Consider the following 57,671-nt stretch of genomic DNA (forward strand, 5'->3'; position numbering starts at 1 on the left):
GGAGTGGGGTGACCGTGCGGACAGCGGCGCGACCCGGCACCGGGGTGACGAGCGAGGCGGCGCGAACGGCACGCTCACGGGCGGCCGGGACGTCGTCGGCGGTCGCGGTGATCACGCCCATCCGCCGGCGGTGGAAGCTCTCCGGCTTGCCGAACAACCGGATGTCGGTCTCGGGGACGGCGAGCGCGGCGGCGACGTTCTCGAATCCGATGGCCGGCTGGTCGAGTTGCCCGTAGATGACGGCCGACGCACCCGGGGACGCGAGCGTGACATCGACCGGGAGGCCGAGGATCGCCCGCGCGTGCATCTCGAACTCCGACAAGCGCTGGGTCGCCATCGTGACGAGACCGGTGTCGTGGGGCCGGGGACTGACCTCGGAGAAGTAGACGTCGTCGCCCTTGACGAACAGCTCGACCCCGAAAACACCGCGCCCGGCCAGTTTTCCGTCGCCGAGGGCGGTGGCGATGCGCGCCGCGATCGAGGTCGCCGATGCATGTGCGTCGGTGCTCATCTCGTGCGGTTGCCAGCTCTCCACGTAGTCGCCGTTGATCTGCCGGTGACCGATGGGCGCACAGAAGTGCGACGTGAGCCGACCGGTGGCCGGATCGATCGCCCGGACCGTGAGAAGGGTGATCTCGTAGTCGAATTCGACGAAACCCTCGACGATCACCCGGGTACCCCGCACGCGACCACCGGTGTTCGCGGTCTCCCACGCCGACGCCAGGTCCTCGGGACCGTGAACGACCGACTGCCCCTTGCCCGACGAGGACATGACCGGCTTGATGACGCACGGGAAACCGATCTGGCGGGCCGCGACGGTGACGTCGTCGAGCGTGTCGGCGAAGAGATAGGGCGATGTCGGCAGGCCGAGCTCCTCGTCGGCGAGGCGCCGGATCCCCTCGCGGTTCATCGTGGCGACGACCGCGCTCGCGGTCGGGATGACCTCGGAGATACCGCGTTCGGCGATGTCGACCAGGGCCTCGGTGGCGATCGCCTCGATCTCGGGCACCACATACGCGGGACGATGCTTGTCGACGACGGCGCGCAGCGCGTCGGCATCGGTCATGTCGATGACCTCGGCGTGATGGGCCACCTGGTGGCCGGGTGCGTCGGCGTAGCGGTCCACGGCGACGACCTCGACACCGAGCCGCTGGAATGCGATCACGACTTCTTTGCCGAGTTCACCGGCTCCGAGGACCATGACCTTGGTCGCGGTCGGACTCAGCGGCGTGCCGATCACGTCCGGTGGCCCCGTCGTCGGCGCCGGCTGGGCTGCGCTGATCGCGCTCTCGCTGTTCGACGTCATCCTCAAATCCTACTTGCCGTCAGCACAGATCCCGACGCGGTCGGCGCCGGGAGCGAAGCGAGCGGGCCGGATGTCACTCGGCGCCGGGAGCGGGGCGAGCGGGCCGGATGTGACCCGGCGCCGGGAGCGGGGCGAGCGGGCCGGATGTGACCCGGCGCCGGGAGCGGAGCGAGCGGGCCGGATATGACCCGTTGCGGGGAGCTCATCCCGTGACCTCGTGCACGAAGCACCACCGCCACACCTCACCCGGCTCGGCGGAGCGCATGACCGGGTGCCCGGTGTCGTGGAAGTGTCCCGTCGCATGCCGGCGCGGGCTGGAGTCGCAACACCCGATGTGCCCGCACGTCAAGCACTTCCGTAGGTGGGCCCAGTGGGTCTCCCCGATCGCGACGCAATCCTGGCAGCTGCGGTCGTCGCCGGAAGCGGGGGCCGGGTCGTCGGCCGGCGCGGCGGCGAAGGCCTCCAGTTCGGCACAGCGGGCGGTGGCCGCCGAGCTGTCCGGCGACGGTCCCGGGGAACCGGGCGAGGACTTCCGGCGAAAGATCTGCATGCTCGACATTATCCACCGCACTGGGCGCGATTAGAGTCGCTCGAATGGGCGCATCGCTACTGCTGGTCGCGGTCATCGCCGTGGCGGTCGCCGCTCTGTGCCGTCGCTACGGGTTGTCCTCGCCGCTCGTGCTGGTCACCGTCGGGCTGGGCATCGGATGGATCCCCGAGCTGCCGTCGGTGGCCCTGGAACCGGAGCTGGTGCTGTTCCTCATCCTGCCGCCGCTGCTGTACTCGGCCGCACAGGAGAGTTCGTACCAGGCGTTCCGCGCCAACTGGCGCGCGATCGGGTTCCTGGCGGTCGGTCTCCCGCTGGTGACGACGCTGGTCGTCGGGTATGTCGCCTATCTCGTGGTCCCCAACCTCCCGCTCGCCGCGGCCCTGGTCCTCGGCGCCGTCGTCGCGCCGCCGGACGCGGTGTCCGCGCAGGCCATCGGCCGCCGGCTGGGTCTGCCGCGCCGGATGATGACGCTGCTCGGCGGCGAGAGCCTGCTCAACGACGCGACGGCCCTGACGGCGTTCCGGATCGCCCTCGCCGCCGCGGTGGGGGCCACCGCAACGGTCGGCGAAGGGGCGCTGACGTTCGCGGTGGCCGCCCTCGGCGGCCTGATCGTGGGCCTCCTCGTCGGGGTGGTGGTGTCCTGGGTGCGCGTCTGGCTCACCGACCCGCCGATGGAGACCGCCATCGGCATCATCGTCCCGTTCGCCACGTACTACGCGGCCGAGGAACTGCACGGCTCGGGTGTCATCGCGGTGGTGACCGCCGGTCTCTACCTCGGCCACCGGTCGGTGCGGTTGGGCTATGCGACACGCCTGCAGGACGAGGCGGTACGCAAGTCGATCGACACCATCCTCGAGTCGTTCGTCTTCCTGCTCATCGGGCTCCAGCTGCCCATGCTCATCGACGGTGTCGAGAACGAGTCGTGGACGCAGATCGCCATCGACGCCGCGGCGGTCCTGGCGGCGACGATCCTCGTGCGGATCGTCTGGGTCTTCCCGGCGACCTATCTGCCCCGACTGCTCTCGCGACGGATCCGCGACCGCGAGCCGCCACCCACCCCGGCATCGGTGTTCGTGGTGTCCTGGGCCGGCATGCGCGGCGTGGTGTCGCTGGCCGCCGCGTTCGCCATCCCCGTGTACACCGAGACGAACGAGCCCTTCCCCGCGCGCGCGGAGATCCTGTTCCTGACCTTCGTCGTCGTGGTGGGGACGCTGCTGATCCAGGGCACGACCCTGCCCTGGGTCATCCGGTTCCTCGGGGTCAGCGGCGACGAACACGCGCAGGACCGGCTGGCGTATGCGGCCGCCCAGGACCGGGCGTCCCGCGAAGCCGAACGCCGGCTCGACGAGTACGCCGCGGAGCTGACCGACGACGACCCGCGCCGGCTCCAGGTGGTGATGCTCCGCAAGTGGGTCACGACGCAGCGCAACGTGGCGTGGGAGGAACTGGGCCGGGGGCCCGAGGATCTCGGCGAGAGTCCCACGTCGGCCGGCGCGCGCCTGCGGACGGAGATCCTGCAGATCCAGCGGGCGGCGTTCATCGCCGAACGCGACGCCGGCCGCATCGACGACGAGGTATTGCGGATCGCGTTGCGCCGCCTCGACTTCGCCGAGGGGCAGGGCGACCGCGACACCTAGCCCCCATCCGAACGACTCCGGGGAGTTCTGCCCATTCCGCGTTCGGCCGCCCGGCCCTACCGTCGGTTCCCATGACCACGACCCTCACCCGCCTGGCCACCGCCGGCGCCTCCCTCGTCCTCACCACCGGCGCGCTCGCCATCGGCACCGCGACCGCGACCGCCGCGCCGTCCGCCCCGTCCTGCGATGCCGGGCAGCGGTTCGTCACCTCCGTTGTCACCGCGCAGTCGGCGGCATCGATCTGTCAGTGGCGCACCGATGGATCCCTCGAATACCGGGGTGTCGCACGCTCGAGCGGGAACACCCTGTGCATCCCGGTGTCCGAGGTGCGCGTGCAGGAGAACGGCAGCGGCCGCCCGTACTACGTCGCCTACAACAACGGATACAGGTACTCGGTCTTCGACGGACTGAGCCTGAGCATCGTCGGCCCCGACGGGTTGCTGATCAGCTCCGAGGCCGCGATCGGCTGAGCGGGACCGTCATTCCCCGTCGACGAACGCGGCGAACACGGTGGTCTCCTCGGTACGGCCGCGCAGCGAGGTGGTCTCCTGCTCTTCCCAGCGGTCGGCCTCTTTCTGCTGCGCGGCCTTGACCGCGCGTCCGGAGGCCAACGGACGCCGCGGATCCCGCTTGGCCAGCTCCGACAACCGCGCACTCTCGTTGACCGGGTCGCCGATCACGGTGTACTCGAATCGCTCGATGGCGCCGACGTTCCCGGCGACCACGGCCCCGTGGCTGACCCCGATCCCGGCGGAGAGCTCCGGCACCTCCTCGGCCAACCCGTGGGCGATATCGCGGGCGGTGGCGAGTGCGCTGCCGGCCGCGTCGTCGAGATCGATGGGTGCGCCGAAGATCGCGAGTACCGCGTCGCCCTCGAACTTGTTGACCAGGCCGCCGTGTTCCTCGACCGCTCGTACGATCACGGCGAAGAACTTGTTGAGTATCTCGACGACCTCGGTCGGGCGTCGTTGCGCGGCAAGCGTCGTCGAACCGATGACGTCGACGAACAGGGTGGCGGCCAGGCGTTCGGTGCCGCCGAGTTCCGGGCTCGACGACAACGCGGCCTCGGCGACGTCGTGTCCCACATGGCGTCCGAAGAGATCCCGTATCCGCTCTCGCTCACGGAGTCCGGCGACCATCGAGTTGAAACCGACCTGGAGGTCGCCGAGTTCGGTGCCGTCGTAGACGACGAGGTCGGCGTTGTCCAGGTCGCCGTCGCTCACGCGGTTCATCCCGGCGCGCACGCTCCGGATGGGCCCGGTGACGCTCATGCTCGACAGCAGCGTCAACAGTAGGCCGGTGAAGAGTGCGGTGATCCCGAGGACGGTCGCCCCGACGAACAGGTCGAGTTTGGACGTCTCGTCGCGCGCGAGCCCGAAGGCCAGCACCAGCAGGATGCCGATGATCGGGATCGCCGAACCCACCATCCACGAGACGACCGAGCGCGCCTTCACACCGGTGCGTTTGCGTCGACGGTGTCCGGCCGAGATCAGTTCCGCCGCAACGGGACGCAGCGTGAAGTCGATGAACAGATACGAGATCGCCACCACCACGACGCCACTGAGGCTCACCACGAACAGCGTCTTCGGGATCAGCTGCGGGTCGACGATCCCGTACATGATGGTGAGCATCACGGTGGCGATGCCCCACAGGAATCCCTGCACCAGTGACAACCGCCACGGCAGCCGCATCGTCCGACGGGCATCGCGCTTGGTCGGCGCGACGTCGCGGATCGCCCAGCGCAGGTCGCGGACGCCGACGTAGGTGCCCCACCCGATCCCCACGACGAAGGCCGCGGTGATGTAGACGGGCACCACGATGAAGTTGACCCACCACAGTTCGGCGGTGAAGATGGTCGGCTGCGGGATGCCGACCGCGGTGAGCGCGACCGCGACGATCGCCCCGAACAGGTTGGCCACCACGATCGACGCGGTGAGCAGCGTCTGGATGCGGACCCGCTGTTTGACCGAGCTCTCGCCGACGGAGCCGAGCAGGATGGACCCGTAGTCGCGACTCCCCCGCTTCGCACGCATGGGCACTAGCTAATCACGATCCCGGGAGCGAACCACCACCCCGCTTCGGTCGAAACCACCACGCCGCTCCCCGAGGAGCGAAACGTCAGACGATCTCGCGACGCACGATCGTCTGATCCCGCCCCGGACCCACACCCACACACGAGATGTGCGCACCCGAGAGCTCCTCGAGCCGCAGGATGTAGTTCTGCGCGTTCTGCGGCAGTTCCTCGAAGGTCGTGCACTGGGAGATGTCCTCCCACCAGCCGGGCATCTCCTCGTAGATCGGCTTTGCGTGGTGGAAGCCGGTCTGGGTCATCGGCATCTCCTCGACGCGCTCACCGTCGACCTCGTAGGCCACACAGATCGGCACCGTGTCGAGGCTGGAGAGGACGTCGAGCTTGGTGAGGAAGTAGTCGGTGATGCCGTTGACGCGGGTCGCGTAACGGGCGATCACGGCGTCGAACCAGCCACAGCGGCGAGCCCGCCCGGTGGTCACACCCACCTCGCCACCGGTCTTGGCCAGATAGGCGCCCCACTCGTCGAAGAGCTCGGTGGGGAATGGCCCCGAACCCACGCGGGTGGTGTAGGCCTTCAGGATGCCCAGGACGGTGGTGATCTTGTTGGGGCCGATGCCGGCGCCCACCGCGGCACCACCGGCCGTCGGGTTCGACGACGTCACGTACGGATAGGTGCCGTGGTCGACGTCGAGCAGGGTTCCCTGGGAACCCTCGAGCAACACCGTCTCGCCGTTCTCCAGGGCCTTGTTGAGCAGCAGCCGGGTGTCGGCGATGCGGTGCTTGAAACCCTCTGCCTGACCGAGGACCTCGTCGACGACCTGCGCGGGGTCGAGGGCCTTGCGGTTGTAGATCTTGACCAGGATCTGGTTCTTCAGCTCGAGCGCGGCCTCGACCTTCTGGGTGAGGATCTTCTCGTCGAGGACGTCGGCGACGCGAACCCCGACGCGCGCGATCTTGTCCTGGTAGCACGGACCGATGCCGCGGCCCGTGGTGCCGATCTTCTTGTTGCCCAGGAAGCGCTCGGTGACCTTGTCGATCGCGACGTGGTACGGCATGAGCAGGTGCGCGTCGGCGGAGAGCAGCAGACCGGAGGTGTCGACGTCGCGGTCCTCGAGGCCGCCGAGCTCGGTGAGGAGCACGCCCGGGTCGACGACCACGCCGTTGCCGATCACGTTCTGCACGCCGGGCGTCAGGATGCCGGACGGGATGAGGTGCAGCGCGAAGGTTTCCCCGCTGGGCAGTACGACGGTGTGCCCGGCGTTGTTGCCACCCTGGTAGCGGACAACCCAGTTGATCCGGCCTCCGAGGAGGTCGGTCGCTTTGCCTTTGCCCTCGTCACCCCACTGGGCTCCGATAAGCACGATCGCGGCCATGTCCGGTACTCCTTTGTGTGGCGCGCTTGGGACCAAACCTGACCAACACTACTGGGTCGGCGCGCTCGTTACGCTATCCGCGTGCCGTTTGCCCTTCTGACCCAGACCAGCCGCGCCGACGACAAGAAGGCCGTCCGTGCCGCGGTCGCCGATGCACTCACCGATCCCGACATCTCCCGACTCGTCGTCGAACCGCGCGTCGCCGAGCGGTTCGCACCCACCGTGGCGCACGAAAACGACATCTTCCTGTCTCAGGTGCTCGCCGCACTGATGGTCACCGAGCGACTCGACGTCGAGGTCGCGTACGTCTCCGCCGAGGCCACCCCGGCGACGCGCCGCTACGGGTTGCCGCACGGACCGGCGGCGCGCGAGCTCGCCGAGCACGGTACCGCGGTCGCCGTGCCGCTCATCCGCGACGACGCCGCGACGGTCGTGATCGGCAGCGCCCGCCACCTCGGTGCCGAGGGGGCGAAGCTGCACGGCGAGACCTACGTCGACAACGACCGTCTGTTCGACGGCGAGGTGCGTTCGATCCTCATCGAGCCGACACTGACCGCGCCCGGGCTGCGCGCACAGGTGGAGCGGATGTTGTTGCCCGGCAGGTGGTTCGCCGGGCGCGCCTGCCAGACCGGCGGCACCAACGTCGTGGTCGAACGTGAAGGCGTGGTGAACCCGCGCGTCGTGAAACGGTCGACGTTCTACCGCCACGTGGCCGATCTGCTGCTCGTCCGCCCCTGACCCGGTATCCAAGGCGCCGCTGCGCATGAAGGTTTGTCGCCACCGGTTCCCGGGAGGGTCAGGCGACGGGCCGCGCCTGGGGACCGGTCGTGAGGTGGAGGTCGTCGCGTCGGATGAGGGCGGTCGCCACGACACTGATGATCGCGGTGAGCACGAGGTATCCGGCGGCGAGCCAGGGCGACCCGCTCGCCGCGCCGATCAGCGCGGTGAGGATCAGTGGCGTCAGACCCGAGGCGTAGATGCCGGAGAACTGGTAGACGACCGACAAGCCCGTGTAGCGCACCGGGGTCGGGTACAGGCTCGCGAACAACGTGCCCTGCGCGCCGTAGAACAGCGCGTGGATCACGCCGAAGACGATCACCAGCCCGACGGTGAACCACAGCAGGTTCGACGTCCCGAACAGCACGAACACCGGATAGACCGCGACGCCGTAGGCGGTGATCCCGATCAGGTAGATCGTCTTGGCGCCGTAGCGGTCGGTGAGCAGTCCGGAGAACGGCAGCAAGGCCGCCATCACCAGCGAGGCGATCGTCACGGCCACCAGCACCGGGACCTTCTCCATGTCGAGTTCGGTGGTCGCGTAGGCGATCGCGAAGACGCCCCAGGTGTTGAAGGCCGAGCCCTCACCCCACCGGGCGAGGAGGCCGAGGACGGTGTTGCGCGTGTTCGGCGGGACCACGACGTCGCGCAGCGGTGCGGTGGACTTCTTCGCGAGTTCGGCGACCTCGGCGAAGGCGGGCGTCTCGTCGACCTTCAGGCGCACGACGAAGCCGATGACCACCAGCACGATGCTCACCAGGAACGCGATGCGCCAGCCGTAGGTCAGGAACGCCTGATCGTCGAGGGCCACCTGCAGGAGGGCGAACACACCGGTGCCCAGCGCCAGTCCGAGTGCCAGACCGATCTGCGGAATGCTCCCGAACAGACCGCGCTTGCCGTCCGGACTGTGCTCGACCGACAGCAGGACCGCACCCGCCCACTCCCCGCCCAGCGCGAACCCCTGCACGATGCGCAACAGCAGCAACAGGATCGGGGCGAGCACACCGACCGACGCCGCGGTCGGCAAGACACCCATGAGCGCCGTTGCCACGCCCATCATCACCATCGTGATCGCGAGCGTGCGCTTGCGGCCGATGCGATCGCCGATGTGCCCGAACACGATTCCGCCGATCGGACGCACCACGAAGCCCACCGCGAACGTCGCGAAGGACAGCAAGGTGCCGACGAACGAGCTCTGGTCGGGGAAGAACAGCTGGTTGAACACCAGACTCGCCGCGGTCGCGTAGAGGAAGAAGTCGTACCACTCGACGGTCGTACCGAGAAGACTCGCCGCGACGACGGTCCGGAGGCGCTTGCGCCGCTCGGCATCGGTCTCGCCGGCCGGTACAGGGGTGAGGGTGGTGGTAGCCATGACCGACACACGGTAACGACGCGGGCTGCCGATCCGGCGACTACGAATCAGCATGAACGAAAAGGCTCGACCGGTTGCGGCGCCGCCGGTTCAGCCGGGGTCAGGCACGACCGGTCACCAGGTCATCTCGTCCCGACATCGCCGCTGGTGGTCGTCGGGATCGATCTGCACCGTCGCATGCTCGAGGCCGTGACGGGCCAGGACGGCCTGCGCGGCGGGCAACACCTCACCGTTGGGCCGACTGCTGCCGAGGTGGACGGTGGCCACATCCATCCCGGTCGTGAGCGTCCAGACATGGAGGTCGTGCACGTCGTCGACGACGGGGATGTCGGCCAGGTCGGCCCGCAGCGCCTCGACGTCGACGTGGGCCGGCGCCTGCTGGTTGAGGATCCGCAGCGCGTCGAGCGCGAGCCGCACTGCCCGCGGGACCACCCACAGCGCGATCAGCACCGCGACGACGATGTCGGCGTACCCCCAACCGGTCGTCATGGCGACGATGCCGGCCACCAGTACGCCGACGCTGCCGACGGCATCGGCCAGCACCTCCAGGTAGGCGCCGCGGACCGCGATCGATTCCTTTGCGTCGGCCCGCAACAGCAGCATCACCCCGAGGTTCACGAGGAGGCCCACCAGCGCGACGACGATCAGGGTGAGCCCCGGGACCTGGGGATCGCTGCCGATCCGCTCGACCGCCTCGTAGAGCACGAAGGCGGCGACCCCCATCAGCAGCACGGCGTTGGCGACCGCGGTGAACACCTCGGCGCGATGCCAGCCGAAACTACGGGTGTCGGTGATCCGCCCGTGCCGGCCGAGCAACAGCGCGATCAGGCCCATCACGAGCGCGACGACATCGGTCAGCATGTGTCCGGCGTCGGCGATCAGCGCCAGCGAGTTCACCAGGATGCCGGTGACGAGCTCGACGACGAAGTAGCTGCCGATCAGCCCGACCGCCAGCACCATCGGCCAGAGCCGACGCTGCCCCGCGGTCCCGGCGGCGGGCGCGTGCGAGTGCGAATGTGAGTGCCCCATGATGCCGGTCAATATATGCAGAAGTTCGCATATGTGGCAACAGGCTGGTCAGCTCCGCAGCGTCGCCAGCGCGGAGGATCGGCGCAGACCCGCGGTCATCAGCAGGTCGACGAGCAGCGAACGGATCTCGGCGAGCAGCGCGGCCTCCGACAGATCGCTGTTGGTGACCAGGTCGATGCGGGCCTTGCGCACGATGCTGCGAATGACCCGGGCCGCGTCGGCCTGGTCGGGTTCTTCGCCGGGGTCGGCCATCATCATCGCGCGCAGCACCTCGAAGGCGCCGGCGAGATCGTCGATGATCTCGATCAGCTCGGGCAGCACCGGCACCCCCCGCTGGGTCATGCCGAGCGACCGTCGCGCGATGATCCGGAAGTTGCGGACCGCGTTGTCGATCGGGTCGGCGGTGGCCGAGATCCGGTCCAGCCGCATCCGCGAACCCCAGTAGAGCGGTGAGATCCTTGTGACCTCGCGTCCGCCGGTCATGTCCGACCGCATCTTGTTGATCGCAGCCTGCGTCCCGCGCCCGGATTCCAGGGCGGCCGCGATGAGCTCCTCGTCGCGTTCGCGGAGTCCGGTGGCCAGCTGGCGTGCCGCGTCCCGCACGGTCGCCAGGACGCCGGCCGCGTCCCGGCGCGCCCGGCTCGCCGGGTTCACCGGCAGCAGCGCCCCGACGAGGATGCCGACCAGCCCGCCGATGAGCGCGTCGAGCGCGCGATGGAAACCCGCCACGCCGCCGGGCGGGAGGAGTGTCGCGACCAGCGCGGCCGACGAGGCCGCCTGCATGGGGACCAGCGGGCCATCGTCGAGAAAGACCGCCACCGTCATCGCCAGGGCGACGACGACCATGATCTGCCAGGCCCCCTCACCGACCAGGCTGATGAAGAGATCGCCGACGAGGATGCCGATCGCGACACCGCCGACGAGTTCGGCGGCCCGGCGCCACCGCTGCCCCAGGGACAGGCCCAGCGAGATCACCGCGGCGATGGGCGCGAAGAACGGGTCGGGGTGGATGAAGATCTCCACCGCGATCCACCACGACACCCCCGCCGCCAGCGCACACTGGACGATCGGCACCAGCGACACGCGTAACCGGCGCAGCCGGTTCTTCAGCGGCGCGGGCATCGCGTTGAACACCCGGCGCGGATACGACGGGTTCGCGGCAGTCGATGCCATCAGGCGGATGTCATCCGCGGGTGACCGGTCGACTCGGTGCGATCACACGAGGCCGAGTTCGGCGGCCGCGCGTGGATCGCTGTCGTTGAGCAGATCGAGGCACCGCAGGTGCTCGTCCTCCTCGCCGATCAGTTCGGCGGCCCGGGCCAGCGCCCCGACACACCGCAGGAAGCCGCGATTGGGTTCATGGCTCCACGGCACCGGACCGAAACCCTTCCAGCCGTGTCGACGCAGCTGATCGAGGCCGCGGTGGTAGCCGGTCCGCGCGTACGCATACGCCGCGATCACCGCGGCGGTGTCGATGTCGCCACCGGCAGCGGCGCCCTTCGACGACTCGAGAGCTGCCTCGGCGAGGTGGGCCCAGGCGATCGAGGCGGTCGGGTGGGCGGCCGCGACCTCCGCCGCAGCCGCACCGTTGAGCAGGTCCGATTCGGCGTCGTCGTCCCCGGTGAGCAGAACCGGTTGTGGGCCGAGAAGATCTCCGAAAGACGTCATGTCCTCTATTCAAGCATCGCGCCGGGTGCGGCCGTTCGTTCGATCAAACGCCCTAGTGCTGGAACGTCGGGCCATTCGCTAGGGTGAATGACGCAATCGGTCCTGCCGCCCTCCCGGTGATCGGCGTCGTCGGGCGGCCGGACCGAAGTCGTGCACATGGCGGGAATGCGGGGTGAATCAGTAGATGGCGCGATCTGAGAGGCCGAGAGCTGCGGTCACCAGGGCATTGTCGACCCTGAAGCAGGTTCGGGAGGACCGTCGCGCTCGCCTGGCGGGCGCGCGACCGACCCCCGATACTGTTCCGACCGGCACCGCCGCCACTCCACCCAGCACCAGCAGAGAGGGCCGCGAGCCAGCTGTGGACGATCCCACCCAGAACGAGACCGCCGCGGGCAAGGCCACCGAGGACACGGCCACCGGGACCGAGGCGACCGCAGCGGGGTCCACCACAGCGGGGTCCACCAGAGACGCGTCCACGGCGGGCGGTGCATCGACGAAGCCCGCAGCACCGAAACCGAAGGGTGGGCGCGGGATCGACGGCGCCACCCAGGTCATCAGTCGCGACAGCCTTCCGTCGGCCGAGGACCTCGAGGACCTCGACGACATCGACCCGCTGAGTGGGGACCCAGAGGCCGCCGCAACCGACGAGACGACAGCGGACGCGACGACGGCCGACGACGCCACACCTCCGCCCGCGCGCCGCGGCCCGAGCGATTCGAAGACGACGGTCATCCGGCGGTCGGACCTTCCGGACACCGAGGGGCTCGAGGACCTCGACGACATCGACCCGACGGCCCCCGAGCCCGAGGAAGCGGCGCCGGACGCCGCCACCGAAGCAGAGGTGGCGTCCACCGAGTCCGAGCGCACCGACACCGAGCCCACCGCCACCGAGGCGGACACCGACACGGAGGCGGCCGCCGAACCGGAGCTCCCCGACGACGACACGGACCCGTCGTCGGGCACCGCGGTCAGCGCCGGGGTGGCAGCGGCCGGGGCTGCCGCGGTGGCGGCCGGCGCGACCGCTCGTGACTCCGACGACGAGACCGACGCCGAGTCCGACACCGAGGCCACGGAGCCGCCGGCAGACGAGGCCGACTCTGCTGACGCCGCGTCCGACGACCCGGCGGATACGCCCGAGTCAGACGAGGACTCCGTCGTCGAGTCGGACGCCGAGGCCGGGGCGATCGAGGCCGGGGCGATCGAGGACGAGACACCCGAGACCGGCGCAGCGACGGACGAGACGGACGAAACGGACTCCCCCACCGAGGCGATCGTCGTCCCCACCGACACGACCGACACCGACACGACCGACACCGACACGACCGACACCGACACCGACGACGCGGCTGACGAGTCCAAGACCGACGACCAGACCGACGACCAGACCGACGACGAGGCCGACGAGGACTCCGGACCGGACGCCGCCACGACCGTGATCCCCGCGGCAGCCGCTGCGGCGGCCGCCGCTTCTGCCCGGAGCGACACCTCGACCACGGATGACGGGGTCCGGACGACCCCCGAGCCGGTCGTTCCGGCGTCGAGCGAGGGGTGGACGACCACCGACCGCGAACCCCAGGTCATCCCGGGAAGCGGACCCGGGTCACAGAAGAAGAAGCGCGGCAAGGGGCTGCTGATCGCGGCGGCAGCAATCGTGGTCGTGATCGTGGCCGTCGTCGGCGGCATCTTCGCCTACAACAGCCTGCGCGGTCCGGCACCTGCCGACGAGGCCGCGACCGTCGCCATGGATTACACGACCGCGCTGTACGAGGGCGACCTCTCGACGCTGCGGTCGGTCACCTGCGGCGAGCTCAACGCGTTCTACAGCGACTTCGACGATTCCGCGTATCAGCGGACCTACGAGGCTCAGCGCGCCCGCAACGAGCTCGTGCGGACGCAGGCGATCAACGCGGTCCGGGTCGTCGAGGGCGGCAACCAGGCCGTCGTCGAGGTGGTCGCGGTGCACACGAACACCCCTGATCAGCCCGAGACCGTCACGCTGAATCTGCAGCGCGACGGCGACGACTGGAAGGTGTGCAACCCCACGTGACGAACGGACACCGGTACGGCCCGCCGGCGGCCGGCCCGGGTGACCGTTCTACGCCTGGATACTTCACGCCTCCGGTTCGGTCGGCGCCTCCCGCGGACACGACGCCCCACCGGGGGCCCGCGCCGGAGCACCGGGTTCGCACCAGTCGTATCCGTCCGTACGAGGTCGGTTCACCGCAACGGTCCCGGTCGCGAGTCGACCCGGCCGTCGTGATCGCCGCCCTGGTGATGGTCGCGCTCGCCGCCGCGGTCGTCGTGGGTCTCGCTCTCACCTGAGTTCGTCCGAACCCGCTCGACACGGTTTCGCCGTCCGGCGGCGGGGTAACCGCCGAGTGATCACGAGTGTCGAGACGTCCGGCACGGCGGGGAGAATCCGTCGGACATCGTGGTCGTTTGTCCCGAGGTCCGGAGTGACGACATGCCTCTTTCACTGGCCGAGCAGACCGAGAAGGAACTGGGCGGGATCAAGAGCGTGCTCTGCCGCCAGAAACGAGATCACGTCGAACTCGACCGGCTCATCGCCGCGGCCGAGAAGTCGAGTGGCACCGAGCGCGCGGCCGCGCTCGACGACCTGACCCGCCTGGTGTTCCCGCATGCGTTCGCCGAGGAAGCCGTGCTGTGGCCGGTGATCCGGCGCCGGCTGCCCGACGGGGAACAGCTGACGCTCGAGGTCGAGAAGGAGCATCAGGCGATCAACGAGCTCGTCACGTCCCTGGCGAAAGTCGATGTCGACAGCGCCGAGCACCGGGAGTTGTTCACCGAGATCGTCCGGCTGCTCCGCGAGGACGTCCGGGATGAAGAGGACGAGCTCCTTCCGCGACTGCAGGAGGTGAGCACCACCGCCGAACTGATTCGATGGGGCTCCTACTGGCAGGCGGTCCGCTCGACCGCGCCGACCCGCCCGCATCCCGTGGTGGCCAGGCGCCCACCGGGCAATGTGCTCGCCGCCGTGCCGCTCAGCGTGCTGGACCGTATCCGCGACCGGCTCGACGCGCTCGCGCGCTCCGCCGGTGCCGGCTCTCGACTGGCCCGATCGGCGAGCGCCGCCGTCGCATCCGTGGCCGGGGCCGTCGAACACCTCCCGCCGCTGCAGCGGGGCGAGCGCCGCGCCACGCGGTCGCCGCGAACCGACAACCGACGCGTCAGGTAGGCCGAAAAGACTTCTGCCCGCACCCTTGTCGGGCGCGGGCAGAAGCAGGCGGACTGCGGTCAGGCGGTCAGGGACTTACCGTTGGACTTGAGGTCGTTACACGCCTCGACGACGCGCTCGCTCATGTTGGTCTCGGCCTTCTTCGACCAGCTGCGCGGATCGTAGACCTTCTTGTTGCCGACGTCGCCGTCGACCTTCAGGACACCGTCGTAGTTGCTGAACATGTGGCCGGCGACCGGGCGGCTGTAGGCGTACTGCGTGTCGGTGTCGACGTTCATCTTCACGACGCCGTAACTCAGGGCCTCGTCGATCTCGCTCTTCAGCGAGCCCGATCCGCCGTGGAACACGAAGTCGAAGGGCTTGGCGGCGTCGCCGAGGCCGAGCTTCTTGGCGGCGACCTCCTGGCCGGTGTTGAGGACGTCGGGACGCAGCTTGACGTTGCCCGGCTTGTACACGCCGTGCACGTTGCCGAAGGTCGCGGCCAGCAGGTAGCGGTTGCCGCTGTCACTCGCACCGAGCGCCTCGATGGTCTTCTCGAAGTCCTCGGGGGTGGTGAACAGCTTGTCGTTGATCTCGTTCTCGACGCCGTCCTCCTCGCCGCCGACCACGCCGATCTCGATCTCGAGGATGATGTTGGCGGCGCCGGCCTTGGCCAGCAGCTCCTTGGCGATCTCCAGGTTCTCGTCCAGCGGCACCGCGCTGCCGTCCCACATGTGCGACTGGAACAGCGGGTTGCGGCCGGCGTCGACGCGCTCCTGCGAGATCTGCAGCAGCGGCCGGACGTAGGTGTCGAGCTTGTCCTTCGGGCAGTGGTCGGTGTGCAGACCGATGAGGACGTCGTACTCGGCCGCGACGACGTGCGCGAACTCGGCGAGTGCGACCGCGCCGGTCACCATGTCCTTGACACCCTGGCCGGACCCGAACTCGGCGCCACCGGTCGAGAACTGGATGATCCCGTCACTGCCTGCGTCGGCGAAACCCTTGATGGCGGCGTTGATCGTCGACGACGAGGTGCAGTTGATCGCGGGGAATGCGTAACCGCCCTTCTTCGCCTTGTCGAACATCTCGGCGTACTGCTCCGGGGTTGCAATGGGCATCGACGAATCCTCCAGGGTGTTGATGTGCTCTGGTGTTCGGGTTCTCTCGCCTCGATTGGTGCTTCGATGGCGAGCAGCCGGACTTCCCGCGGCCGGACTTCTCCCAGTATGGCAGGTGCCACATCACCCGGCGCGGGCACCATTCGTGCCCGGACCTGCTGGAAAACGGCGACGGCGAGGCCGTGAGATTCTGTCCTCGACGGACGCGCAGGTACTCTGGGTCCCCGTGATCGACTCCGCGCTTGCCACCACGACCACCAACCTGGCGCTGCTGCCGGGATTCCTGGATCCGGTGAACCTGCTCAACTCGTTCGGCACGTGGATGCTGGCCGGTCTGCTGTTGGTCGTGTTCATCGAGTCGGGTCTGCTGTTCCCGCTGCTCCCCGGCGACTCGCTGCTCTTCACGGCGGGTCTCATCGTGGCGGCGAAGTCCGCGGAGATCGAGCCGTTCGCCCCGCTCTGGGTGCTCCTCGTCCTGATCCCCATCGCGGCGTTCCTCGGCGACCAGGTCGGCTACTGGATCGGCAAGAAGGCGGGGTACTCGCTGTTCCGGCCGGACGCGAAGATCCTGAAGCAGGTCTACATCGAGGAGGCGCACGAGTTCTTCGAGAAGCACGGCCCGGTGACGATCATCCTGGCGCGCTTCGTCCCCATCGTGCGGACCTACGCCCCGCTGGTCGCCGGCGCCGCGAAGATGCGGTACCCCATCTTCCTCACGTACAACATCATCGGCGCGATCGCCTGGGGCGCGGGTGTCACGCTGCTCGGCTACTTCCTGGGGCAGATCGAGTTCATCCGCGACAACATCGACTACATCTTCCTGTTCATCGTCTTCATCTCGGTTCTGCCGATCATCACCGAGATCGGCAAGCGCATCCTGCGCTCGCGCAAGAAGGTCGTCGAGGAAGCTCCGCTGCCCGCGTCGGACGAGGCCAACAACTGATCTGCGGCACGCTGCCCGAGCTCGGAGTCCCGCCCGTCACCACGCGGCGTCGAGGTCGGCGTGCTGCCGGACCCAGGCATGCATGGCGATCCCGGCGGCGACACCCGCGTTGATGCTCCGTGTCGAGCCGAACTGGGCGATCGACACCGTGAGATCGGCCTCGCGCTGCGCGTCGTCGCTGACCCCGGGGCCTTCCTGACCGAACAGCAGCACGCAGTCGCGCGGTAGTTCGGCCGTCTCGAGAGGCTGCGCACCGGGGGTGTTGTCCACCGCCACCACGGTCAGTCCCGCGTCGCGAGCCCAGCAGATGAGGTCGGAGACCGTCTCGTGGTGCATGAGGTGCTGATAGCGATCGGTCACCATCGCCCCGCGCCTGTTCCAGCGGCGCCGCCCGACGATGTGGACGGCGGCCACCGCGAAGGCATTGGCGGTGCGCACCACGGTGCCGATGTTGGCGTCGTGGGCGAAGTTCTCGATGGCGACGTGGAGCGGATGCCGACGGGCGTCGATGTCGGCGACGATCGCCTCGCGTGACCAGTACCGATACGCGTCGACGACGTTGCGGGTGTCGCCGTGGGCGAGCAATTCGGCGTCGAGGCGCGGATCGTCGGGTACGGGCTCGCCGGGATGGTCGACGGCCCAGGGCCCGACCCCGACGGCCGGTCCGGTCTGCCACTCGGTCGGTCCCGCGGCGGCGTCCCCGTCGTGATCGGCCAACGTGTCAGGCAAGCCCGAGGTCGGCGAGGTCGAGGAGGGACCGGTACGGCACGCCGAGGGCCGTGATGACCGCGTCCGCACCGGTCGCGCGGTCGACGACGGTGGCCACCCCGACGACGTTGCCACCGATACCGCGAACGGCTTCGACGGCCGTGGACGGTGAGGCCCCGGTCGTACTGGTGTCCTCGACGACGAGTACGTCCCGGCCGACGATGTCGGGCCCCTCGATCTGACGTTGCATGCCGTGCGTCTTGGCCGCCTTGCGGACGACGAACGCGTCGACCGACCGGCCGTCCGCGTGCATGATCGCCGTCGCCACGGGGTCCGCACCGAGGGTCAGGCCACCGACCGCGGCGTACTCCCAGTCGGCGGTCAGTTCGCGCATCAGCGTGCCGATCAGTCGCGAGGCCTCGTGGTGCAGCGTCGCCCGGCGCAGGTCGACGTAGTAGTCGGCTTCCTTACCCGACGACAGCGTCACCTTGCCGTGGACGACGGCGAGCTCGCGGACGAGCTCGGCGAGCCGTGCCTTCGCGGCCGGGTCGACCCGCGGGGTCTCGGCGGGAACCGGGGCGGACGAGGACATGCGACTTCCCTCTCGGTCGAGCGTGCCGGGATCGACGATCTCCGGATGCGTGGCGTGCTGCGGCGATCAGTTGCGGTGCCGGTTGGGCCGCTCGCCGGGGTCCCGGCGAGGTGCCTCGTCGGTTCCGCCGGACCCGCGGACGGGCATCGGCGACATCCGGCGGCCCCCGGTGATCGGTGACGGGGGTGTGCGTGTCGGTGCGGGGCTCTCGGACTCCCCCGTCTGGGATGCGCCGGCCTGCGACGTGCCCTGGGCCTGTCGCCTGCGCTTGTCCCGCAACGATTCGGTCTTCTCGTCGGCGAGTTCGGCGCGGGTGGGTCCGTGCGGGTCGCGGGGATCGGGCGAGTCCTCGGGCTCCCGGACCGGCGGCAGCACCCGGAGCAGGTCGGCGAATCGGCGGACGACCTCCAGACCCGTGTTCAGCTTGGCCGGGTCGTTGGTCACCGGCATCGACCCCAGCGCCCAGTTGCCCTCGTTCCAGAGGACCTCGACGAACGCGGGCGCCTTGTTGGCGAGCGCGACCATCCGGCGGTCGCAGACCCGGCGGGCGACCTCGAGATTGTTGGAGAACATGACGCGCGGGCCCATCGCACCCAGCAGTTCCACGTCGTCCTCGGCGGGGGCGAGGACGTCCTCGTGCCGCAGGTCGACGACGACATGCGACGGCGAGGAGCGTCGGACGGCGATCACGGTCGCGGTCTCGGCGAGGTCGAAGACCACGGCCTCCACCCCGGCGTAGTGTCCGTATGCGACGTCCTGGACCGGGATGTGGTCGCCGACATTCATGGTTGCGCGCCGAAACACCTTGCGCAGCTTGGTGTCCGACTCGCGGAACTTGAACTCGTGCTCATCGCCCCAGACCGCACGCTGGTGCCGCGCGTCGCTCGACCTCTGGCGGTCGAGCCACAACAGGACACCCGCACCCAGTAGGGCCACGGCGGCGATCAGGAAATAGACGGTGGTCATCGCGCTACAGCCTACTATCGGCGGGCCTGCGGTGAGGTCATCCGCCTACCCGGATGTACCCGCGTTCCTTGTCGACGACGTTGACCAGCACGTCGGCCGGCCTCTCGGCCCCCGCCGCGACGTAGCGCCGGAGGTTGTCGAGGACCTGCTCGGCCAGCGCCTCGCGCCACCCGACGGCGTCCCCGCTCATGTGCGCCGAGATCGCGACCCCGGGCAGGTCCCACAGTTCGCTGTCGGCGGGCATCGGCTCGGTGACGAAGACGTCGAGTGTGGCCGCACCCAGGTGTCCGGATCGGAGCGACTGCACCAGGGCCGGCTCGTCGACGAGCTCGCCGCGTCCGACGTTGACCAGATGTGCGCCGGGCTTCATCGCCGCCAGCACCGTCGCGTCGATCATCCCGGAGGTCTGCTCGGTCAGCGGCGCGATCGCGACGACGGTGTCGAAGTCACCCACGTGCGCGGCGAGGTCGTCGGTGGCGACGACGTGACCGAAGTCCGGGTCCGAGGCGCGCTCGGTCCGGCCCGCTCCCACCACCCGGACACCCACGGCGCGTAGGAGTTTCGCGGTTGCGCGGCCGATCCCACCGGTACCGATGACGAGCGCGGAGGTGCGGTGCGTCGCCACGGTCTCGCGGTGCCGCCACTCATGCTCGCGCTGCAACGCCATCGACTCGTGTAAACCCTTGTGCCGCGCGAGGACAGCGGCGAGGACGAATTCCGCGATCGGCCGGTCGAAGACGCCGTGTGCGTTGGTCACCACCACGTCGGAGGCCCGCAACTCGTCGAAGAGCAACGAGTCGACTCCGGCCGCACACACGTGCACCCAGCGCAACGACGCCGTCGCCTCACCCCAGTGGTCGGCGAGCCCGCGGGAGAAGAAATCCCACAACACGAGAACGTCCGCACCCGGCAGGGCGGAGCCGAGATCGTCAGCCGTGCAGAGTCGTACCGTCGCGAGCTCCTCGATCTCGGCGAGGTTCCCCGGCGGGGGATCGTCGGGTGAGATCAGCAGGGCGACCACGGGCGCGTGCGGGCTCATGACCCCACCGTAGGTGACGGGTCACCGCGTTCGTCGATCACGAAGAGCAGCAGCGTCACCGCGAGGAAACCGGCCGGCACCCACGCGGCGCGACCACCCAGCAGTTGGGTGCAGACCGCCCCGACGAGCGCGCCGCCCGCGAACGCCCCCACCAGGCGGCCGTAGACCGCGAGGGCCGTGCGCGCATCCGGCGTCCGGTCGACGGTCACGCCGTAGCCGGCCTCGACGAGCCGCATGAGATTCCCCGTCGTGGCCACCGCGATGTAGTTGAGATCGCCGATGTTGCGGAACAACTCGATCTGCATGGCCGTGATGAACGAGATGGGGATGGTGACGAACGAATGCGGCACGGAGGTGGGCACGAAGCCGATCACCACGAGGATCAGCACCTGCAGTGCCATCGTCACCCGGATCGGATAGACGAGCAGGCGGTCGAACCGGCCGGCCTTCACGTGGACCGCGAGCACGACACCGACGAGGAAGGCCAGGATCGGCCACAGATGACCGGTCGCCTGATACCAGTGCCGCTCGGACAGATTCAGCGCGAGGAGGATGACGTTTCCGGTCTGGGCGTTGGCGAACACCCCGCCCCGGGACAGATACGTGTAGCTGTCGAGGAAGCCGCAGGCCGCGGTGATCAGCAGGGCGAAGCGCAGCGAGGTCGACGTGGTCATCTCACAGCACCACCGGAACCGAGCCCGTGCGACAGCCCGACCGGTCCAGCAGTGAGCCGAGGCGCTTCGGGGTCTCCAGGGTGACCGACCGGTCGGCGACGACGAGCCCCGGCACCCGGCTCTCGAGCTGCTGCTCGAACTCGGACAGTTCGCCGATGGTGTGCAGCCAGACCGCCATCAGGATGTTCGCGGTGCCGGTGACCTCGCAGCAGACACGGACCTGGGGCAGTTCGTCGAGCGCGTCGACGAGCGCCGAGATCGACCTCGACGACGCCCGCGCCCACACGTTCGCCGTGACGGGCCATCCACTGATGACATGGGCCACCTCGCATCTGATCGACAGGACGCGTTCGGCGACGAGTGCGGTCAGCCGGCGCCGGACGGTCGGTGCGCTCAGACCACTCGCGGTCGCCAGATCGACCGCCGAGCGTCGACCGTCCTCGGCCAGGGCGGCGATGAGTCGCAGATCCATCTCGTCGGGTTCGTGTGCCAGTGGGCGGTGCTCGGGCCGGTGCTCGACGAGTACCGACTCGTCCGCGTCGGAGAGTGTGTGCACCCGCCAGCGTTCGCTCTCGCCGAAGACCCGCATCACCACTCGGGTCCGGGTCCGGGCGACGCCCTCGGTCTCGGCGAGGCACTGCACCCAGTCGCCGAGAAAGCCGAGGTCGGGCACCATCACGGTCAGCAGCAGGTCGCCGTCGCCCGCGGTGCGCTGGATCGTGGCCACATGCCGGTCCCCCGCGAGCCGCTCGACGAGGGCCTCGCGGTGCGACGACGCCTGGACCTCGACGAAGGCGCTGCAGCGGGTGTTCAGATAGGCGGCCCCGGGATAGGTCACGATCCAGGCGAGACCGCTGTCGACCAGCCGTTCCCACCGGCGGGCCGCGGTCGCCGGGCTCACGCCCACGACGTCGCCGACGACGCCCCACGGCGCCCTCGGCGCGACCTGCAGAGCGTGAACGATCTGATAATCGAGGTCGTCCGGCACGCAACAATCCTGCATCACGCGGTGAACTTTTTTCGGTTTCGGCAGACGCCGGGACAGTCCGCGGCAGCGCTCCTACGTTTCCTCCCAACACCCCAGAGGCCGCGCGGGCGGCCCGAGATCGAGGAGGACGTTTCGTGAAGGTCTGCGTCATCGGCGGAGGTCACGGCTCTTACGCGGCTGCGGCCGAGCTCAGCGAGAAGGGCCACCATGTCACCTGGTGGCGACGGGATTCCGCGGCGTTCTCGTCGCTGGTCGAGCGCGGTGCGCTCGAGATCGACGATCACCGCGGCCGCCGGCAGATCGATGTCGACGGCGTCGACAGCGGAACGGGCGGTGGCATCTCGATCGTCGCCGACCTCGCCGAGGCGGTGTCCAACGCCGAGGTCATCGTCGCACCGGTCCCCGCCTTCGCCCACGAGTCGCTGGCTCGGCAGCTCGCCCCGCATCTGCGCGACGGTCAGGTCGTCTACCTCCCGCCGGGCAGCTTCGGGTCGGTCGTCTTCGCGCAGGCGGTACGCGCCGCGGGCAACCCCGCCGACGTCGCGTTCGCCGAGACCGGGACCCTGCCCTACCTCGCGCGCAAACACGGCGACACCCGCGTCGTGGTCAGCGGATACGCCACGCGTCTACCCACGGGCGTCTTCCCGGCGCGGCACACCGACCGGGCGCTGGCGGTCCTCGGCGAGGTCTACCCGGCCGTCGAACGCGTCGAGGACGCCCTCAGTGGCGCGCTGATGAACGCCGGCCCGATCATCCACCCGCCGCTCATTCTCATGAATGCCGGTCCGCTGGAGCACTTTCCGTCGTGGGACATCCACAACGAGGGCACCCAGGACTCCATCCGCCGGGTCACCTCCGCACTCGACGCCGAGCGCATCGCGGTCCGCGAGGCGCTCGGCTACGGCGCACCGCACTTCCCGCTCGCCGACCATTACACCGCCGACGGCGACGAGTGGATGTACGGCAACGCCGCCCACGAGAAGCTCACCGACAGCGGCGACTGGCGCGAGAACATCGACCTGCACACCCACCGCTACATGGTCGAGGACGTCGAGATCGGGCTGGCGCTGCTGAGCTCGGTGGGGCGGTGGGCGGCGGTGCCGACTCCGGTGGCCGACGGTCTGCTCGCCCTCGCCGGCGCGGTCACCGGCCGGCCGGCCGCGACCGGCGGGCGGACCCTGGAGAACCTGGGACTGGCCGGGCTCGACCCGTCCGGGATGCGGGCACTGCTCCACGACGGGCCGGCGCAGTGACGGCCCGTCAGGTCGCCGTTGTCGGCGCCGGCCGGATGGGCCAGGGCATCGCCGCGGCGCTGGCCTTCGGGAATGTCCCGGTGGCCGTCGTCGACCTCCGCGATCGCGGCGCCGACGCCGCGGCCTATCTCGAGGGTGTCCGTGCGTCGATCCGACAGGCGCTGGCGCACAAGGTCACACTCGGCCTGCTGACGGTCGAGGACCTCGACGGTGTCACCGCTCTGGTGACGGTCGTCGGCGAGGTCGACGCCCTCACCCCGATGGCCGCGGCGGATCTCGTCTTCGAAGCCGTGCCGGAGGTCGCGGAGGTCAAGCGCGAGGCGCTCGCGTGGATCGAGGCCATGGTCGGCGACACCGTCCCCATCGCGTCGACCACGTCGAGTTTCCTCGTCGACGAACTCGCCGGGGCGTTGTCGGCGCCGGCGCGTTTCCTGAACGCGCACTGGCTCAATCCGGCCGATCTCATGCCGCTCGTCGAGGTGGCGTCCGGCACGGCGACCAGTCCCGGGGCCGTGGACACCACCCGCGAGCTGCTGCTCGCGGTCGGCAAGGTGCCCGTGGTGTGCGCCGCGTCGCCCGGGTACATCGTGCCCCGGCTTCAGGCGCTGGTGATGAACGAGGCCGCACGCATGGTGGCCGAGGGCGTGGCCAGCGCCGAGGACATCGACACCGCGGTCCGCATCGGATTCGGCTCGCGCTTCGCGGTTCTCGGCCTGCTCGAGTTCATCGACTGGGGCGGGTGCGACACCCTCTTCCACGCGTCGAACTACCTGAGCCGCGAACTCGGCGAGAGGTTCGCACCCGCACCTCTGGTCGAGGCGAACATGACGTCCGGTCGCCGTGGGATCTCCGACGGCGCAGGCTTTTACGACTTCGACCCGGCGACCGTCGCCGACTATCGGGCACAGCGCATCGCCGATTTCGCCCGGGTGCTCGACGCGGTCGGACGTCTCGCCCGCCATGAGGAGTTCAGCACGGCCGACTGACGTCTCGGGCGACGACCAACCCGCCACCGGGCCGGCCCGGTGGCGCGGTGAAGCGTGCCCGAACCTGGCCAATAGCTCGGCGCTGTAAAGCTTTTCCCGATTCCCCGCGTCGCGCGGGTTCGACACAATCGACCCATCCACGAGTACAGCCAACGAACGCCGGCCTCGACGGTCCGTTCGCCCACCGATGAGGAGTGATCCGTGGTAACTCTCGACAATTCTGCACCGCCCGACCCGTCGGCACCGAGCACCGCCGCGCCCCGGCGGGAGCGAACCACTCGCGTCGCCGTCGCATCCGGCGTCGGCACGATCATGGAGTTCTACGACTTCGCGATCTACGGCACCGCGACGGCGCTGGTCTTCAACAAGATCTTCTTCAACGTCGACGATCCCTGGTTCGGCACCTTCCTCGGATTCGCGACCTTCGCGGTCGGCTTCGTGATGGCGCCGATCGGCGCCCTGATCTTCGGACACTTCGGGGACAAGTTCGGCCGGCGCAAGGCGCTGACCGCGGCCTTCCTGCTCATGGGCGGGTCGACCCTGGCGATGGGCGTCCTCCCCGACTACCAGGCCATCGGGATCGTGGCGCCGATCATCCTGGTCTTCCTCCGCATGGTGCACGGTATCTCGCGAGGCGGTGAGATCGGCGGCGCCGCCCTGCTCGCCGCCGAACACGCGCCGACGCACCGGCGTGGTCTGTACGGCTGCTTCGTCACCCTCGGCTCGCCGGTCGGCGGCATCCTGGCCAATCTGTCCTTCGCGCTCGTGCTGCTGATGCCGATGGAGCAGGTCCTGGCCTGGGGCTGGCGCATCCCGTTCCTCATCGGCGGAGTCGTGCTGGCGATCGGGGTGTGGACGCGGTCCAGGGTGAGCGAGACACCGGACTTCGTCCAGTCCAAGCAGGCCGAGGAGAGTTCGCCGCCGGCTTTTGCCGTGCTCCGGCAGAACTGGCGTCGTGTCGCCCTGGCCGCCGGGATCAACGTCGGGCAGAACTGCTATGCCTTCCTGTTGTTCACCTTCATGCTGTCCTTCTTGACCGAGACCGATCCGGGACGCGGCTTCGAGCGGTCGCCGGTGGTCCTCGGCAGCACGCTGGCGCTCGCCTGTCACGCCGCGACCGTGGTGCTCGGCAGTTATCTGTCCGACCGGCTGGGCCGCAAGACGGTGATCGGATTCGGGATGATCACCTCGCTGCTGTTCGCGCCGGCCCTGTTCTGGGTCACCGCATCCGGGTCGCTGGCCGCCTGCATCACGGTCATCTCGATCGGCTTCGCCCTGACCGGCTTCGTCTACGGTCCGATGCTCACGACCTTCGCGGAGCTGTTCCCGATCACCCAGCGCTACAGCGGCATCGGGATCGGTTTCCAGGTCGGCGCGGTGCTGGGCGGCGGGCTGGCCCCGATGATCGCGAACCGGATCGTCAGCGCCACCGGCAGCGTGATCCCCGTCGGGATCTACGCGGCGGTCCTGATGGCGATCAGCCTCTGCTGCCTGATGGTCATCCGGGAGACCGCCCCGGCCCTCGCCGGGCGGCCGTCGCTCGGGCAGCGCCTGCGCGGCTGACACCCCCTCGGGCCATTGACAGCATCCTGTCATGAATGACAGGATGCTGTCATTGTCGTCATCGAGGAGGAATCATGCGAACCGTGCATCTCGCGCTGTATCCGACGCTCGCGGACTGGGAGTTCGGCTACGTCGCAGCGGGCATCAACAACCCCGACTACCAGGCCGAACCCGGATCGTTCCGGATCGTGACCGTCGGCGCGTCCGCCGACCCGATCCGCACGATCGGCGGGGTCACCATGGTGCCCGACACCACGCTCGACGCCATCCGGCCCGAGGACAGCGCGATGCTGGTGCTGCCCGGCGCCCAGATCTGGGAGTCCAACGACGACTTCGTCGACGCCGCCCGGCGTTGGACGGACGCCGGGACGCCGGTCGCCGGGATCTGCGGCGCGACGATGGGACTCGCGCGCGCCGGACTGCTCGACGACCGCCGCCACACCAGCAACGCCCCCGAGCAGCTCGCACCCACGGGCTATGCGGGCGCGGCGCAGTACGTCGACGCTCCCGCCGTCGCCGATCGCGGGGTGATCACCGCCGCGGCGATCGCACCCGTCGACTTCGCACGTGAGGTCTTCGCACTGCTCGGCCTCTACACACCGCCGGTTCTCGACGCCTGGTACCGGCTCTACGGACACCAGGACCCCAGCGGCTTCTACGCCCTGGCCGGCAAGCGGTGAGAGATCATCAGGACCTCCTGTCGGCCTCCGCACTGACGGCCTTTCGCCTCAACGGCCAGTTCCTCGCCCTCGCCGAACGCCTCGCCGCACCCGCCGAGCTGACCGCCACGCGATGGCAGGTGCTCGGCGCGGTCCTCGACGAGCCGCTGCCGGTGGCGGGGATCGCACGGGCGATGGGCATCACGCGGCAGAGCGTGCAGCGCACCGCCGACCTCCTCGTCGCCGACGGACTGGCCGAATACCGGGACAATCCGGCTCACCGCCGGGCCAAACTCGTCGCTCCCACGGCAGCGGGACTCGCCGCCGTGCGGGCCATCAACCCCGGGCACCGGGAAGCGGCCGATCGCCTGGCGACCGTTCTCGACCCCGCGCGATGGGAACAGGCCCTGCACGCACTGCGAGACCTCAGCGCCGCTCTCGACACACTCGATGGCCAGCACTGATGTCCAATTGTTGACAATCGTACGATCGAGCGTCACCGTGTACCCATGACCGCCAGTGTTGACTCCCCGATCCGCTCCAGCCAGACCGCGTCGCTGAGTCCGGCGCTGAAGCAGGCGACCCCCGTTGTGGTCGACACCGCGGCGGGTTCGTGGATCCGGGGCACCGACGGTCGCGACTACCTCGACTTCACCACCGGCATCGGCGTGACCAGCACCGGCCACTGCCATCCGCACGTCGTCGCCGCCGCGCAGGCACAGTGCGCCAAGGTCATCCACGCGCAGTACACCACCGTGATGCACACCCCGCTCCTCGAGCTCACCGCGCGCCTCGGAGCGGTACTGCCCGCCGGGCTCGACTCGGTCTTCTACGCCAACTCCGGTTCCGAAGCCGTCGAAGCCGCCGTCCGCCTGGCGCGGATGGCCACCGCGAAACCCAACATCATCGTCTTCCAGGGCGGTTTCCACGGCCGCACCGTCGCGGCGGCCAGCCTGACCACCGCCGGGACGCGTTTCTCCGCGGGCTTCTCGCCCCTGATGAGCGGCGTGCACATGGCGCCGTTCCCGTACGCCTACCGCTACGGCTGGGACACCGACACCGCCGTCGATTTCGCACTGCGCGAGCTCGACTATCTGCTGCAGTCGCGGGTCGCACCCAATGACACGGCCGCCTTCCTCATCGAGCCGGTTCTCGGCGACGGCGGATACCTGCCGACCCCGCCGCGCTTCCTCCAGGGCCTGCGGGAGCGCGCCGACCGCCACGGCATCCTCCTCGTCCTCGACGAGGTGCAGGCGGGATTCGGTCGCACCGGCAAGTTCTGGGGTCACCAGCACGCGGCGGGCCTGACCCCCGACATCCTGATCACCGCCAAGGGCCTGGCGTCGGGATTCCCGATCTCGGCGATCGCGGCACCGACGGAGTTGATGAGCAAGGCCTGGCCGGGGTCGCAGGGCGGCACATACGGCGGCAACGCCGTCGCGGCGGCCGCCGCGATCGCCACGCTCGACGTGATCGAGTCCGAGGGTCTCGTCGAGAACGCCCGCGTACGTGGTGAGCAGTTGCTCGCCGGCCTGCGCCAGGTGTGCGCGAGCTTCCCCGGCGTCGGGGACGTCCGCGGCCTGGGACTGATGGCCGGCATCGAGTTCATCACCACCGATGCCGCCGGGAACACCGCTCCCGACGCGGCGGCCGCGCTGGCCGTGCAGCAGGCCACCACTGCCCAGGGGTTGCTGTCGCTCACGTGCGGTCCGGCCGCCAACGTCGTACGACTCATTCCCGCCCTCGTGGTGACGGCCGAGGAGATCGACCTCGGTGTCGCCCGGTTCGGGGCCGCGCTCGCCGCGGCGCTCGGCCAGAACTGACAGCCCGGTCACCGATGCCACGGGTGGACATCGCCGCCGAACTCGCCGAACTCGGTGTCGATGCGGACTCCTCGACACGTCGCCTCGCCGAATACTCCTACGACGCCTCCAATTACCGCGTCTCCCCGCTGGCCGTCACCTTCCCGCGCACCGCGCGAGAGGTCGCGACGGTGGTCAGGTGGTGTCATGAGCACCGGATCCCGGTGATCCCCCGCGGGGGCGGGACCTCCATGGGCGGCAACGCGATCGGACCCGGCGTCGTGATCGACCTGTCCCGGCATCTCGACCGGGTCCTGTCCGTCGACGCCGGATCCGCGACCGCGGTCGCGGGTGCGGGCATCGTCCTGACGACCCTCGCCGCCGACGCACGAGCCACCACCGGCGGCGCGCTCACGTTCGCGCCGGACCCGTCGTCGGCGTCGCGCGCGACCCTGGGCGGCGCGATCGGCAACGACGCCTGCGGCAATCACTCGGTCCGTCACGGCCGCACCAGCGATCACATCGTCGAACTCCATCTCGTCACGGCGCAGGGACTGCTGCTCACCGCAACCCGCGACGGCCTGCGGGCCACCGATCCCGCCGATGCCGCGGCAGCGGCGCGGGCGGCCGAGATCAGCGATTCGCTACGGGAGCTGACCGCTGCGAACCTGGCGATCCTGCGCACCCAGCTCGAGACCATCCCGAGGCAGGTCTCCGGATATCATCTCGCGAAGCTGCTGCCGGAGAACGGTTTCGATGTGGCCCGAACACTCGTCGGCAGCGAGGGAACCTGCGCGCTCGTCGTGTCCGCGACCGTGATGCTCGTGCCGGTCCCGACTTCACAACTCCTGCTGTGTGTGGGCTATCGCTCCCCCGCCGACGCCGCCCGGGACGTCCCGGCGATCCTCCCGTTCGCCCCGTCGGCCATCGAGGGCATCGACCGCAAGATCGTCGCCACGATGGCGGCGCGACGTGGGCGCGAGTCCGTCGCCGGCCTGCCCGACGGATCCGCATGGCTGTTCATCGATCTCGACGACCACAGCGCCGCCGAGCACTCGGAAGCCGACGTGCCCGCAACCGCCAAACGCCTTCTGGACCACCTGCGGGCGCAGGGACGGATGATCGACGCCACGGTGGTCGACGACCCTGCTCGACGCCGGGCGCTGTGGCGGGTCCGCGAAGACGGCGCGGGCCTGTCGTCGCGCCTCGCCGATCCCGACGACGAGAGCATCGGCGACGGTTACGAATCCTGGCCGGGCTGGGAGGACGCCGCCGTCGCACCCGAGCGACTCGCCGACTACCTCGACGACTTCGCCGACCTGCTCGATCGGCACGGCCTCACCGGGGTCATGTACGGGCACTTCGGCGCCGGATGCATGCACGTCCGCATCACGTTCGACCTGCGCTCCCCCGAGGGGCGGGCGGTGATGGCGCGCTTCTGCACCGAGGCCGCCGAACTCGTGGTGCGCCACGGCGGTTCGCTGTCCGGCGAGCACGGCGACGGGCGGGCCCGGTCGGCACTCCTGCCCATCATGTACACCCCGGCGATGATGTCGGCCTTCGCCCGGTTCAAGTCGATCTGGGACCCGCGCGGAATCCTCAACCCGGGCAGCATCATCGACGCGCCCCCGATCACCGCCGACCTCGCGCTCGCCGAGGTGCCGCGGCGCACCTGGCCCACCGCCTTCACGCTCGGACACGAACTCCCGCTCGTCGACCCGTTCGTGCACGCCGTGCAGGGGTGCATCGGTGTCGGGCGGTGCCGCGCGGACTCCGGCGGAGTGATGTGCCCGAGCTACAAAGCCACTCGTGACGAGAAGGACTCCACCCGCGGGCGCGCCCGCGTGCTGCAGGACATGGTCCGCACCGCGCCGAGTGTCGACGAGGGCTGGCGGTCGACCGATGTCGCCGAAGCGCTGGAGCTGTGCCTGTCGTGCAAGGCGTGTTCCACCGACTGCCCGACCGGCGTCGACATGGCCACCTACAAGTCGGAGTTCCTCGATCATCACTATCGGCGCCGGCTCCGTCCGCTGTCGCACTACTCCCTCGGGTGGATGCCTGCGTGGCTCTCGGCAGCGGGGCTCGCGGCGCCCGTCCTCAACCGCGCACTGCGATCCCGGCTCAGCGGTCTCGCCGCGCGCGCCGGCGGACTCGACCCCCGGCGCACGATGCCCGCGTTCGCCACCCGGCAGGCGCGGCGCACCCACCTCGCAGCGCTCTCCCCGGTCGACGAGAGTTCCACGGTCGTGTTGTTCGTCGACTCCTTCACCCGCGCCTTCCGGCCGCACGTCGCCACCGCGGTCGCCGAGATCCTCGGTGCTGCCCACCCCGTCGACTGTGCATCGAATCCCGTCGACCGTGCACCCGATCCCGCCGACCGTGCACCCGATCCCGTCGACCGTGCACCCGATCCCGTCGACCGTGCACCCGATTCCGTCGGCTGTGCGGCCGACAACTGTTGCGGTCTCACCTGGATCTCGACGGGACAGCTCGACCGTGCCCGAAAGGTACTGCGTCGCACCGTCGCCGACCTCGACGACGGGACGGACCGGCCGATCGTGGTGGTCGAACCCAGTTGCGCCGCGGCGCTGGCGAAGGATCTGCCCGAACTCGTCCCGACCGGCGCCGCGCGCCGCGTCGCCGCACGGGTGCGGAGTTTCGCCGCCCACGTACCCGCACTGCTCGACACGGGTTGGCGACCGCCGCCCCTGCCCGACGAGGTCACGTTGCAGACCCACTGCCACGAGTACGCGGTGTTCGGCGCCCGGGTCGGCATCGCCGCCCTCGAGGCACTCGGGGTCACCGTGCACACCGCAGACGGATGCTGCGGTGTCGCAGGCAACTTCGGCTTCGAGAAAGGGCACTACGAGGTCAGCATGGCCGTCGCCGAGAACGGTCTGGCTCCGGCGCTGCGGAACGCCCCCGAACGGCCGGTCGTCACCGACGGTTTCAGCTGCGCGATGGCCGTCGAACACCTCGCGACCGTGGACGACGGCCTCTCCCCCGGTCACGTCCGCGGAGTCCACCTCGCCGAACTGCTCACGTCAGCACCCGACCCAGCGACCGATTCCCGAGGAGTACGACCATGACGGCCCCCGCCCCAGCTACCCCGCACATCGCCGGTCCCCACTCAGGCCCCGACGCCGTGTCACGCGTCCGCACCGATCTCTTCATCGACGGCACATGGACCCCGGCCGCGTCGGGCGAGCGATTCGAGGTGGTCAACCCGGCCACCGGCGAGGTACTCGCCCGAGTCGCCGACGCCGACGCCACCGACGCCCGGCGCGCGCTCGAGATCGCGGCAGCGCACCAGGGCGACTGGGCGGCGACCTCACCGCGGTACCGCAGCGAGATCCTCTATCGCGCAAACCAATTGATCATGGCTCGCGTGGACGAGATCGCCGCGGTGATGACCGCCGAGATGGGTAAGCCACTTGCCGAGGCCAAGGGTGAGGTCGCCTACGGCGCCGAGTTCTTCCGGTGGTTCGCCGAGGAGGCGGTCCGCATCGGTGGCGACTCCACCACCACCGGCGATGGATCGCACCGGATCGTGGTGACCAGGCAGCCCGTGGGCCCGTGCATCCTCATCACGCCGTGGAACTTCCCACTGGCCATGGGGACCCGCAAGATCGGCCCTGCGGTCGCGGCGGGCTGCACCATGGTTCTCAAACCTGCCGAACTGACCCCACTCACCACTCTGCTGCTCGCCGAGATCCTCGTCGAGGCGGGTTTGCCGCCCGGGGTGCTGAACGTCGTCACCACCAGCGACCCGTCGACCGTCGTCACCGAGTGGATGGAAAGCGGACTCGCCCGCAAGATCAGCTTCACCGGGTCGACCGAGGTGGGGAAACTCCTCCTGCGCCAGGCGGCGGGGACGGTCATGCGAACGTCGATGGAACTGGGCGGCAACGCGCCGTTCATCGTGTGCGCCGACGCGGACGTCTCCCGAGCCGTCGACGGACTGATGTTCGCCAAGATGCGGAACATCGGCCAGGCCTGCACGGCGGCCAATCGAGTTTTCGTGCATCGCAGCGTGATCGACGAGTTCACCGACGCCTTCGCCGCGAAGATGAGCGCCCTGCGGGTGGGTGATGGTGCCGCCGAGGGTGTCCAGGTCGGCCCCCTCGTCGAATCGAAAGCCGTCGAGAAGGTCTCGGCACTGGTGTCCGACGCCGTGGCAAAGGGCGCCAGAGTCGTCTGCGGGGGCGAGAACCCCGACGGCCCGGGCTTCTTCTATCCGCCGACCGTACTGACCGGCGTCGGGCTCGACGCGGATCTCACGCGCACCGAGATCTTCGGACCCGTCGCCGCGATCATTCCGTTCGGCACTGCCGACGAGCCGGACGATCCCGCGGCCGACGACGAGGTCCTCGCGCTGGCCAACGACACCCCCTGGGGGTTGGTCGGCTACCTGTTCAGCCAGGATGTCGATCGCTGCGCCAGACTGTCGGCTGCGCTGGAAACCGGTATGGTCGGGGTCAACACCGGCACCGTGTCCAATCCGGCAGCCCCGTTCGGGGGTGTCAAGGAATCCGGACTCGGCCGCGAAGGTGGACGCGTGGGCATCGAGGAATTCCTCGACATGAAGTACACCGCCACGCCCATTCCCCGTCGCTGACAAGAGTTTCCGGAACGAGTCCCGTTCAGACAGGAGCGCGAAGACCATGTACCTGGGTGCTCAGCTCTTCACCGACAGCGAGTACGAACAGCGCCTGACCCGAGTCCGCGAACTCATGGACCGACAGGGTCTGTCGGCGATCATCGTCACCGATCCGGCCAACATCTTCTACTTGATCGGTTACAACGCCTGGTCGTTCTACACCCCGCAGATGCTGTTCGTGCCGATCGACGGCGAGATGGTCTTCTACGCTCGCGAGATGGATGCGCATGGCGCACACCGGACGACATGGTTGCCCGCCGACCAGATCGTCGGCTATCCGGAGAGCTACGTGCACCGGCCGCACCTGCACCCGTTCGACTGGGTCGCCTGGTCGTTGCGCCAGCGACACCTCATCGCCCCGGCGTCCAACACCGGTTCGGTGGGCTTGGAGATGGACTCACACTTCTTCTCCCCCAAGGCCTACCGTGCGCTGTTCAACGCGATCCCGGAGTGGAAGCTCGTCGACAACTTCGAGCTGGTCAACTGGGTGCGCTCGGTCAAATCCGACGCCGAGGTGCAGCTGATGCGTCAGGCGGGGATGGTGTGCTCGACGGCGATGCGCGCCGCCATCGACACCATCGACATCGGTGTCCGGCAATGTGATGCCGCCGCCGCCATCTCGCAGGCACAGATCACCGGAACCCCGGAGTACGGCGGCGATTACCCGGCGATCGTGCCGATGATGCCCACCGGCGCCGCGGCCGACACCCCCCACCTCACCTGGCATCAGGGCACTTTCGTGGAAGACGAGGCGGTCGTCATCGAATTGACCGGTGCGCACAACCGATATCATTGCCCGCTCGCCCGGACGGTGTCGCTCGGCACCCCGAGCAAGGACCTCGACTACGTCGCCAAGGCGACCGCCGAGGGACTGAACAACGTGTTGGAGGCCATCAAACCGGGCGTGGCCACGCGCGAACTCGCTTCCACGTGGAACTGGACGCTCGCGAAGTACGGCCTCGAGAAGCCCTCGCGCCTCGGCTATTCGATCGGGATCGGCTATCCCCCCGACTGGGGTGAGCGCACCATCAGCATCCGCAGCGAGGACGAATCGGTGCTCGAGACCAACATGACCTTCCACATCGTCTGCGGAATGTGGATGGACAACTACGGTTTCGAGTTGTCCGAGTCGGTGCGCGTCAGCCCGACCGGCGTGGAGACGTTCACCGACTTCCCCCGCGAACTGATCCAGAAATAGCCACAGAGAGACGAGGTGAGGAAAGTGACCACAACCGAAACCGCCTACCAGACCCGGCATTCGGCACCGACACTGCCGTTGGCGGGCCGCGCCAAGGACCTCGTCGGTTCGATGATCGACTCGTCGACCTCGCTGCTGGCCGCGCAGTCACACGACATCGTGCGTTTCGCGATGGGCTCGCCGGCCGACGAGGCCGTGCCGGCCGACGAGTTCCGTCAGATCGCCGGCGAGATCCTGGACAACACATCGTTCACCTACGGGGCGACGGAGGGCGAACCCCGGCTGCTACAGCTCCTCGTCGACTACCTGGCCACGACTCCCGACCTGTCGTCCCTCGACCGGCTGGTCATCACCACCGGTGGGATGCAGGGACTCGACCTCGCCTGCAAGCTGTTCGTCGACCCCGGAGACCTGGTCGTCGTCGAGTCCCCGACGTACACCAACGGCAGCGCGACCGCGCTCTCCTATGGCGCGCAACTGCTCGAGGTGCCCGTCGACGACGACGGCATGCAGGTCGACCAGTTGGCGACCCTCGTCGCGCGGACCCGTCAGACGCCCAAGGCGATCTACACCATCCCGACGTTCCAGAATCCGTCCGGCGTCACCATGTCCGAGGAACGACGCCGCGAGTTGCTGCGGCTGGCGCACACCTGGGGGTCGGTGATCATCGACGACGACCCGTACGGGCTGTTGCGATTCGCCGGGACCGACATCCCGACCTTCCAGACCCTGAGCCCCGGTGATCCGCTGATCTTCTCGGTGCGCACCTTCTCCAAGATCCTCGCCCCCGGCTGGCGGGTCGGCTGGGTCGACGCCGATCCGTCGCTGCGCCAACTGCTGATCAACGGCAAGCAGGCGATGGACACCTGCACCAACGTGCCCAATCAGCACATCGTCGCCGAGTACATCGCCCGCGGCGGTCTCGAGGACCACCTCGCCGGTATCCGCCTGCTGTACCGGGAGCGCAAGAACGCCATGCTCGATGCGATCGGGCGTCATCTGGGCGATCGGGTGGTGACCACGAACCCTGCCGGCGGTTTCTTCCTGTGGGTCACGCTGCGCGAGGAGTTCGCCGAGATCGACACGCGGGAACTCTTCGAGGTCGCCCTCGCCGACGGGGTGGCGTTCATCCCCGGCCCCGCGTTGTCACCGGGCGGACGATTCCGCAACTCGATGCGTCTCTGTTTCGCCTCGAGCACACCCGAACGAATCGACGAGGGTGTCCGACGTCTCACGGCCAGTCTTGAGAAGATGGTCGGGTGAGTGGTGAACCAGACCTGACCGCCGCCGAGTCCGCAGTACTCGGCTTCATCGACGAGGCCGCCATCACCTCGCTCACCTCGGCCCTGGTCGAGGCGCCCAGCGAGAACCCCGGCGGGACCGAATCGGCCGCGGTCGCGGTGCTCGACAGTGCCTGCCGCGCGCTCGGTTTCGATGTCGAGACCCATGAAGTGGCCCCCGGGAGGCCCAACCTCGTCGCCACCGTGCGTGCCGGGACTGCACCGGGACTGATGTTCCTCGGACATTCCGACGTGGTCCCGGCCGGGCCCAACTGGTCGGCCGACCCGTACACGGCCCGCATCCGCGACGGCCGCATCTACGGCCGCGGTGCCACCGACATGAAGGGCGGACTCGCCGCCGTCATCGCTGCGATGAGTGCTCTGCGCCGAACCCCCGAGGTCGGCATCGAACTCTACGGACCGCTCCGTCTGGTGTGCACGGTCGACGAGGAGGAGCACGGAATCGGGGTGCGGGACTTCGTGAGCCGCCCCGCCGATCACGACTTCCTCGGTTGTGTGGTCGCCGAACCCACCGACATGCAGGTGGTGCGGGGCTGCCGCGGCGCGTCGTACATCGAGATCGAGGTGACCGGACGCGCCGCGCATTCCGGACGCCCCGCGGACGGGCGCAGCGCCATCGACGCCGCGGCGGCCATCGTCGAGATCATCCGCGCCGATGCCGCGCGACTGGCCGAGACCTCGGACGACCTGCTCGGCCACGGGACCTGGAATGTCGGGACGATCGTGGGCGGACAGGGCATCTCGGTGGTCGCACCAGGTTGTTCACTCGGCATCGACCGGCGATTGATGCCCGACGAGGACCCGCATCGGATCGCCGAGGAGTTGCGAGCGACCATCCGCGACCGCCGAATCGACACCGACGGCATCACCGTCGACGTCCGGGTGACCATGGAGATGCCCGGGTTCGCCACCGATGCCGGACATCCGCTCGTCACCACGGCCGTCGGGGCGGTCGTCGATGCCGGTGCCGACACCTCGGTCGGCGGCTGGACCGCCGCCTGCGACGGCGGCTTCGTCAGCCGCGACCTCGGCGTCCCGTCGATCGTCCTCGGTCCGGGCAACATCAACACCGACGCTCATCAGCCCGACGAGTCGGTCGCCATCGCCGACCTCGTCACCGCGGCGAGGGCGTACGCCCTCGCCGCGATGCGATTGCTCGGCTCCCCTACTTCCCGACCTTCTGCTTCTGCAGCGCCGTGAAATCGTTCTCGAGACTCGGGATCTCGGTGCCGCGGAGCGAGGCGCCCGCGGTCTCCTTGAGGAAGCACAGGGCGACCATCCCGATGGCGCAGGCGCCCATCATGTAGACCGCCGGGAAGAGGTTCCAGTCGGTGCTCTCGACGACGGCATCGTTGACCAGCGGCGCTGTGCCGCCGAAGGCGGCGGTCGCGACGTTGTAGGAGATCGCGAAGCCGGCGTAGCGGACCTGGGTCGGGAACATCGCCGGGAACGTCGCCGAGATGGTCGCGAGCTGCGGTATGTAGAGCACTCCCAGGATGACGAATGCCACGATCGCCCAGGCGAACCCCTGCCCCATCAGCCAATACAGCGGCAGGGCGAGGACGAACAGGCCGATCAGCGAACCCCACCACATGGGTTTGCGGCCCGTCGAATCCGACCACCACCCGAAGAAGGGGATCAGCAGCATCATGACAAGCTGACCGATGAGATTGACGACGCTGGCCGAGGTCTCGGACAGATTGATCGTGTTCTGCAGATACGTCGGCTGGTAGGCCAACAGCGTGTAGTTGGCGACGTTCAGCGCGATCACCAGACCGAACATGGTGATGATCGGACGCCGGTAGTTGACCAGCAGGTCCTTGAAGCGGGTCCAGGCCGAACCCTTGATCTCGTTGTCCTGCTCCAGTTCCTGGAAGACCGGCGTGTCTTCCATCTGCGACCGCAGGTAGAGACCGATCAGGCCCATCGGGAGCGCGAACAGGAACGGGATGCGCCAGCCCCACTGGTCCATCTGGCTGTCGGTCAAGGCCAGCTGCAGCAGGAGGACGAACAGCGTGCCGCCACAGAAGCCGGCCAGCGTTCCGAACTCGAGGAACGACCCGTATTTACCGCGTTTGTTGTCCGGCGCGTACTCGGCCATGAACGTTGCAGCACCGCCGTATTCACCGCCGGTGGAGAAGCCCTGGATCACGCGGAGCAGGATCAGCAAGACGGGCGCCCAGAAGCCGATCGACGCGTGTGTCGGCAGCAGGCCGATCAACGCGGTCGCGCCCGAGATGAGCAGGATCGTCATCGCGAGAACGGATTTGCGGCCGATACGATCGCCGATCGGCCCCCAGATCATGCCACCGAGTGGCCTCAGCACGAAGGAGATCGCGAAACCGAGCATGGTTCCGACGGTTCCGAATTCGCCCGGGAAGAATGCCTGGGTCAGATACACCGAGGCCGCGGCGTAGACGCCGTAGTCGTACCACTCGGTCGCGTTGCCGATCGCCGAGGCGCCGATGGCCTTTCGCAGGAGTTTTTTGCCCTCTGGAGAATTCGGGTCCGGTGCGAGCTGCTCGTAAGTGTCTGCTGTCGTCGTGTCGCTCATCTGCGCTTCCTGATTCGTGGGGCCGCTGAGGGTCGAGCTCGTCGTGCAGCGTTCGGTGGGCCCACGAGGTGCACGCAGCGACTTTCTCGGCTGCGTACTCCTCCGGCCGCGGGCGATCAGCCCCTGGCCACCTGAAGGTTCGCGGCATCCTCGCCGTCACCGATCAGGCGACGCAACCCGTCGGCCATGTGCTCGATCATCAGAGCATCCGCCGCCGCGGCATCTCCCGCGGCGATGGCGTCCACCAACGCCTGGTGTTCGTCGATTCGATCCTTTCCCGAGGAATACGTTCCTCGCATGGCTCGCAGGCACATTCGTGTCTCCACGAGGATCGTCTCGTGCAGGCGCGAAAGCCTCTGACTTCCCGCGTATTCCACCAGGGTCTGGTGAAAGGCCATGTCCGCCTCCGCCATCCCGGCGCCGTTGGGCTCCTCGATGAAGTCGCGCATCGCGTCGACCGCCTCACCGAGCGCCTGCACCGCCTCCTGCTCGCGGTGCGCGATCACCTGCTGTGCGGCAGCGCGTTCCACCGCAGTACGCGCTACGTACATGTCCCGGATGTCGTCGTCCTCCATCGAGACCACGAACAGTCCGCGGTTGCGGTGGCTGACCAGCAACCCCTCTGCGGTGAGACGCTGCATGGCCTCGCGGAGGGGACCACGACTGACGCCCAGGTCGGCCGCCAGCCCCGACTCCGTCAGTTGCGAGCCGGGTGCGAAGTCTCCATTCGCGATCGCATCGTGCAACTTACGCGCGATGATCGCCGGTGTCGATTCCTGAACCAGCGGCGACAACACCCGGCGACGTGGCGATTTGCCCCGTTTCGGCTGGTGAACGACGGTTCGATCAATCCCCGGGTCCTCCGGACCCGGAGTCTCGGCCCCCACCTTCATCGTCACCGTCATCCCCTCTTTCTTACCGTGAATGGCGCGCATAAGTCAGTGTTTCCCCGCGCGCGCCGCCCATCCAGACGTCGTTGCAGGCGGCTGCGAAGTCCTCGAGTCCCTCGACGATCGTCGCGAACACGTTGCCCGGGACCCAGCCCACGTCGCCGTTGACCAGCAGATTGTTGCGGCCGTAGAACACTGCGAGGTCGATGAGGAGTCGATGCTCGGCGGGGGCCGATCCGCTGTCGTAACCATAGGCCGGGTTCTCGAGGACCCCATCGAAGGTGAAGTAGCACAGGTCACCCGGGATCGGGGTGATCGTGGTGTTCTCCATGCCCGGTTCCGCCGTGGCGAAGGCCGGCAGCAGCGTGTAGATCTCGTTGCGCGCGAACTTCCCGTGGAAGACCTGGCCGCCCAGCGGCAGGGCATCCCAGACGGCGGCGGCGGTACGCGGCGCCTCGGCATCCAGCATCCGCGCCACCGCGCGCACGCCTCGCTTCTCCAGTGTCACGGTTATGAATCGGTCATTTCGGGACCGCTGTTCCGCCGTCACGGCCGATCCCCCAGCATGGTGAAGCCCGCGGCCGCCTCGTACGCCGCGGCGACGCGTAGCACTGTTGCATCGTGATGGCGTGCGCCGACGAACTGCGCCCCGGTCGGCAGACCGTCGGCGAATCCGCTCGGCACGGAGATCGCCGGTTGGCCGGTGAGATTGAACGGGTAGGTGTACGGAGTCCACGACGTCCAGTCGGGGGATGCCGACCCGTCGGGAACCGTGCGACCGGCCCCGAATGCGACGGTCGGCATCGACGGGGTCAGGAGGACGTCGAATTCCTCGTGGAGCAGGCTCATCTGGGTGCCCATCTCCATCCGCAGGGCGGTGGCACCGACGACATCGGCCGCGCTGAGATCGCGGTGGCGCTCGAGTGCCTCGATGAGCAGCGGGTCCACGCGCTCGGCGGCATGCGGCCCGAGCCCCCGCACGACGACGTCGGCACCGGCGAACCAGATGACGTGATAGGCCCAGGCGGGGTCATCCCAGCCGAGATCGACCTTCTCCACCGTCGCCCCGAGCTGCTCCAGGACAGATGCCACCCGATCGGTATTGGCCTGTACCCCAGGGTCATTCGATCCGAAACCGAGGTCGGCGCTGTACCCTACACGCAGATCCGAGAGGTCGCGAACCTCGTCGACCACCGCCGCCATGGGCGTCGACGGCGGAGGCAGGGCAGACCAGTCACGGGCGTCGAACCCACTCAGGACGTCAAGCAGCGCAGCACAATCCGACACGGTCCGCGTCATCGGGCCGACGTGGGCGACCGGTGCGAACGGACTCGGCGGATACATCGGCACCCGGCCCAGCGTGGGCTTGAACCCGACGACGCCACAGTAGGCGGCCGGAATGCGAATGGAACCGCCACCGTCGGTACCGACCGACAGCGGTCCCAGACCGGCCGCGAGCGCCGCGGCACTGCCCCCGCTCGACCCGCCCGATGTCCGCGTCGTATCCCACGGATTGCGGGTGACACCGGTCCGCGGACTGTCGGTCACGCCCTTCCACCCGAACTCCGGCGTGGTGACCTTGCCGAGCATCACCGCGCCGGCCTCACGCAGTCGGGCGACGGCGGGGGCGTCGGTGTCCCACACCATCTGATCGGGTTCGATCATCAGCGAACCGCGCAGCGTCGGCCACCCGGCGGTGAGGAGGAGATCCTTGATCGAGATCGGCACCCCGTCGAGGGGGCCCACGGGCGTCCCGGCAGCGAATCGCACCGTGGATTCCCTGGCCTCGGCCATCGTTCGGTCCCGGTCGACCAGGCAGAACGCGTTGATCGGCGGGTCGACGTCCGCGATGGCGTCGAGCAGCTCCGCCGCCACCGTCTCCGGTGTGAGCGCACCGGTACGGTAGGCCTCGGCCAGTTCCGTGGCGCTGAGCCACCGCGTGGCGTCCGACATGCGCCCCCTCACGGAAGGTTGGTAGATTGTTGACAATCTACCTTGGAGGTGTGGGCGTGACAACTGCCGTCGCCATGCTGTACCCCGGCCACGCCGCCGAGGACGACTACGAGCTCATCGAGACAGCCATCGGCGCCGCCGCGTCCGCCCTCGGGGTCCGATTGCCGGTTGTCATCACCGATGTGGACTCCGACGATCACACCGTCGAGGCCATGGCTGCGGTCGGCGAACCGGACCGCCTCGCCGACGGCGTGCGACGAGCGCTGGACCACCATCCGTCTGCGGTCATGTGGGCGTGCACCTCCGGCAGTTTCGTCTACGGCTTCGACGGCGCCCGGCGTCAGGCCGCCGGCGTCGCCGACCGGGCCGGCCGTCCGGCCTCGTCGACATCCCTGGCGTTCGCCGCGGCCTGCAGGCATCTCGGCCTGTCGCGGGTCGCGATCGCCGCGACCTACCCGGAGCCGCTGGCCGCCCGGTTCATCGGATTCCTCGCCGACGCCGGTGTGACGGTCGTGGCCATGCGCGCCAATGACATCGGGACCGCGACCGAGGCAGGCGCATTCGACGGTGACGGGTTGTTCGAGATGCTCGCGGCTGCCGACTGCGATTCGGCGCAGGCGATCGTGGTTCCCGACACCGCATTGCACACCGCGATGTGGATCACCGACCTCGAGGCAAAGTTCGGCAAGCCCGTGCTCACGGCCAACCAGGTCACCGCGTGGGAAGGGCTCCGGCTCGCCGGACTCACGGTCGCGGTACCCAGCCTCGGGAGCCTGTTCGCCTCCCGCTCGTGATGGCGTGGCCCCCGGCGGCCGAGATGCGTCGGAGGCTCTAGTCGCGCCCCCACCCGCTGAGAACGGCGGCGGGTCGAGGCGGTCGACGGAAACGGGCCTCGAAGGTGTTGTTGCGGGCGATCATTCGCTGGACGACCGCGCAGGTGACGAGCCCAGCGAGGAGCCCCCTCTGCTGGTTGAGCCGGCACCGAGCCCAGCGAGGAGCCCCCCCCTCTGCTGGTTGAGCCGGCACCGAGCGCAGCGAGGAGCCGTGTCGAAACCACCTGGTGACCAGACCGAATCCCCTACACCCGAACTGATCTCACCGAGTGTGGTCTCAACCAGCAGAGCCGGGCGCTCCACAGCAGAACGGCCGCGCCCGCGAACGCGGAGGAAGACCCGTGCCCCCGTAGGGCCATTTGTCTGCACGGTCGACGGGATCGGACGCACAGTCGACGGGATCGGACGCACAGTCGACGAAATCGGGGGCACAGTCGACGGATTCGGACGCGAGGTCAGTCGATCACTGCCTTCGCGACCGTGATGCAGGTCGTGATCCACTCGCGGTCGGTCGCGCGCAGCGGGCGGGACGCGCGTTCGGCGTCCTCGATCGCCCAGTGCGCGTTGAGGATCATCCGCACGATGACCCAGTCGCGCGCACGATCCGGATCGAGGTTCGCCGCGTCGGTGATCGTGAAGAAGCGCCGTCGGATGTCGTGCCGCACGTCGGAAGCGTGCGTGTCCAGACGATTCCACAACATGGGGGCGAGTTCGTAGTGTGCGTCGCCCGACATCGGGCTGGGATCGATGGCGACCCATCGGCCGTTGGCATCGGCGAGGACGTTCTCGTGGTGGAGGTCGCCGTGCACGATGACGCCCACGGTCGCGGCGTCGGCCAGGAGGTCCCGACCGAGGGAGATCGCCTGCTCGACGAAACGTCTCGGCACCGGCGCGTCGCGCGGGATACCCGCCAGGTCGTCCAGCCAGCGCTCGAGATGCCCGGTGAGCGGCGTGAGTCGGCCCGGCGCCGGGATGTGCAATCGGCCATAGAGATCGGCGACCACCAGGCACGCCTCGTCGTCGTCGACGGTCGTCAGGTCGCGTCGGGTCAGACGTTCGAGGAGGATCGCGCGGCGGCGGGGATCGGCGCGCAACATTCGCACCGCTCCGCGGCCGTGCCAATGTTGCAGTCCGAGAGCCTCGTGCGCACCCTCGTCGTCGCCGTCGAACGCCACCTTGAGGACCGCGGGCGCGCCCTGGCGATCGAGCACCGGGATCACGAGCGACTCGAACCCGTGCCACACCTCGTCGCCGTCGCGGCGCAGGTCCCACTCGTCGAGGAGCACCGAGATCGTGCCCGGAAGTCGTCGCAACCAGTCCACCCAGAGCGGCCCCAGCTCGGCCTGATCCGACAATCCGACCGGGATGTCGGAGGCGGTGATCATCGCGGCCCCGACCGGACGAACCGGTAGCCCATCCCGGCCTCGGTGAGGAGATGGCGGGGATGTGCTGGATCCTCTTCGAGTTTGCGCCGCAGGCTCGCCAGATAGACGCGCAGGTAGTTGCTCTGCCCCAGATATCCCGGGCCCCAGACCGCGGTGAGGATGTCGCTCTGTGACACCAGCTTCCCCTCGTGCCGTACCAGCAGTTCCAGGATGCCCCACTCGGTCGGGGTGAGATGGACCGGACCTTCCCCACGCGTCACCTGTTTCGCGGCGAGGTCGACGACGAACGCGCCCGCGTCCACCACCGGCGACTCCGACGTCGCGTTCGACACGGCCCCGCGCCGCAGCGCCGCCCGCAACCTGGCCAGGAACTCCTCCATGCCAAAGGGTTTGGTGACGTAGTCATCGGCCCCCGAGTCCAGCGCGACGACCTTGTCGGCGGCGTCGGTCCGCGCGGACAGGACGATGACCGGAACGGTCGTCCATCCGCGCAGCCCCTCAAGGACCGTCAGGCCGTCGATGTCGGGCAGACCCAGATCGAGCACGACCACGTGCGGGTTCTCCCGCGCCGCCGCCGTCAGCGCGGCGGCGCCGGTGGCCGCGGTCGTCACCGCGAAGCCGCGGGCATTGAGATTGATCCGCAAGGCCCGCAACAACTGTGGCTCGTCGTCGACGACCAGCACCCTCGTCTTCTCCGCGCTCATCGAATCGGTCCAGAGGTCTCGGAGTGCTCGTCGTCGGCGGTCGCGGGCAGGTCGACGACCATCGTCGCGCCGCCACCCGGCGTGTCCTCGACGCCGAGCACTCCCCCGATGGCGGAGACGAATCCCCGTGCCACCGACAGTCCCAGACCCACCCCCGAGGACGCGCCGCTGGTGTCACCACCCTGATGGAATGCCACGAAGACCTGGTCGCGGCCCACGACCGGGAGACCCGGCCCGTGGTCCACGATCCGGATCACGCATCGGGGCGGGTCGGCGGCGGTCAGGCCAGCGGTGATCTCGACATCCCCGCCGCCGTGACGGCGCGCGTTGTCGATGAGGTTCGCCAGCGCACGTTCGAGCAACCCGGGATCGGTGTACGCCCACGCATGGCCGAGATCGAAGGTCAGGGCCGGCTCGTGGTCGAACCGGGCCACCGCTGCGGCGGCTCGGTGCACGACCTCGGGGAGGAACGTCTGCTGGAGGTGCGGCCGGACCGCGCCCGCGGCGAGCCGCGAGGAATCCAGCAGGTTCCCCACCAAGGAGGTGAGGTGGTCGACCGACTCGTCGACGGTCGCCAGCAAGTCGGCGGTGTCCTCGGGACTGAATGTGACATCGTCGCTGCGCAGGCTCGACACCGCCGCCTTGGCCGCAGCGAGCGGCGTGCGGAGGTCGTGACCGACCGCTGACAGCAGGGCTCGTCGCAACTCGTCGGTGCGCGCGAGCGCCTCGGCCGTCGCTGCCTCGGCTTCCAGCGCGTGGCGCTGCACCGCGCCCGCGGCCTGCCCGGCCACGGCCGCGAGTACGCGTCGGTCCCGTGCACCGAGTTTCGGTCCGCGTAGAAGAAGTTCGAACTTCTCGCCCGGCACGGCACAGACGGTGTCGGCATCCTCCGGTGTCGCCGGCGGCGCGGAGCCCACCGCGGCCTCGATCGTCCGCCCGACCCGTGAGGTCCGCCGCACGACCGACACAGCCGACTGGTCGTAGGTCTCCCGGAACCGTTCCAGCAGGACCGGCACGTCGGCGCCACCGAGTACGACGCTGGAGAACAGCGCCAGGAGTTCGGCCTCACGCGCCGCGTCCTGCGCCTGCGCGCGCCGCACCGTCGCCGAATCCACCAGCGCGGCAACCGCGATCGCGATGATCAGCATGACCAGGATGGTGATCAGGTTGTCGGGCTGGCTGATCGTGAACGTGAACCTGGGGTCGGTGAAGAAGAAATTCAGCAGCAACCCCGAGATCACCGCCGACAGGGCGGCCGGCAGGATGCCGCCGAGCATCGACACCGCTAGCACCGCAACGAAATACAGCGCCGACTGGCTGGCGAAGCCGAGCCATGGATCGAGCAGCTGCAGCAGACCGGTCAACGCGACCGGGACGACCCCGGCGAACACCCAACTCAACGGCCGATGGAAGCGGGTGTCCCGGATGTCGAGACGGGACCGTCGAGACGTCTCGTCGTGCGTCACCATGTGCACGTCGATCCGGCCGCTCGCGCTGACCACGGCGGCCCCGACACCCTCGTCGAAGATCCGCTGCCACCTGGGTCGCCGTGAGGTCCCGAGAACGAGTTGGGTGGCGTTGACCCCACGGGCGAACTCCAGCAGCGTGTCCGGGATGTCGTCGCCGACGACCGTGTGAATCCGCGCCCCGAAGCCCGCGGCGAGTTCTTTGAGCGCGGCGAGGTCCACGCCCGCTCCGGTGAGCCCGTCACCCCGGACCACGTGAACGGCCAGCAGTTCCGCGCTCGAGCGCGATGCGATCCGGCTCGCGCGCCGGAGCAGTGTCGGCGATTCTGCGCCGCCGGTGACGGCCACCACGACCCGCTCGCGCGCTTCCCAGGTCTCGGTGATGGAATGTGCCGCACGGTAGTCCGCGAGCTTGTCGTCGACCTGGTCGGCCAGCCACAGCAGCGCGAGTTCGCGCAGCGCCGTGAGATTGCCCTGCCGGAAGTAGTTGGCCAGTGCGCCGTCGACGCGGCCGCCCGGATAGACCTTGCCCGCGGACAGGCGCTGCCGCAACGCCTGTGGATCGATGTCGACGAGTTCGATCTCGTCGGCACCGCGCACGACGTCGTCGGGCACGGTCTCCCGTTGCACCACACCGGTGATCTGGGCGACGACGTCGTTCAGGCTGGCCAGGTGCTGGATGTTGATCGTCGAGTAGACATCGATGCCGGCGCCGAGCAACTCCTCGATGTCCTGCCATCTCTTGTGGTTTCGCGACCCGGGGACATTCGTGTGGGCGAGTTCGTCGACGAGCGCCACCCGCGGCCGACGCGCCAGCACCGCGTCGAGGTCCATCTCCTCGAGCGGCGTGCCGCGGTAGGACCGGCTGACCCGCGGGATCACCTCCAGCCCTTCGAGGAGGGCGGCGGTGGCCACCCGGCCATGGGATTCGACGACCCCGATCACGACGTCCGCGCCCTCGTCGACGAGGGTTCGGGCCTGAGCGAGCATCTCGTAGGTCTTGCCGACACCGGGAGCACAGCCGAGGAACACCCGCAGCTTGCCGCGACCCTCTGGGTGCCCGGTCGCCGCTGACGTCATCGGCCGATTCTATCCTCGGTCACGGTGCGCGACAGCCGGGCGGCGCGAGACCCAACGCGAGGTTCACCTCGAGGACGTTCACGCGCGGCTGCCCGAGGAATCCGAACTGTCTGCCCTCGGTGTGCGCGTCGATGACTGCCTCGATCTCCGCGGGCGACCGACGGTTCTCGCGGGCCAGCCTCGCGACCTGCAGACCGGCGTATGCAGGGCTGATGTGCGGATCGAGCCCCGAACCCGATCCGGTCACCGCGTCGGCCGGCACCTGCGCGGGTGCCACCCCCTCCCGTTCGGCGATGAGCGCACGACGCGCAGTGACGTCGGCCAGCAGGGCCTCGCTGTTGGGTCCCTTGTTGGACGCCGCCGACGCCGACGGGTCGCCGGTCGCCATCGGCTCGCCCGCAGCACCCAGGACCCGAGCGTGCAGGTACGGGTCGGGCGCGCCCGGTCGGACCCGCGGGTCGAGGCCGATCACCGTGGACCCGACGGCGCATCCCGCGGCGTCGGTCACCTGTGACCCCTCCGCACCTGCGGTGTTCACCCGCGAGATCGCCCACACCGCAGCGGGATAGGCGAGACCCAGGATCAGCGTGAGACCCAGGATCATGCCCGCGGCGGCGACGCATTGCCGGACGAAGCCGGACCAGACTGTGTTCATGACGTCATCCCATTCCCGGAAGAAGACGGACCACGAGGTCGATCAGCCAGATGCCGATGAACGGCGTGACGACCCCACCGACCCCGTAGACGAGTAGGTTGCGACCCAACAACTTCGACGCCGAGTCCGGCCGATAGCGCACCCCGCGCAACGACAGCGGGATGAGTGCCACGATGATCAGCGCATTGAAGATCACCGCGGACACGATCGCCGACTGCGCCGAGTGGAGACCCATGATGTTGAGGGCGTCGAGCTGCGGATAGACGGCGGTGAACATCGCGGGCAGGATCGCGAAGTACTTCGCGAGGTCGTTGGCGAGCGAGAACGTCGTCAGCGCACCCCGGGTGATCAGCAACTGCTTGCCGATGCCGACCACCTCGATGAGTTTGGTCGGATCGGAGTCGAGGTCCACCATGTTGCCGGCTTCCTTGGCCGCCGACGTGCCCGTGTTCATCGCGAGACCCACGTCGGCCTGCGCCAGCGCGGGTGCGTCGTTGGTGCCGTCACCGGTCATCGCGACCAGACGTCCGGCGGCCTGCTCCGCGCGGATGAGGTCCAGTTTCTGTTCGGGGGTCGCCTCGGCGACGAAGTCGTCGACGCCTGCCTCGGTGGCGATCGCCCGGGCGGTGAGGGGATTGTCGCCGGTGACCATCACGGTGCGGATCCCCATTGCGCGCAGCTGCGCGAACCGCGCCGTCATGCCCGGCTTCACCACGTCGGACAAGGCGATCACGCCCATGACCCGGGCCGGTTGCCCGTGGGTGCGGACGCCGACCACGAGCGGTGTGCCGCCGGCCGACGACACCCGTTCCACGTCGGCGGCGACGGTGTCGTCGACCGTGCCCTCGCCGGCGACGACCCATCGGGTGACCGCATCGGCGGCGCCCTTGCGGTATTCGACGAGTGCGCCGCCGCCGTCGGAATCCACGCCGTCGGAATCCACGCCGCTCATCCGCGTCTGCGCGGTGAACGGGATGATCGTGTCGGTGACACGACGGTCGGGATCCGTCCCCTCGTCCGGCGCCACCCCGTATGCGGACCGGCAGAGTTCGACGATGCTGCGGCCCTCGGGTGTGTCGTCGGCGAGACTGCAGCGGTGGGCGACCCGCGCCAGTTCGTCGACGGACACCCCGGGCGCCGGACACAGATCGGTGGCGCGGCGGTTGCCGTAGGTGATCGTCCCGGTCTTGTCCATCAGCAGGGTGTCGATGTCGCCGGCCGCCTCGACCGCGCGTCCCGACATGGCCAGGACGTTGCGTTGTACCAGCCGATCCATCCCGGCGATGCCGATGGAGCTGAGCAGCGCGCCGATGGTCGTGGGTATCAGGCACACCAGCAACGCGATCAGCTTCACCGGATCGGGTGACTGGCCGGCGTATTCCTGCATCGGTGCGACCGCGACCACCGCGAGCAGGAAGATCACCGTCAGGCTGGTCAGCAGGATGTCGAGGGCGATCTCGTTGGGGGTCTTCGTGCGAGCGGCACCCTCGACGAGGGCGATCATCCGGTCGACGAAGGTCTCTCCCGGCGCCGTGGTGATGCGGACGACGATGCGGTCGGAGAGCACCACGGTTCCGCCGGTGACCGCCGACCGGTCGCCACCGGATTCACGGACGACCGGCGCCGACTCCCCGGTGATCGCCGACTCGTCCACGGTGGCGATCCCGTCGACGACGTCACCGTCACCGGCGATGACCTCGCCCGCCTCGACCAGGACGAGGTCCCCGATCCGCAGGTCGCTGCCGGCGACCTCCTCGGTCGCTCCGACGCCGGCGAGGTCGTCATCGGCACACAGGCGGCGGGCGATCGTGTCCCGCTTCACCTTTCGAAGACTGTCGGCCTGCGCCCGGCCCCGACCCTCGGCGACGGCCTCGGCGAGGTTGGCGAACAGGACGGTGAACCACAGCCAGGCGGCGACGGTCCAGCTGAACCGGGATGGACGCAGCAGCGCGAGCACGGTGGTGACGACGGCTCCGAGGAACACGACGAACATCACCGGGTTCCGGGCCTGAGCACGCGGGGCGAGCTTTCGTAGCGCGAGCGGCATCGACGTCACCAGGGAACGGGCGTCGAAGGCGCCGCGCGACACCAGTATCGATTCGGGTTCGTCGGACTTCTCGACGCCCGGCGTCGCGGGTTCGTCGGTGGAGACGAGGTGTGTGGTCACAGGAGCGCCTCGGCGATCGGTCCCAGCGCCATCGCCGGGAAGAAGGTGAGTCCGGCGACGAGCACGATGGTCGCGGCCAGCAGGAATCCGAACAGAAGACCGGAGGTGGGCAGGGTCGAGGGCGTCTCCGACGCATCGTCATCAGGGTCGGCGACGGAGACGGCGCCGCCGGCGGGGACCGGCAGGACGGCGGTCCCCGCTCCACCCGCACCGGCCACCGCGACGGTTCCGGCTGTGGCGGAGCCGGGGTCCGGGCCACCGCCGCGCGGGGTCTGGCGGGCGAGCAGGCCGGCCAGGGCGAGCACGAGCACGATGGGCAGGAATCGGCCCAGCAGCATCGCCATGCCGAGCGAGCCCTGGAACCAGTCACCGGTCGCCGTGAACCCGCCGAAGGCGCTGCCGTTGTTGTTGGCCGCCGAGGCGTACGCGTACAGGACTTCGCTGAACCCGTGGATCGAGCCAGGACTGCCCGGGTCCCCACTGTTTCCCTGCGCCCGGGTCGTCGATCGCAGGATCATCGAGACCCCGGTACCGGTCAGCACCAGCGCCGGCATCACCAGCACATACAGTGCGGCCATGGTGATCTCGTGCTGGCCGATGCGTTTGCCGAGGAAGGTCGGCGAGCGTCCGACGAGCAGTCCACCGATGAACACGGTGATCATCGCCATCACGAGGATGCCGTACAGACCCGACCCGACGCCGCCCGGCGCGACCTCGCCGAGGAGCATGTTCCACAGGACGGCGCCACCGCCGACCGCGGAGAGGCTGTCGTGCGCGGAGTTCACCGCGCCGGTCGACGTGCCGGTGGTCGAGACCGCGAACAAGACCGACCCGGGGATACCGAACCGAACCTCCTTGCCCTCCATCATCGCTCCGGCGGCCGCGGAAGCGGTTCCTGCGGTACGACTCTCGAAGACCCACACGAGAGTGAGCATCAGCGACCAGATCGCGGCCATCACAGCCAGCAGCGTCAGACCCTGCCGTCGGTCGCGGACCAGGGTCCCGTAGGTGCGCGTCAGGCAGACCGGGATCAGCAGGAGTGCGGTGATCTCCAGCAGGTTCGACAGCGGCGTGGGGTTGGAGAACGGGTGTGCCGAGTTCGCCGACAGCGTCCCGCCCCCGTTGGTGCCGAGTTCCTTGATCGCCTCCTGCGAGGCGAACGGACCGAGGATGCTCCGCGCATCGGCACCGTCGAAGGTGGTCCACCCGAACCCGGTGTGCCAGGACTGGACCAGGCCCTGAGTGATCAGCAGCGTCGCGAGGGCCAGGCTGAGCGGCAACAGGATTCGGATCGATCCCCGCACCAGGTCCACCCAGAAGTTACCGATCTCGCCGGTCCCGCGCCGGCTCACGATGCCGCGGATGACCGCCATCGCGACCGCCAGGCCCACCGCTGCCGAGACAAAGTTCTGGACCGCGAACCCGAGCATCTGCGTCAGGTTGCTCATCACCACTTCGGGCGAGAAGGACTGCCAGTTGGTGTTGCTGACGAAGGAGATGGCGGTGTTGAACGCCATCGCGGGAGACACACCGGACTTGCCGTCGGACCACGGCAACACCCCCTGCAGACGCTGCACCAGGTAGACGACGAGGAGGGAGATCAACGAGAATGCCAGCACCGCAAGGGCGTATCCGACCCAGGTCTGCTGACGACGTGGGTCCACCCGCGCCATCCGATAGAGGACGCGCTCGGCGAGAAGGTCTTTCTCGCCGGTGTACACCCGTGCCATGTGGTCGCCGAGGGGCACGTAGGCGACGGCGAGGATGACCACGAGAGCGGCCACCTGGAGGAGTCCCGCAACAGTTGTGTTCACGCCGTCAGAACCTCTCCGGGAACACCAGCGCCACCACGAGGAACAGCACTGTCGCGGCGGCCAGCGCCAGCAGCACGACGTTGGTCACCCCGTCGGCGGTCACGACTTGGTCCTGACATCGAGGGCCCGTACGGCCAGGACACACAGGGCGAACCCCACGAGGGCCAGCAGCAGGTACACGAGGTCCGCCACGCAGTCACTCTCCGATCACATCGACGTCCACCGATTCGGTGGCCACATCGAAGGATCACGCAGCCCGACGGGCCGCGGGAGAGTCCTTAACGCGTTCCATACGCGGACCCCACGGTTATTGACGCGGCGTTGTCATGGCCTCGCCGACCTCACACCCGCATTACCGCTGCCGGACGAGAGCGATGACCTCGACGACGACGAGCAGGACCACGGCAGCGATGAGGATCACCACAGTTGCCGCGGTCGCGAACCCCGTCCGCCCGGCCATCATCACCGTTCTTCCATTCATCTCTCACTCCTCGATCACTGCCCATGATGCTTGCCCACAGCTGTCATGGAGACCGGCGGGCCCGCGCCGCTCGGCCCGTCAGAACGCAGGTCCGGGCTGGTCCGTTTCCTGCGGACCAGACGAGCATAGGACTCGGTCCAACATTTACAAATGGTTAGTCCATATGCTTGACTTCGAGTGACCTGAGACACGTCGGCCGAGCAGTTGTGGCGCATTCGGACCGACATCGAACGCGAAGGACGGCTATGAACTCTGCGGCACTGACGACGGCACCGTCGCGAACGCTGAACAGGTGGTGGTACGTGGCCACCGGATTCTTGACACTGCTTTTCGGCACGACCGTTGTGAACGTGCTCTTCAACGTGCTCGGCAAGCCCATGACGGCGGAGTTCGGCTGGGAACGCAGCGTGATCAGCAACGGGCTGTCCGTCGAGACGATCATGGTGGGCATCAGTATTGTCGCTCTGGGCATCCTCATCGACCGCCACGGCCCGCGGATACCGTCTGCGTTGATGGCGGCGATCTTCGGCACCGGCCTGATCCTGATGTCGGTCGTACCGAACAACCAGGCGATCTTCTACCTGATTTGCATCCTCATCGGCGCGGGCGCGGGGGCGGTCAATCCCATCGCCCACTCCACCGTGGTGAGTGCGTGGTTCAGCGACCGGCGGGGCACGGCGCTCGGCATCCTGATGGCCGGACTGGGCGCCTGCGGCGTGCTGATGCCCTACCTCGCCAACTGGATGTTGGACCTGCTCGGTTGGCGGGGCGCGTTCGCGGTGATCGGCGTCCTGTGCACCGCCATCCCGGTGCTCGTGTACACATTCGTCACACGGATGCCACCGGAGCACGACGCAGAGCGCCTCACCGCGCGCGCGAACGGCCGGACTGCCGGAGAGTCGCTGCTCACCCTCGCGCGTCAGAGCCGCCAGTTCTGGCTGCTGTCGATCGCAATCTTCCTGGTCTCCTCGGCGACGTTTGGGCTCATGTCGCAAGTCGTGCCGATGTCCACGGACAAGGGAATCGAACAGGGCACCGCAGTCACCATCCTCTCGATCCTGAGCCTGTCGTCGCTGGGCGCACGACTTCTCACCGGCTATCTCTTGGATCACTTCTTCGCGCCCTTCGTCGCCTCCGGGATCTTCGTCGCCTGCGGGGGAGGCGTCTACCTGCTGATCGCAGCCGACTCGGTCGTCCCCCTGATCCTCGGCGCCATCCTCGTCGGCTGGGGACTGGGCGCCGAAGGTGACGTGGCCGCCTACATGACGAGCCGCTATTTCCCCAAGCACTCGTATGGGCGCGTCCTCGGCTTCGTGTATTTCCTCTACGCGATGGGTTCGGCATTCGGGATCTTCTTGCTCGGACAGCTCTACAGCGCAACCGGGTCCTACACGGCCGGGATCGTCCCGATCATCGGCATGGTCGTCGCCGCAATCGCCCTCCTGCTCTGCATGGGCGCGTACCGCTACACCCTCGACCACGAATCGGTCGAGGCGGCTCCCGGTCATTCGAATCCCGCAGCGGCGGCCACCGCCGACCGTTGACAACGAATCCGACGACTTCGACTGCGCAGCAGTCGAAGTCGTCGGATTCTTCGCACTCTCACCGCATCCGCTCACCGGCGGCGAGTGCACCATCCCGAAAGCACCATCGCCGTTGTCGACACCCGGGATCGGGCGCTGTCACGAGGGGGCCGTCCGCGATGGCCCACTCAGCTACATCCTGCGCGAATCCGCCCCTGTCCGCGCACTTCTCCCTCGACGAGCCGCTTGCTGACGTCATCCCCGACGACGTCTACAACCTGCGAGCCAGCCACCCCCGGCGCCGACGACCCGTTCGGCGTCGGCTTGTCGGCCGGCACCGGACGCCACGGGCTCGCGTTGCCACCCTTGCGCCTCACGGTCGCCTGAAGTTAGGGTTGGTGCAAATGGTCAGTCCTAATAACCACAAAGGATGACCACAATCGGGCGGGCGCCCACGACACGAGAGGACACCGGAGTCTGATGACCGAGTTCAGCGACATCACCTACGAAGTCGACAACGGTTTGGCATGGATCACCATCAACCGTCCCGAGCGCTACAACGCGTTTCGGGCGCAGACCGTCGACGAACTCGTTCTCGCCTTCAAGAAGGCGTGGGCGAGTAGCGAGGTGGGCGTCATCGCCCTGACCGGTGCCGGCGACAAGGCATTCTGTGCCGGCGGTGACCAGAAGCAGCGCATGGAGACCGGTGACTACGGGCCGTCGAACAGCGGACTGTTCGAGGTCGAGGCCCTGCACCGCGTCATCCGTGACGCCCCCAAGCCGGTCATCGCCGCCGTGAATGGACTCGCCATCGGCGGCGGCCACGTGCTGCACGTGCTGTGCGACCTCACCATCGCCGCCGACACCGCGCAGTTCGGTCAGAACGGTCCGCGGGTGGGCTCGTTCGACGCCGGGCTGGGATCGGGCTACCTCGCTCGCGTCGTCGGGGAGAAGCGGGCGCGCGAGATCTGGTTCATGCTGCGTCGCCTGTCGGCCGACGAGGCCCTGGACTGGGGCCTGGTCAACAAGGTCGTCCCGGCAGCCGAGCTCCGCAACGAGGTCCGCGCCTGGGCTGACCAGATGCTCGATTTCTCGCCCACCGCGCTCAAGGTTCTCAAGCAGTCGATGAACACCGACACCGAGCACTTCGTCAGCATCGGCACGATGGCCTACTCCACGCTCGAGATCTTCGGCGACACACCGGAGGCGCAGGAGGGCATCACCGCCTTCAACGAGAAGCGCAAGCCCGACTTCTCCAAGTACCGGGGTAAGTGAGTGCAGTTCTCCACAGAACAGCGCGAGTTCGCGGCGGCAGTGCGGGACTACTGCCGCCGCGAACTGGCAACTGTCGCCCAACGTGACGCCGTGACCGAGTCGGGCACGCTGTCGAACAGCCCCTCGGTACTCGGCGACATGGCGCGCAACGGTTGGCTCGGCGTATCCCTGCCGGACGAGTTCGGGGGTGGCGGAGCAGGTTTCGTCGACGAGTGCATCTTCCTCGAGGAGTCCACCCGCGGACTGGCTCCGATCACCGGGTACTCGACGGGATTGACCGCGGCCCAGACGTATCTGCGCTGGGGTACCGATCAGCAGAAGAAGACCGTGGTCGCCAACCTGACGTCCGGACGGCTGGAGGCCATCGCGCTCAGCGAACCTGGTGCGGGTTCCGATCTCGCCGGCCTCCGGGTGAGCGCACGGCAGGACGGCGACCGGTACGTTCTCAACGGTCAGAAGACGTGGATCTCCGCCGCACACGTCGCCGAACACATCCTCGTGCTCGCGCGCGAGGATTCGTCCGGGACGAGACATCAGGGCATGACCCTTCTGATGGTGCCCACCTCCGCCCCCGGCGTGGAGATCCGCGGTATCGACACGATGGAAGCTCACACCTGCAACGACGTGTTCTTCACCGACGTGGAAGTACCGCTGGACGCGGTCGTCGGGACACCGCGCAACGCCTGGAAGCAACTCATGCGCGGCTTGAGTATCGAACGCCTGATCATCGCCGCGATGAGTGTCGGAGCCGCCCGTCGAGCCCTCGACGACGTCGTGGCGTATGCCCGTGGGCGTGAGCAGTTCGGTGTACCGATCTCGTCGTTCCAGGCGCTTCGGCACCGGATTGCCGATCTCGCAACCGATGTCGAGCTCGCCCGCGTGTTCGTCTACGACGTGGCGGCCAAGATCGATGCCGGCCTCGAAGACGACCTCGCCCGGGAGAGCGCGATGGCGAAGATGCGCTGCACCGAAGTCGCCAAGAACACCAGCCTGGAAGCCATGCAGATGATGGGTGGCTACGGGTACGCGCGCGAGTACGGCATGGAGGGGCAGGTGCGACGCGCCCTGGCACCGCCGATCTATGGGGGAACCAACGAGATCCAGCGCGAGATCATCGCCAAACACGTCGGGTTGTGAATCACACCCGCCGACACCGTGACACAGATGGAGAAACACGATGACCGAGCAACCTCCCACTTTCTCACCACAACTCCTGTCGGGGAAGCGGATCCTGATCACCGGCGGTGGTACCGGCCTGGGACGCGGCGTCGCCCGGCACCTCGTCGACCACGGCGCCGAGGTCCACCTGTGGGGTCGGCGTGAAGCGGTGCTCTCGGAGGCTGCGGCCGAGGCCTCCGCGTCGCGACCCGGCTCCGTGCATTTCCACACCGTGGATGTGCGTGACTACGACAACGTCGACGAGACCATGGGCCGGATCTGGGACGACCACGGGCCCCTGACCGGAGTGGTCAACAATGCGGCGGCGAACTTCATCGCCCAGACCAAGGACCTCAGTCCGCGTGCTTTCTCCGCCATCACGAGCACCGTGATGAACGGCTCGTTCCACACCACGCACGCCGCTGGAAGGCGCTGGATCGCAGACGGATTGCCCGGTTCTGTCCTGTCGACTCTCACCACGTGGGTGTGGACGGGGTCGGCCTTCGTCGTACCCTCGGCCATGGCCAAGGCCGCGGTCCATTCGATGACGATGTCGCTGGCCGTCGAGTGGGCCAAGTACAACATTCGCGTCAACGCCCTGGCCCCCGGCCCCATCCCGACCGATTACGCGTGGGAGATGCTGAACCCGACCGACAAGAGCTCGGTCGGCGCAACTCAGGCCGACCAGATCCCCGCCGGTCGCACCGGAACCATGGCGGAATTGGCAAACCTCACCATGTTCCTGCTGTCGGATGCCTGTGACTACCTGACCGGGCAGACGATCGCGATGGACGGCGGTCAGATGCTGGCGGGCCCCGGCACCTTCGCCGGTCTCACGAGTCTGTCCGACGCCGACTGGGCGCAGATCAAGGAGACGAGCAAGGCCGCCTCGGAGTCGAGCAAAGCCCAGCGGAGCGTGTGACCCGGCACCGACGACGGAAGGGGCGCATCCATCGGATGCGCCCCTTCCGTCGTGCTACCTGACGGTGAACAACTCAGAGGGTGGGCCGGTAGCGGTACTTCGAACTCCGGGTGAGCGCGAACTCGAAGATGCCGGATCCCCTTGTGCCGTCGAGGTTGAATGAGCACAACCTGTCGGTGAGTGCGGAGTCGAGCGTGCGCGGGGACACCGAACCATCGAGCGGGTACCGATCGTGTTCGATGTGATCGATCCCGTGGGATTCACCGTGATGGCCCCCATATCCGGCGCCGGCCATGTACCCGCCACCCGCCCGTGCGTCGGCGTGAACGGGATACTTCTCGCCCGCGGCCGTGACGACGAGTACGTCACCCTCGATCAGGTCCCCCGTGTCGGTGAAGTGCAACCCGTGCCGGACGTCGGTGATCGGGTCGAGCCGGCCGTCTTGATGCATGACGGCGCCCTCGAGGAGCAGCCGATCATGGTCACGGGTCTCCACGAGCAGGAATCCGATTGCGAATTCCGGGAACTGAGCCTGATACCAGACATGCAGGCCCTGGCCACCGGCCATGGTGCGGACCCCGCGAGACCGATCGCGCTGCCCGTACCAGCCGTCCACGGCGATCTCGCGCTCGTCGATCCGGAGTGAACCCTCGTAGCGACCCGACTGGAAGAGGTGGTCGAATGCGGTCCGCGTGGCGGACGCGTTCTCGACCGCCACCTCGCCGAACCAGGCGGGCGTCCGCGCACGCCAGGTCAGGTCGAACTCGACCGCGATGTCGTTCGGCGCCAGTCGGAGACGCCACTCCTGGTTGGGTTCGACGATCTCGAAGGAGAAGGGGCCCGCCCCGTCTCGTCCACTGGCCTCGATCTCGCTCGAGAATCGCAGGTTGCGCTGTTCGGCACCGTCGGAGACGACGACGAAGCCGTCACTGGTGCCCCGCGGCGGGTAGATGCCGTAACCCATGATCACCGATGGTGACAGGTCCTGGACCGGGTGCATGTTGAACATCAGGCGGTCGAAGAATCCCGGTGGGAGGTCGACGTCTTCCGGACCGACGAGGCGGTCGCGAAAGCTTGCCGTGTCTGTGGGTGCGGCCATCTGAAATCCTTTCCAACTGTGGCGACCGCGTCAGGCGGCCATCTGTCACCGGAGCGCAGCCGGGCTCAGTCGAGACCGGACGCACGACGCGCGTCGGCGAGGAACCGCTGCACGAGCGCGGGGTCGGTGTAGTACGGATCGCCGATGCCGTCATCCACGCGGCGGCGGCTGTACTCATAGAGCACCGCCAGCTTCCACAGTGAGAATGTCGTGTACCAGGCGAGGTTGGCGAGGTCGCGGCCGGTTCTGGCGCTGTATCGTTCCGCGAGTTCGTCTTTCGACGGGTATCCGTCCTCGAGCAGCGCAGCGCTGAGCTCGGCGGTCGGGTTCGTCGGAAGACCCG

The 57,671-nt window shown here is 68.6% G+C and carries 52 protein-coding genes (1 of these 52 running past the window's edge); 23 read left to right on the forward strand and 29 right to left on the reverse strand.

The window, feature by feature from the left end:
- Together purT and CA982_RS03170 are read right to left on the reverse strand one after the other, a co-directional pair.
- Nucleotides 1-1,306 (reverse strand): formate-dependent phosphoribosylglycinamide formyltransferase (gene purT / locus CA982_RS03165; RefSeq protein WP_143412518.1); only part of this gene is annotated, 1,306 nt, incomplete at its 3' end.
- A 202-nt stretch (nucleotides 1,307-1,508) separates the two neighbouring features.
- A complete protein-coding gene (locus tag CA982_RS03170; RefSeq protein ID WP_086534132.1) occupies nucleotides 1,509-1,856 on the reverse strand; it encodes a UBP-type zinc finger domain-containing protein in 348 nt (115 codons plus the stop codon).
- Between the two features lie 44 nt (nucleotides 1,857-1,900).
- Here CA982_RS03170 and CA982_RS03175 point away from each other — a divergent pair, with 44 nt between their 5' ends.
- A complete protein-coding gene (locus tag CA982_RS03175; protein ID WP_086533909.1) occupies nucleotides 1,901-3,493 on the forward strand; it encodes a Na+/H+ antiporter in 1,593 nt (530 codons plus the stop codon).
- 71 nt (nucleotides 3,494-3,564) lie between these two features.
- Nucleotides 3,565-3,963, forward strand: a complete 399-nt coding sequence (locus tag CA982_RS03180; RefSeq protein WP_086533910.1) for a hypothetical protein — start codon at nucleotides 3,565-3,567, stop codon at nucleotides 3,961-3,963.
- A 9-nt stretch (nucleotides 3,964-3,972) separates the two neighbouring features.
- Here CA982_RS03180 and CA982_RS03185 read toward each other — a convergent pair whose 3' ends face one another.
- Nucleotides 3,973-5,526, reverse strand: coding sequence for an adenylate/guanylate cyclase domain-containing protein (locus tag CA982_RS03185; RefSeq protein WP_086533911.1), 1,554 nt, complete (start codon nucleotides 5,524-5,526; stop codon nucleotides 3,973-3,975).
- Nucleotides 5,527-5,611: 85 nt separating this feature from the next.
- Nucleotides 5,612-6,898, reverse strand: coding sequence for an adenylosuccinate synthase (locus CA982_RS03190; RefSeq protein WP_086533912.1), 1,287 nt, complete (start codon nucleotides 6,896-6,898; stop codon nucleotides 5,612-5,614).
- A gap of 81 nt (nucleotides 6,899-6,979) precedes the next feature.
- Between CA982_RS03190 and CA982_RS03195 the strand changes: the two genes are divergently transcribed.
- Nucleotides 6,980-7,636, forward strand: a complete 657-nt coding sequence (locus tag CA982_RS03195) for a hypothetical protein (RefSeq protein ID WP_086533913.1) — start codon at nucleotides 6,980-6,982, stop codon at nucleotides 7,634-7,636.
- A 58-nt stretch (nucleotides 7,637-7,694) separates the two neighbouring features.
- Here the strand turns inward: CA982_RS03195 and CA982_RS03200 are convergent, their stop codons facing one another.
- The 4 genes from CA982_RS03200 to CA982_RS03215 all read right to left on the reverse strand — a co-directional run bounded on the left by CA982_RS03200 (nucleotide 7,695) and on the right by CA982_RS03215 (nucleotide 11,744).
- Entirely contained in the window at nucleotides 7,695-9,047 is a 1,353-nt protein-coding gene (locus CA982_RS03200; protein ID WP_208617873.1) for an MFS transporter, read from the reverse strand.
- Nucleotides 9,048-9,161: 114 nt separating this feature from the next.
- Nucleotides 9,162-10,076: a cation diffusion facilitator family transporter gene (locus CA982_RS03205; RefSeq protein WP_086533915.1), complete on the reverse strand. Its 915-nt coding sequence runs from the start codon at nucleotides 10,074-10,076 to the stop codon at nucleotides 9,162-9,164.
- Between the two features lie 48 nt (nucleotides 10,077-10,124).
- Nucleotides 10,125-11,249 (reverse strand): FUSC family protein, encoded by a 1,125-nt coding sequence (locus tag CA982_RS03210; RefSeq protein ID WP_086533916.1) that lies wholly within the window; start codon nucleotides 11,247-11,249, stop codon nucleotides 10,125-10,127.
- A 42-nt stretch (nucleotides 11,250-11,291) separates the two neighbouring features.
- Nucleotides 11,292-11,744 carry a DUF3151 domain-containing protein gene (locus CA982_RS03215; RefSeq protein ID WP_086533917.1) on the reverse strand — a complete coding sequence of 151 codons (453 nt, stop codon included), beginning with the start codon at nucleotides 11,742-11,744 and terminating at the stop codon, nucleotides 11,292-11,294.
- A 358-nt stretch (nucleotides 11,745-12,102) separates the two neighbouring features.
- Here CA982_RS03215 and CA982_RS03220 point away from each other — a divergent pair, with 358 nt between their 5' ends.
- From CA982_RS03220 to CA982_RS03230, 3 genes are all read left to right on the forward strand, one after another.
- A complete protein-coding gene (locus CA982_RS03220) occupies nucleotides 12,103-13,791 on the forward strand; it encodes an Rv0361 family membrane protein (protein ID WP_086533918.1) in 1,689 nt (562 codons plus the stop codon).
- A complete protein-coding gene (locus tag CA982_RS03225; RefSeq protein WP_086533919.1) occupies nucleotides 13,788-14,066 on the forward strand; it encodes a hypothetical protein in 279 nt (92 codons plus the stop codon). The genes CA982_RS03220 and CA982_RS03225 overlap by 4 nt, the downstream gene beginning before the upstream one ends.
- A 142-nt stretch (nucleotides 14,067-14,208) precedes the next feature.
- Nucleotides 14,209-14,940: a hemerythrin domain-containing protein gene (locus tag CA982_RS03230; protein WP_086533920.1), complete on the forward strand. Its 732-nt coding sequence runs from the start codon at nucleotides 14,209-14,211 to the stop codon at nucleotides 14,938-14,940.
- A gap of 59 nt (nucleotides 14,941-14,999) precedes the next feature.
- On the opposite strand, the gene fbaA is transcribed toward CA982_RS03230, so the two are convergent.
- The gene (gene fbaA, locus CA982_RS03235; protein ID WP_086533921.1) at nucleotides 15,000-16,037 is read right to left on the reverse strand and encodes a class II fructose-bisphosphate aldolase; all 1,038 of its coding nucleotides are present in this window, start codon (nucleotides 16,035-16,037) and stop codon (nucleotides 15,000-15,002) included.
- A gap of 226 nt (nucleotides 16,038-16,263) precedes the next feature.
- On the opposite strand from fbaA, the gene CA982_RS03245 reads away from it, so the two are divergent.
- A complete protein-coding gene (locus CA982_RS03245; protein WP_086533923.1) occupies nucleotides 16,264-16,980 on the forward strand; it encodes a VTT domain-containing protein in 717 nt (238 codons plus the stop codon).
- A 36-nt stretch (nucleotides 16,981-17,016) separates the two neighbouring features.
- On the opposite strand, the gene CA982_RS03250 is transcribed toward CA982_RS03245, so the two are convergent.
- The 6 genes from CA982_RS03250 to CA982_RS03275 all read right to left on the reverse strand — a co-directional run bounded on the left by CA982_RS03250 (nucleotide 17,017) and on the right by CA982_RS03275 (nucleotide 21,947).
- Complete coding sequence (locus CA982_RS03250; RefSeq protein WP_086533924.1) at nucleotides 17,017-17,697, reverse strand: TrmH family RNA methyltransferase; 681 nt, start codon at nucleotides 17,695-17,697, stop codon at nucleotides 17,017-17,019.
- 4 nt (nucleotides 17,698-17,701) lie between these two features.
- Nucleotides 17,702-18,280 (reverse strand): orotate phosphoribosyltransferase, encoded by a 579-nt coding sequence (pyrE, locus tag CA982_RS03255; protein WP_086533925.1) that lies wholly within the window; start codon nucleotides 18,278-18,280, stop codon nucleotides 17,702-17,704.
- A gap of 66 nt (nucleotides 18,281-18,346) precedes the next feature.
- The gene (locus tag CA982_RS03260; RefSeq protein ID WP_086533926.1) at nucleotides 18,347-19,246 is read right to left on the reverse strand and encodes a hypothetical protein; all 900 of its coding nucleotides are present in this window, start codon (nucleotides 19,244-19,246) and stop codon (nucleotides 18,347-18,349) included.
- Between the two features lie 37 nt (nucleotides 19,247-19,283).
- Nucleotides 19,284-20,285 (reverse strand): D-2-hydroxyacid dehydrogenase, encoded by a 1,002-nt coding sequence (locus CA982_RS03265; protein ID WP_086533927.1) that lies wholly within the window; start codon nucleotides 20,283-20,285, stop codon nucleotides 19,284-19,286.
- Entirely contained in the window at nucleotides 20,282-20,959 is a 678-nt protein-coding gene (locus tag CA982_RS03270) for a YoaK family protein (RefSeq protein WP_086533928.1), read from the reverse strand. Before CA982_RS03270 ends, CA982_RS03265 begins: the two co-directional genes overlap by 4 nt.
- 1 nt (nucleotide 20,960) lies before the next feature.
- Complete coding sequence (locus CA982_RS03275; RefSeq protein ID WP_086533929.1) at nucleotides 20,961-21,947, reverse strand: Lrp/AsnC family transcriptional regulator; 987 nt, start codon at nucleotides 21,945-21,947, stop codon at nucleotides 20,961-20,963.
- Nucleotides 21,948-22,081: 134 nt separating this feature from the next.
- Here CA982_RS03275 and CA982_RS03280 point away from each other — a divergent pair, with 134 nt between their 5' ends.
- From CA982_RS03280 to CA982_RS03330, 11 genes are all read left to right on the forward strand, one after another.
- Entirely contained in the window at nucleotides 22,082-23,200 is a 1,119-nt protein-coding gene (locus tag CA982_RS03280) for an NAD/NADP-dependent octopine/nopaline dehydrogenase family protein (RefSeq protein WP_086533930.1), read from the forward strand.
- Nucleotides 23,197-24,186, forward strand: a complete 990-nt coding sequence (locus tag CA982_RS03285) for a 3-hydroxybutyryl-CoA dehydrogenase (RefSeq protein ID WP_086533931.1) — start codon at nucleotides 23,197-23,199, stop codon at nucleotides 24,184-24,186. The genes CA982_RS03280 and CA982_RS03285 overlap by 4 nt, the downstream gene beginning before the upstream one ends.
- Before the next feature lie 201 nt (nucleotides 24,187-24,387).
- Complete coding sequence (locus tag CA982_RS03290; protein ID WP_086533932.1) at nucleotides 24,388-25,749, forward strand: MFS transporter; 1,362 nt, start codon at nucleotides 24,388-24,390, stop codon at nucleotides 25,747-25,749.
- A gap of 74 nt (nucleotides 25,750-25,823) precedes the next feature.
- The gene (locus CA982_RS03295) at nucleotides 25,824-26,429 is read left to right on the forward strand and encodes a DJ-1/PfpI family protein (RefSeq protein ID WP_086533933.1); all 606 of its coding nucleotides are present in this window, start codon (nucleotides 25,824-25,826) and stop codon (nucleotides 26,427-26,429) included.
- A complete protein-coding gene (locus CA982_RS03300; RefSeq protein ID WP_064569949.1) occupies nucleotides 26,426-26,872 on the forward strand; it encodes a MarR family winged helix-turn-helix transcriptional regulator in 447 nt (148 codons plus the stop codon). Before CA982_RS03295 ends, CA982_RS03300 begins: the two co-directional genes overlap by 4 nt.
- A 45-nt stretch (nucleotides 26,873-26,917) precedes the next feature.
- Nucleotides 26,918-28,231 (forward strand): aspartate aminotransferase family protein, encoded by a 1,314-nt coding sequence (locus tag CA982_RS03305; protein WP_086533934.1) that lies wholly within the window; start codon nucleotides 26,918-26,920, stop codon nucleotides 28,229-28,231.
- Nucleotides 28,232-28,245: 14 nt separating this feature from the next.
- A complete protein-coding gene (locus tag CA982_RS03310) occupies nucleotides 28,246-31,299 on the forward strand; it encodes an FAD-binding and (Fe-S)-binding domain-containing protein (RefSeq protein WP_086533935.1) in 3,054 nt (1,017 codons plus the stop codon).
- Nucleotides 31,296-32,828, forward strand: a complete 1,533-nt coding sequence (locus CA982_RS03315; RefSeq protein ID WP_086533936.1) for an NAD-dependent succinate-semialdehyde dehydrogenase — start codon at nucleotides 31,296-31,298, stop codon at nucleotides 32,826-32,828. The genes CA982_RS03310 and CA982_RS03315 overlap by 4 nt, the downstream gene beginning before the upstream one ends.
- Before the next feature lie 46 nt (nucleotides 32,829-32,874).
- Nucleotides 32,875-34,068 carry a M24 family metallopeptidase gene (locus tag CA982_RS03320; protein WP_086533937.1) on the forward strand — a complete coding sequence of 398 codons (1,194 nt, stop codon included), beginning with the start codon at nucleotides 32,875-32,877 and terminating at the stop codon, nucleotides 34,066-34,068.
- A gap of 24 nt (nucleotides 34,069-34,092) precedes the next feature.
- Nucleotides 34,093-35,331 (forward strand): aminotransferase-like domain-containing protein, encoded by a 1,239-nt coding sequence (locus tag CA982_RS03325; protein ID WP_086533938.1) that lies wholly within the window; start codon nucleotides 34,093-34,095, stop codon nucleotides 35,329-35,331.
- Nucleotides 35,328-36,569 carry a M20 family metallopeptidase gene (locus CA982_RS03330; RefSeq protein ID WP_086533939.1) on the forward strand — a complete coding sequence of 414 codons (1,242 nt, stop codon included), beginning with the start codon at nucleotides 35,328-35,330 and terminating at the stop codon, nucleotides 36,567-36,569. The genes CA982_RS03325 and CA982_RS03330 overlap by 4 nt, the downstream gene beginning before the upstream one ends.
- Here the strand turns inward: CA982_RS03330 and CA982_RS03335 are convergent.
- The 4 genes from CA982_RS03335 to CA982_RS03350 all read right to left on the reverse strand — a co-directional run bounded on the left by CA982_RS03335 (nucleotide 36,535) and on the right by CA982_RS03350 (nucleotide 40,766).
- On the reverse strand, nucleotides 36,535-37,923 hold the full coding sequence (locus tag CA982_RS03335) for an MFS transporter (protein WP_086533940.1): 1,389 nt from the start codon (nucleotides 37,921-37,923) through the stop codon (nucleotides 36,535-36,537). The two genes, CA982_RS03330 and CA982_RS03335, sit on opposite strands and share 35 nt — an antisense overlap.
- Nucleotides 37,924-38,039: 116 nt before the next feature.
- Nucleotides 38,040-38,828, reverse strand: coding sequence for a GntR family transcriptional regulator (locus tag CA982_RS03340; protein WP_208617881.1), 789 nt, complete (start codon nucleotides 38,826-38,828; stop codon nucleotides 38,040-38,042).
- Nucleotides 38,829-38,838: 10 nt separating this feature from the next.
- Nucleotides 38,839-39,282, reverse strand: coding sequence for a DUF3830 family protein (locus CA982_RS03345; protein ID WP_244176123.1), 444 nt, complete (start codon nucleotides 39,280-39,282; stop codon nucleotides 38,839-38,841).
- A 77-nt stretch (nucleotides 39,283-39,359) separates the two neighbouring features.
- Entirely contained in the window at nucleotides 39,360-40,766 is a 1,407-nt protein-coding gene (locus CA982_RS03350; protein ID WP_086533943.1) for an amidase, read from the reverse strand.
- A 56-nt stretch (nucleotides 40,767-40,822) separates the two neighbouring features.
- Here CA982_RS03350 and CA982_RS03355 point away from each other — a divergent pair, with 56 nt between their 5' ends.
- Entirely contained in the window at nucleotides 40,823-41,560 is a 738-nt protein-coding gene (locus CA982_RS03355; RefSeq protein ID WP_086534133.1) for a maleate cis-trans isomerase family protein, read from the forward strand.
- 494 nt (nucleotides 41,561-42,054) lie between these two features.
- Here the strand turns inward: CA982_RS03355 and CA982_RS03360 are convergent, their stop codons facing one another.
- The 8 genes from CA982_RS03360 to CA982_RS27050 form a co-directional block, all read right to left on the reverse strand.
- Nucleotides 42,055-42,984, reverse strand: coding sequence for an aminoglycoside phosphotransferase family protein (locus tag CA982_RS03360; RefSeq protein WP_086533944.1), 930 nt, complete (start codon nucleotides 42,982-42,984; stop codon nucleotides 42,055-42,057).
- Entirely contained in the window at nucleotides 42,981-43,688 is a 708-nt protein-coding gene (locus tag CA982_RS03365; protein WP_086533945.1) for a response regulator, read from the reverse strand. The genes CA982_RS03360 and CA982_RS03365 overlap by 4 nt, the downstream gene beginning before the upstream one ends.
- Nucleotides 43,685-46,234 (reverse strand): sensor histidine kinase, encoded by a 2,550-nt coding sequence (locus CA982_RS03370; protein ID WP_086533946.1) that lies wholly within the window; start codon nucleotides 46,232-46,234, stop codon nucleotides 43,685-43,687. The genes CA982_RS03365 and CA982_RS03370 overlap by 4 nt, the downstream gene beginning before the upstream one ends.
- A 19-nt stretch (nucleotides 46,235-46,253) precedes the next feature.
- The gene (locus tag CA982_RS03375; protein WP_086533947.1) at nucleotides 46,254-46,889 is read right to left on the reverse strand and encodes a potassium-transporting ATPase subunit C; all 636 of its coding nucleotides are present in this window, start codon (nucleotides 46,887-46,889) and stop codon (nucleotides 46,254-46,256) included.
- Between the two features lie 4 nt (nucleotides 46,890-46,893).
- Nucleotides 46,894-49,056, reverse strand: coding sequence for a potassium-transporting ATPase subunit KdpB (gene kdpB / locus CA982_RS03380; protein ID WP_086533948.1), 2,163 nt, complete (start codon nucleotides 49,054-49,056; stop codon nucleotides 46,894-46,896).
- A complete protein-coding gene (kdpA, locus tag CA982_RS03385) occupies nucleotides 49,053-50,870 on the reverse strand; it encodes a potassium-transporting ATPase subunit KdpA (protein ID WP_086533949.1) in 1,818 nt (605 codons plus the stop codon). Before kdpA ends, kdpB begins: the two co-directional genes overlap by 4 nt.
- Before the next feature lie 4 nt (nucleotides 50,871-50,874).
- Entirely contained in the window at nucleotides 50,875-50,973 is a 99-nt protein-coding gene (locus CA982_RS03390) for a potassium-transporting ATPase subunit F (RefSeq protein WP_086533950.1), read from the reverse strand.
- A 249-nt stretch (nucleotides 50,974-51,222) separates the two neighbouring features.
- On the reverse strand, nucleotides 51,223-51,351 hold the full coding sequence (locus tag CA982_RS27050; RefSeq protein WP_279627954.1) for a hypothetical protein: 129 nt from the start codon (nucleotides 51,349-51,351) through the stop codon (nucleotides 51,223-51,225).
- A gap of 245 nt (nucleotides 51,352-51,596) precedes the next feature.
- Here CA982_RS27050 and CA982_RS03395 point away from each other — a divergent pair, with 245 nt between their 5' ends.
- The 4 genes from CA982_RS03395 (at nucleotide 51,597) to CA982_RS03410 (ending at nucleotide 56,229) form a co-directional block, all read left to right on the forward strand.
- On the forward strand, nucleotides 51,597-52,895 hold the full coding sequence (locus CA982_RS03395) for an MFS transporter (protein ID WP_086533951.1): 1,299 nt from the start codon (nucleotides 51,597-51,599) through the stop codon (nucleotides 52,893-52,895).
- Nucleotides 52,896-53,354: 459 nt separating this feature from the next.
- On the forward strand, nucleotides 53,355-54,149 hold the full coding sequence (locus tag CA982_RS03400; RefSeq protein ID WP_086533952.1) for an enoyl-CoA hydratase-related protein: 795 nt from the start codon (nucleotides 53,355-53,357) through the stop codon (nucleotides 54,147-54,149).
- Nucleotides 54,150-55,286: an acyl-CoA dehydrogenase family protein gene (locus tag CA982_RS03405; RefSeq protein ID WP_086533953.1), complete on the forward strand. Its 1,137-nt coding sequence runs from the start codon at nucleotides 54,150-54,152 to the stop codon at nucleotides 55,284-55,286. It begins immediately after the preceding gene.
- Nucleotides 55,287-55,326: 40 nt separating this feature from the next.
- Nucleotides 55,327-56,229 (forward strand): SDR family oxidoreductase, encoded by a 903-nt coding sequence (locus CA982_RS03410; RefSeq protein WP_086533954.1) that lies wholly within the window; start codon nucleotides 55,327-55,329, stop codon nucleotides 56,227-56,229.
- Between the two features lie 73 nt (nucleotides 56,230-56,302).
- Here the strand turns inward: CA982_RS03410 and CA982_RS03415 are convergent, their stop codons facing one another.
- Both CA982_RS03415 and CA982_RS03420 read right to left on the reverse strand, forming a co-directional pair.
- Entirely contained in the window at nucleotides 56,303-57,328 is a 1,026-nt protein-coding gene (locus tag CA982_RS03415) for an Rv3169 family protein (RefSeq protein WP_086533955.1), read from the reverse strand.
- A 65-nt stretch (nucleotides 57,329-57,393) separates the two neighbouring features.
- Nucleotides 57,394-57,671: the 3' end of a phosphotransferase family protein gene (locus CA982_RS03420; protein WP_086534134.1), read on the reverse strand. It continues 745 nt past the right edge of the window; the window shows 278 of its 1,023 coding nt (coding positions 746-1,023); its start codon lies off the right edge, out of view; it ends in the stop codon at nucleotides 57,394-57,396.

The sequence above is a fragment of the Gordonia lacunae genome (assembly GCF_002149015.1).
Classification (GTDB): Bacteria; Actinomycetota; Actinomycetes; order Mycobacteriales; family Mycobacteriaceae; genus Gordonia; species Gordonia lacunae.

Bases quoted from the DNA above. Each gene is read 5' to 3' on its own strand.
- CA982_RS03170 (WP_086534132.1), bottom strand. From the start codon at position 1,856: ATGCAGATCTTTCGCCGGAAGTCCTCGCCCGGTTCCCCGGGACCGTCG.
- CA982_RS03175 (WP_086533909.1), top strand. From the start codon at position 1,901: ATGGGCGCATCGCTACTGCTGGTCGCGGTCATCGCCGTGGCGGTCGCC.
- CA982_RS03180 (WP_086533910.1), top strand. From the start codon at position 3,565: ATGACCACGACCCTCACCCGCCTGGCCACCGCCGGCGCCTCCCTCGTC.
- CA982_RS03185 (WP_086533911.1), bottom strand. From the start codon at position 5,526: ATGCGTGCGAAGCGGGGGAGTCGCGACTACGGGTCCATCCTGCTCGGC.
- CA982_RS03190 (WP_086533912.1), bottom strand. From the start codon at position 6,898: ATGGCCGCGATCGTGCTTATCGGAGCCCAGTGGGGTGACGAGGGCAAA.
- CA982_RS03200 (WP_208617873.1), bottom strand. From the start codon at position 9,047: ATGGCTACCACCACCCTCACCCCTGTACCGGCCGGCGAGACCGATGCC.
- CA982_RS03205 (WP_086533915.1), bottom strand. From the start codon at position 10,076: ATGGGGCACTCACATTCGCACTCGCACGCGCCCGCCGCCGGGACCGCG.
- CA982_RS03210 (WP_086533916.1), bottom strand. From the start codon at position 11,249: ATGGCATCGACTGCCGCGAACCCGTCGTATCCGCGCCGGGTGTTCAAC.
- CA982_RS03215 (WP_086533917.1), bottom strand. From the start codon at position 11,744: ATGACGTCTTTCGGAGATCTTCTCGGCCCACAACCGGTTCTGCTCACC.
- CA982_RS03230 (WP_086533920.1), top strand. From the start codon at position 14,209: ATGCCTCTTTCACTGGCCGAGCAGACCGAGAAGGAACTGGGCGGGATC.
- fbaA (WP_086533921.1), bottom strand. From the start codon at position 16,037: ATGCCCATTGCAACCCCGGAGCAGTACGCCGAGATGTTCGACAAGGCG.
- pyrE (WP_086533925.1), bottom strand. From the start codon at position 18,280: ATGTCCTCGTCCGCCCCGGTTCCCGCCGAGACCCCGCGGGTCGACCCG.
- CA982_RS03260 (WP_086533926.1), bottom strand. From the start codon at position 19,246: ATGACCACCGTCTATTTCCTGATCGCCGCCGTGGCCCTACTGGGTGCG.
- CA982_RS03265 (WP_086533927.1), bottom strand. From the start codon at position 20,285: ATGAGCCCGCACGCGCCCGTGGTCGCCCTGCTGATCTCACCCGACGAT.
- CA982_RS03270 (WP_086533928.1), bottom strand. From the start codon at position 20,959: ATGACCACGTCGACCTCGCTGCGCTTCGCCCTGCTGATCACCGCGGCC.
- CA982_RS03295 (WP_086533933.1), top strand. From the start codon at position 25,824: ATGCGAACCGTGCATCTCGCGCTGTATCCGACGCTCGCGGACTGGGAG.
- CA982_RS03305 (WP_086533934.1), top strand. From the start codon at position 26,918: ATGACCGCCAGTGTTGACTCCCCGATCCGCTCCAGCCAGACCGCGTCG.
- CA982_RS03310 (WP_086533935.1), top strand. From the start codon at position 28,246: ATGCCACGGGTGGACATCGCCGCCGAACTCGCCGAACTCGGTGTCGAT.
- CA982_RS03315 (WP_086533936.1), top strand. From the start codon at position 31,296: ATGACGGCCCCCGCCCCAGCTACCCCGCACATCGCCGGTCCCCACTCA.
- CA982_RS03320 (WP_086533937.1), top strand. From the start codon at position 32,875: ATGTACCTGGGTGCTCAGCTCTTCACCGACAGCGAGTACGAACAGCGC.
- CA982_RS03335 (WP_086533940.1), bottom strand. From the start codon at position 37,923: ATGAGCGACACGACGACAGCAGACACTTACGAGCAGCTCGCACCGGAC.
- CA982_RS03340 (WP_208617881.1), bottom strand. From the start codon at position 38,828: ATGACGGTGACGATGAAGGTGGGGGCCGAGACTCCGGGTCCGGAGGAC.
- CA982_RS03345 (WP_244176123.1), bottom strand. From the start codon at position 39,282: ATGCTGGATGCCGAGGCGCCGCGTACCGCCGCCGCCGTCTGGGATGCC.
- CA982_RS03350 (WP_086533943.1), bottom strand. From the start codon at position 40,766: ATGTCGGACGCCACGCGGTGGCTCAGCGCCACGGAACTGGCCGAGGCC.
- CA982_RS03360 (WP_086533944.1), bottom strand. From the start codon at position 42,984: ATGATCACCGCCTCCGACATCCCGGTCGGATTGTCGGATCAGGCCGAG.
- CA982_RS03365 (WP_086533945.1), bottom strand. From the start codon at position 43,688: ATGAGCGCGGAGAAGACGAGGGTGCTGGTCGTCGACGACGAGCCACAG.
- CA982_RS03370 (WP_086533946.1), bottom strand. From the start codon at position 46,234: ATGACGTCAGCGGCGACCGGGCACCCAGAGGGTCGCGGCAAGCTGCGG.
- CA982_RS03375 (WP_086533947.1), bottom strand. From the start codon at position 46,889: ATGAACACAGTCTGGTCCGGCTTCGTCCGGCAATGCGTCGCCGCCGCG.
- CA982_RS27050 (WP_279627954.1), bottom strand. From the start codon at position 51,351: ATGAATGGAAGAACGGTGATGATGGCCGGGCGGACGGGGTTCGCGACC.
- CA982_RS03395 (WP_086533951.1), top strand. From the start codon at position 51,597: ATGAACTCTGCGGCACTGACGACGGCACCGTCGCGAACGCTGAACAGG.
- CA982_RS03400 (WP_086533952.1), top strand. From the start codon at position 53,355: ATGACCGAGTTCAGCGACATCACCTACGAAGTCGACAACGGTTTGGCA.
- CA982_RS03410 (WP_086533954.1), top strand. From the start codon at position 55,327: ATGACCGAGCAACCTCCCACTTTCTCACCACAACTCCTGTCGGGGAAG.
- CA982_RS03415 (WP_086533955.1), bottom strand. From the start codon at position 57,328: ATGGCCGCACCCACAGACACGGCAAGCTTTCGCGACCGCCTCGTCGGT.